This is a genomic window from Streptomyces sp. NPDC029152, from assembly GCF_055564355.1.
Window position 1 is genome coordinate 217,234 of record NZ_JBVHWR010000012.1, and the last position, 54,784, is coordinate 272,017.

Annotated in this window: 55 protein-coding genes (1 of these 55 cut by a window edge); 36 read left to right on the forward strand and 19 right to left on the reverse strand. The window is 74.6% G+C overall.

The window, feature by feature from the left end; translation table 11 throughout:
- Positions 1-86 precede the first annotated feature (86 nt).
- The 6 genes from ACZ4V6_RS25265 to ACZ4V6_RS25290 all read left to right on the forward strand — a co-directional run bounded on the left by ACZ4V6_RS25265 (position 87) and on the right by ACZ4V6_RS25290 (position 5,046).
- Positions 87-1,175, forward strand: a complete 1,089-nt coding sequence (locus tag ACZ4V6_RS25265; protein ID WP_467831419.1) for an S-(hydroxymethyl)mycothiol dehydrogenase — start codon at positions 87-89, stop codon at positions 1,173-1,175.
- Entirely contained in the window at positions 1,175-1,804 is a 630-nt protein-coding gene (locus ACZ4V6_RS25270; RefSeq protein ID WP_467831422.1) for an MBL fold metallo-hydrolase, read from the forward strand. Before ACZ4V6_RS25265 ends, ACZ4V6_RS25270 begins: the two co-directional genes overlap by 1 nt.
- Positions 1,805-1,950: 146 nt before the next feature.
- Positions 1,951-2,865, forward strand: a complete 915-nt coding sequence (locus ACZ4V6_RS25275) for an SDR family oxidoreductase (protein ID WP_467831424.1) — start codon at positions 1,951-1,953, stop codon at positions 2,863-2,865.
- Positions 2,866-2,897: 32 nt separating this feature from the next.
- A complete protein-coding gene (locus ACZ4V6_RS25280) occupies positions 2,898-3,698 on the forward strand; it encodes an SDR family NAD(P)-dependent oxidoreductase (RefSeq protein WP_467831426.1) in 801 nt (266 codons plus the stop codon).
- 163 nt (positions 3,699-3,861) lie between these two features.
- On the forward strand, positions 3,862-4,557 hold the full coding sequence (locus ACZ4V6_RS25285) for a L,D-transpeptidase family protein (protein WP_467831429.1): 696 nt from the start codon (positions 3,862-3,864) through the stop codon (positions 4,555-4,557).
- A 303-nt stretch (positions 4,558-4,860) separates the two neighbouring features.
- Positions 4,861-5,046, forward strand: a complete 186-nt coding sequence (locus ACZ4V6_RS25290) for a hypothetical protein (RefSeq protein ID WP_077797204.1) — start codon at positions 4,861-4,863, stop codon at positions 5,044-5,046.
- A 119-nt stretch (positions 5,047-5,165) separates the two neighbouring features.
- On the opposite strand, the gene ACZ4V6_RS25295 is transcribed toward ACZ4V6_RS25290, so the two are convergent.
- Complete coding sequence (locus tag ACZ4V6_RS25295; RefSeq protein WP_467831432.1) at positions 5,166-6,533, reverse strand: S1 family peptidase; 1,368 nt, start codon at positions 6,531-6,533, stop codon at positions 5,166-5,168.
- Positions 6,534-6,713: 180 nt separating this feature from the next.
- Between ACZ4V6_RS25295 and ACZ4V6_RS25300 the strand changes: the two genes are divergently transcribed.
- Positions 6,714-7,892 carry a MalY/PatB family protein gene (locus tag ACZ4V6_RS25300; protein WP_467831434.1) on the forward strand — a complete coding sequence of 393 codons (1,179 nt, stop codon included), beginning with the start codon at positions 6,714-6,716 and terminating at the stop codon, positions 7,890-7,892.
- Between the two features lie 65 nt (positions 7,893-7,957).
- On the forward strand, positions 7,958-8,344 hold the full coding sequence (locus ACZ4V6_RS25305) for a PPOX class F420-dependent oxidoreductase (protein ID WP_467831436.1): 387 nt from the start codon (positions 7,958-7,960) through the stop codon (positions 8,342-8,344).
- A 9-nt stretch (positions 8,345-8,353) separates the two neighbouring features.
- Here the strand turns inward: ACZ4V6_RS25305 and ACZ4V6_RS25310 are convergent, their stop codons facing one another.
- Entirely contained in the window at positions 8,354-8,767 is a 414-nt protein-coding gene (locus ACZ4V6_RS25310; RefSeq protein ID WP_467831439.1) for a Zn-ribbon domain-containing OB-fold protein, read from the reverse strand.
- A 284-nt stretch (positions 8,768-9,051) separates the two neighbouring features.
- On the opposite strand from ACZ4V6_RS25310, the gene ACZ4V6_RS25315 reads away from it, so the two are divergent.
- Entirely contained in the window at positions 9,052-9,888 is an 837-nt protein-coding gene (locus ACZ4V6_RS25315) for an ATP-grasp domain-containing protein (RefSeq protein ID WP_467831441.1), read from the forward strand.
- A 21-nt stretch (positions 9,889-9,909) separates the two neighbouring features.
- A complete protein-coding gene (locus ACZ4V6_RS25320; RefSeq protein WP_467831444.1) occupies positions 9,910-10,401 on the forward strand; it encodes a flavin reductase family protein in 492 nt (163 codons plus the stop codon).
- Positions 10,402-10,411: 10 nt separating this feature from the next.
- On the opposite strand, the gene ACZ4V6_RS25325 is transcribed toward ACZ4V6_RS25320, so the two are convergent.
- From ACZ4V6_RS25325 to ACZ4V6_RS25335, 3 genes are all read right to left on the reverse strand, one after another.
- A complete protein-coding gene (locus ACZ4V6_RS25325; protein WP_467831448.1) occupies positions 10,412-12,841 on the reverse strand; it encodes a SpoIIE family protein phosphatase in 2,430 nt (809 codons plus the stop codon).
- Between the two features lie 72 nt (positions 12,842-12,913).
- Positions 12,914-13,297 (reverse strand): hypothetical protein, encoded by a 384-nt coding sequence (locus tag ACZ4V6_RS25330; protein WP_467831450.1) that lies wholly within the window; start codon positions 13,295-13,297, stop codon positions 12,914-12,916.
- Between the two features lie 293 nt (positions 13,298-13,590).
- On the reverse strand, positions 13,591-14,508 hold the full coding sequence (locus ACZ4V6_RS25335) for a MurR/RpiR family transcriptional regulator (protein WP_467831453.1): 918 nt from the start codon (positions 14,506-14,508) through the stop codon (positions 13,591-13,593).
- 182 nt (positions 14,509-14,690) lie between these two features.
- Between ACZ4V6_RS25335 and ACZ4V6_RS25340 the strand changes: the two genes are divergently transcribed.
- Both ACZ4V6_RS25340 and ACZ4V6_RS25345 read left to right on the forward strand, forming a co-directional pair.
- A complete protein-coding gene (locus ACZ4V6_RS25340; protein ID WP_467831455.1) occupies positions 14,691-14,852 on the forward strand; it encodes a hypothetical protein in 162 nt (53 codons plus the stop codon).
- A gap of 88 nt (positions 14,853-14,940) precedes the next feature.
- On the forward strand, positions 14,941-15,342 hold the full coding sequence (locus ACZ4V6_RS25345; protein ID WP_467831458.1) for a DUF3662 domain-containing protein: 402 nt from the start codon (positions 14,941-14,943) through the stop codon (positions 15,340-15,342).
- Positions 15,343-15,586: 244 nt separating this feature from the next.
- Here the strand turns inward: ACZ4V6_RS25345 and ACZ4V6_RS25350 are convergent, their stop codons facing one another.
- Together ACZ4V6_RS25350 and ACZ4V6_RS25355 are read right to left on the reverse strand one after the other, a co-directional pair.
- The gene (locus ACZ4V6_RS25350) at positions 15,587-16,267 is read right to left on the reverse strand and encodes a nucleoside/nucleotide kinase family protein (protein ID WP_467831460.1); all 681 of its coding nucleotides are present in this window, start codon (positions 16,265-16,267) and stop codon (positions 15,587-15,589) included.
- 82 nt (positions 16,268-16,349) lie between these two features.
- On the reverse strand, positions 16,350-16,520 hold the full coding sequence (locus ACZ4V6_RS25355; protein WP_467831462.1) for a hypothetical protein: 171 nt from the start codon (positions 16,518-16,520) through the stop codon (positions 16,350-16,352).
- 159 nt (positions 16,521-16,679) lie between these two features.
- On the opposite strand from ACZ4V6_RS25355, the gene ACZ4V6_RS25360 reads away from it, so the two are divergent.
- From ACZ4V6_RS25360 to ACZ4V6_RS25375, 4 genes are all read left to right on the forward strand, one after another.
- Positions 16,680-17,420 carry a beta-phosphoglucomutase family hydrolase gene (locus ACZ4V6_RS25360; RefSeq protein WP_467831465.1) on the forward strand — a complete coding sequence of 247 codons (741 nt, stop codon included), beginning with the start codon at positions 16,680-16,682 and terminating at the stop codon, positions 17,418-17,420.
- Positions 17,417-19,771: a glycoside hydrolase family 65 protein gene (locus ACZ4V6_RS25365; RefSeq protein ID WP_467831467.1), complete on the forward strand. Its 2,355-nt coding sequence runs from the start codon at positions 17,417-17,419 to the stop codon at positions 19,769-19,771. Before ACZ4V6_RS25360 ends, ACZ4V6_RS25365 begins: the two co-directional genes overlap by 4 nt.
- 162 nt (positions 19,772-19,933) lie before the next feature.
- Positions 19,934-21,409, forward strand: a complete 1,476-nt coding sequence (locus ACZ4V6_RS25370; RefSeq protein ID WP_467831470.1) for a hypothetical protein — start codon at positions 19,934-19,936, stop codon at positions 21,407-21,409.
- Between the two features lie 72 nt (positions 21,410-21,481).
- The gene (locus tag ACZ4V6_RS25375) at positions 21,482-21,967 is read left to right on the forward strand and encodes a DUF5709 domain-containing protein (protein ID WP_467831473.1); all 486 of its coding nucleotides are present in this window, start codon (positions 21,482-21,484) and stop codon (positions 21,965-21,967) included.
- Between the two features lie 65 nt (positions 21,968-22,032).
- On the opposite strand, the gene ACZ4V6_RS25380 is transcribed toward ACZ4V6_RS25375, so the two are convergent.
- Complete coding sequence (locus ACZ4V6_RS25380) at positions 22,033-22,254, reverse strand: hypothetical protein (protein WP_467831476.1); 222 nt, start codon at positions 22,252-22,254, stop codon at positions 22,033-22,035.
- A gap of 206 nt (positions 22,255-22,460) precedes the next feature.
- On the opposite strand from ACZ4V6_RS25380, the gene ACZ4V6_RS25385 reads away from it, so the two are divergent.
- Complete coding sequence (locus tag ACZ4V6_RS25385) at positions 22,461-24,746, forward strand: MMPL family transporter (RefSeq protein ID WP_467831478.1); 2,286 nt, start codon at positions 22,461-22,463, stop codon at positions 24,744-24,746.
- Here ACZ4V6_RS25385 and ACZ4V6_RS25390 read toward each other — a convergent pair.
- The gene (locus ACZ4V6_RS25390; protein WP_467831480.1) at positions 24,706-25,827 is read right to left on the reverse strand and encodes a PP2C family protein-serine/threonine phosphatase; all 1,122 of its coding nucleotides are present in this window, start codon (positions 25,825-25,827) and stop codon (positions 24,706-24,708) included. The genes ACZ4V6_RS25385 and ACZ4V6_RS25390 overlap by 41 nt on opposite strands.
- Before the next feature lie 202 nt (positions 25,828-26,029).
- On the opposite strand from ACZ4V6_RS25390, the gene ACZ4V6_RS25395 reads away from it, so the two are divergent.
- From ACZ4V6_RS25395 to ACZ4V6_RS25410, 4 genes are all read left to right on the forward strand, one after another.
- Positions 26,030-26,497: a DUF6417 family protein gene (locus ACZ4V6_RS25395; protein ID WP_467831483.1), complete on the forward strand. Its 468-nt coding sequence runs from the start codon at positions 26,030-26,032 to the stop codon at positions 26,495-26,497.
- Entirely contained in the window at positions 26,494-27,189 is a 696-nt protein-coding gene (locus tag ACZ4V6_RS25400) for a hypothetical protein (protein ID WP_467831486.1), read from the forward strand. Before ACZ4V6_RS25395 ends, ACZ4V6_RS25400 begins: the two co-directional genes overlap by 4 nt.
- 74 nt (positions 27,190-27,263) lie before the next feature.
- Positions 27,264-28,031, forward strand: coding sequence for an SDR family NAD(P)-dependent oxidoreductase (locus ACZ4V6_RS25405; RefSeq protein WP_467831488.1), 768 nt, complete (start codon positions 27,264-27,266; stop codon positions 28,029-28,031).
- A 26-nt stretch (positions 28,032-28,057) separates the two neighbouring features.
- Positions 28,058-28,429, forward strand: a complete 372-nt coding sequence (locus ACZ4V6_RS25410; RefSeq protein WP_467831491.1) for a MerR family transcriptional regulator — start codon at positions 28,058-28,060, stop codon at positions 28,427-28,429.
- Between the two features lie 344 nt (positions 28,430-28,773).
- On the opposite strand, the gene ACZ4V6_RS25415 is transcribed toward ACZ4V6_RS25410, so the two are convergent.
- Entirely contained in the window at positions 28,774-29,778 is a 1,005-nt protein-coding gene (locus ACZ4V6_RS25415) for a Gfo/Idh/MocA family protein (RefSeq protein ID WP_467831493.1), read from the reverse strand.
- A 342-nt stretch (positions 29,779-30,120) separates the two neighbouring features.
- On the opposite strand from ACZ4V6_RS25415, the gene bdeA reads away from it, so the two are divergent.
- The 9 genes from bdeA (at position 30,121) to ACZ4V6_RS25460 (ending at position 41,658) form a co-directional block, all read left to right on the forward strand.
- Positions 30,121-31,032, forward strand: a complete 912-nt coding sequence (gene bdeA / locus ACZ4V6_RS25420) for a bis(hydroxyethyl) terephthalate hydrolase (protein ID WP_467831496.1) — start codon at positions 30,121-30,123, stop codon at positions 31,030-31,032.
- A 228-nt stretch (positions 31,033-31,260) separates the two neighbouring features.
- Positions 31,261-34,011, forward strand: coding sequence for a helix-turn-helix transcriptional regulator (locus ACZ4V6_RS25425; protein WP_467831499.1), 2,751 nt, complete (start codon positions 31,261-31,263; stop codon positions 34,009-34,011).
- Between the two features lie 116 nt (positions 34,012-34,127).
- Positions 34,128-35,393: an RsbRD N-terminal domain-containing protein gene (locus tag ACZ4V6_RS25430; protein WP_467831501.1), complete on the forward strand. Its 1,266-nt coding sequence runs from the start codon at positions 34,128-34,130 to the stop codon at positions 35,391-35,393.
- A gap of 413 nt (positions 35,394-35,806) precedes the next feature.
- Positions 35,807-36,589 (forward strand): ABC transporter ATP-binding protein, encoded by a 783-nt coding sequence (locus ACZ4V6_RS25435; protein ID WP_467831503.1) that lies wholly within the window; start codon positions 35,807-35,809, stop codon positions 36,587-36,589.
- Positions 36,586-37,386, forward strand: a complete 801-nt coding sequence (locus ACZ4V6_RS25440) for an ABC transporter ATP-binding protein (protein ID WP_467831506.1) — start codon at positions 36,586-36,588, stop codon at positions 37,384-37,386. The genes ACZ4V6_RS25435 and ACZ4V6_RS25440 overlap by 4 nt, the downstream gene beginning before the upstream one ends.
- A complete protein-coding gene (locus ACZ4V6_RS25445) occupies positions 37,383-38,279 on the forward strand; it encodes a branched-chain amino acid ABC transporter permease (RefSeq protein WP_467831508.1) in 897 nt (298 codons plus the stop codon). Before ACZ4V6_RS25440 ends, ACZ4V6_RS25445 begins: the two co-directional genes overlap by 4 nt.
- Complete coding sequence (locus ACZ4V6_RS25450; RefSeq protein WP_467831511.1) at positions 38,272-39,417, forward strand: branched-chain amino acid ABC transporter permease; 1,146 nt, start codon at positions 38,272-38,274, stop codon at positions 39,415-39,417. Before ACZ4V6_RS25445 ends, ACZ4V6_RS25450 begins: the two co-directional genes overlap by 8 nt.
- Positions 39,414-40,694 carry an ABC transporter substrate-binding protein gene (locus ACZ4V6_RS25455; RefSeq protein ID WP_467831514.1) on the forward strand — a complete coding sequence of 427 codons (1,281 nt, stop codon included), beginning with the start codon at positions 39,414-39,416 and terminating at the stop codon, positions 40,692-40,694. Before ACZ4V6_RS25450 ends, ACZ4V6_RS25455 begins: the two co-directional genes overlap by 4 nt.
- A gap of 145 nt (positions 40,695-40,839) precedes the next feature.
- Positions 40,840-41,658: an SAM-dependent methyltransferase gene (locus ACZ4V6_RS25460; RefSeq protein WP_467831516.1), complete on the forward strand. Its 819-nt coding sequence runs from the start codon at positions 40,840-40,842 to the stop codon at positions 41,656-41,658.
- 90 nt (positions 41,659-41,748) lie between these two features.
- On the opposite strand, the gene ACZ4V6_RS25465 is transcribed toward ACZ4V6_RS25460, so the two are convergent.
- Together ACZ4V6_RS25465 and ACZ4V6_RS25470 are read right to left on the reverse strand one after the other, a co-directional pair.
- Positions 41,749-42,669 carry a helix-turn-helix domain-containing protein gene (locus ACZ4V6_RS25465; RefSeq protein WP_467831597.1) on the reverse strand — a complete coding sequence of 307 codons (921 nt, stop codon included), beginning with the start codon at positions 42,667-42,669 and terminating at the stop codon, positions 41,749-41,751.
- Positions 42,670-42,810: 141 nt separating this feature from the next.
- Complete coding sequence (locus tag ACZ4V6_RS25470; RefSeq protein WP_467831518.1) at positions 42,811-43,038, reverse strand: DUF397 domain-containing protein; 228 nt, start codon at positions 43,036-43,038, stop codon at positions 42,811-42,813.
- A 199-nt stretch (positions 43,039-43,237) separates the two neighbouring features.
- On the opposite strand from ACZ4V6_RS25470, the gene ACZ4V6_RS25475 reads away from it, so the two are divergent.
- The 5 genes from ACZ4V6_RS25475 to ACZ4V6_RS25495 all read left to right on the forward strand — a co-directional run bounded on the left by ACZ4V6_RS25475 (position 43,238) and on the right by ACZ4V6_RS25495 (position 47,207).
- Positions 43,238-43,786, forward strand: a complete 549-nt coding sequence (locus ACZ4V6_RS25475; protein WP_467831520.1) for an ATP-binding protein — start codon at positions 43,238-43,240, stop codon at positions 43,784-43,786.
- Between the two features lie 28 nt (positions 43,787-43,814).
- Positions 43,815-44,360, forward strand: coding sequence for a hypothetical protein (locus tag ACZ4V6_RS25480; protein ID WP_467831523.1), 546 nt, complete (start codon positions 43,815-43,817; stop codon positions 44,358-44,360).
- Between the two features lie 160 nt (positions 44,361-44,520).
- Positions 44,521-46,290: an ABC transporter ATP-binding protein gene (locus ACZ4V6_RS25485; RefSeq protein WP_467831526.1), complete on the forward strand. Its 1,770-nt coding sequence runs from the start codon at positions 44,521-44,523 to the stop codon at positions 46,288-46,290.
- Positions 46,291-46,457: 167 nt separating this feature from the next.
- Positions 46,458-46,721: a DUF5133 domain-containing protein gene (locus ACZ4V6_RS25490; RefSeq protein ID WP_467831528.1), complete on the forward strand. Its 264-nt coding sequence runs from the start codon at positions 46,458-46,460 to the stop codon at positions 46,719-46,721.
- 240 nt (positions 46,722-46,961) lie between these two features.
- The gene (locus ACZ4V6_RS25495) at positions 46,962-47,207 is read left to right on the forward strand and encodes a hypothetical protein (RefSeq protein WP_467831531.1); all 246 of its coding nucleotides are present in this window, start codon (positions 46,962-46,964) and stop codon (positions 47,205-47,207) included.
- Between the two features lie 7 nt (positions 47,208-47,214).
- On the opposite strand, the gene tgmB is transcribed toward ACZ4V6_RS25495, so the two are convergent.
- The 3 genes from tgmB to ACZ4V6_RS25510 all read right to left on the reverse strand — a co-directional run bounded on the left by tgmB (position 47,215) and on the right by ACZ4V6_RS25510 (position 48,831).
- Positions 47,215-48,198 carry an ATP-grasp ribosomal peptide maturase gene (gene tgmB, locus ACZ4V6_RS25500; RefSeq protein ID WP_467831533.1) on the reverse strand — a complete coding sequence of 328 codons (984 nt, stop codon included), beginning with the start codon at positions 48,196-48,198 and terminating at the stop codon, positions 47,215-47,217.
- Between the two features lie 16 nt (positions 48,199-48,214).
- Complete coding sequence (gene tgmA, locus ACZ4V6_RS25505; RefSeq protein WP_467831536.1) at positions 48,215-48,406, reverse strand: putative ATP-grasp-modified RiPP; 192 nt, start codon at positions 48,404-48,406, stop codon at positions 48,215-48,217.
- A 119-nt stretch (positions 48,407-48,525) separates the two neighbouring features.
- Positions 48,526-48,831 carry a YkvA family protein gene (locus tag ACZ4V6_RS25510; RefSeq protein ID WP_467831539.1) on the reverse strand — a complete coding sequence of 102 codons (306 nt, stop codon included), beginning with the start codon at positions 48,829-48,831 and terminating at the stop codon, positions 48,526-48,528.
- A 206-nt stretch (positions 48,832-49,037) separates the two neighbouring features.
- Here ACZ4V6_RS25510 and ACZ4V6_RS25515 point away from each other — a divergent pair, with 206 nt between their 5' ends.
- Positions 49,038-50,444, forward strand: coding sequence for a hypothetical protein (locus ACZ4V6_RS25515; RefSeq protein WP_467831541.1), 1,407 nt, complete (start codon positions 49,038-49,040; stop codon positions 50,442-50,444).
- Between the two features lie 60 nt (positions 50,445-50,504).
- On the opposite strand, the gene ACZ4V6_RS25520 is transcribed toward ACZ4V6_RS25515, so the two are convergent.
- The 4 genes from ACZ4V6_RS25520 to ACZ4V6_RS25535 form a co-directional block, all read right to left on the reverse strand.
- Positions 50,505-52,634 carry a xanthine dehydrogenase family protein molybdopterin-binding subunit gene (locus ACZ4V6_RS25520; RefSeq protein WP_467831544.1) on the reverse strand — a complete coding sequence of 710 codons (2,130 nt, stop codon included), beginning with the start codon at positions 52,632-52,634 and terminating at the stop codon, positions 50,505-50,507.
- Positions 52,635-52,665: 31 nt separating this feature from the next.
- Entirely contained in the window at positions 52,666-53,658 is a 993-nt protein-coding gene (locus ACZ4V6_RS25525; protein WP_467831547.1) for an FAD binding domain-containing protein, read from the reverse strand.
- Positions 53,655-54,221, reverse strand: coding sequence for a (2Fe-2S)-binding protein (locus tag ACZ4V6_RS25530; RefSeq protein WP_467831550.1), 567 nt, complete (start codon positions 54,219-54,221; stop codon positions 53,655-53,657). The genes ACZ4V6_RS25525 and ACZ4V6_RS25530 overlap by 4 nt, the downstream gene beginning before the upstream one ends.
- A 198-nt stretch (positions 54,222-54,419) precedes the next feature.
- Positions 54,420-54,784, reverse strand: the 3' end of a protein-coding gene (locus tag ACZ4V6_RS25535; RefSeq protein WP_467831552.1) for a hypothetical protein. Its footprint extends 853 nt past the window's final position; the window shows 365 of its 1,218 coding nt (coding positions 854-1,218); the start codon falls outside the window, past its right edge; its stop codon occupies positions 54,420-54,422.

A 54,784-nucleotide genomic window follows, 5' to 3' on the forward strand; every position in this document is an offset into this window, starting at 1 on the left:
CGGCCCGCCCTGCCACCGGCGCCTTGACGATCGGTTGCGCGTAGGGTCGGGGAGGAACCACGAGTGGCCGAAGAAGGAGTCAGAGCATGGCGCAGGAAGTACGCGGCGTGATCGCACCGGGCAAGGACGAGCCGGTACGGATCGAGACGATCGTCGTGCCCGATCCGGGGCCGGGCGAGGCCGTGGTCGAGATCCGGGCCTGCGGGGTGTGCCACACCGACCTGCACTACAAGCAGGGCGGCATCAGCGACGACTTCCCCTTCCTGCTCGGCCACGAGGCCGCGGGCGTCGTGGAGTCGGTCGGCGCCGGAGTCACCGACGTGGCCCCCGGCGACTTCGTGATCCTCAACTGGCGTGCGGTGTGCGGCAAGTGCCGCGCCTGTCTGCGCGGGCGCCCCTGGTACTGCTTCGACACCCACAACGCCGAGCAGAAGATGACCCTCGCCTCCACCGGCCAGGAACTCTCCCCGGCGCTCGGCATCGGCGCCTTCGCCGAGAAGACCCTGGTCGCCGCCGGGCAGTGCACCAAGGTCGACCCGGCCGTCTCCGCCGAGGTGGCCGGACTGCTGGGCTGCGGCGTGATGGCCGGCATCGGCGCCGCCATCAACACGGGCAACGTCGGCCGCGGCGACACCGTCGCCGTCATCGGCTGCGGCGGCGTCGGCGACGCGGCGATCGCCGGCTCCCACCTCGCCGGGGCGGCCAGGATCATCGCCGTCGACATCGACGACCGCAAACTGGAGACCGCCCGCTCCATGGGCGCCACCCACACCGTCAACTCCCGCGAGAACGACCCCGTCGAGGCGGTCCGCGAGCTGACCGGCGGCTTCGGCGCCGACGTCGTCATCGAGGCGGTCGGCCGGCCGGAGACGTACCGGCAGGCCTTCTACGCCCGCGACCTCGCCGGCACCGTCGTCCTCGTCGGCGTGCCGACGCCCGAGATGAAGCTCGAACTGCCGCTCCTCGACGTCTTCGGGCGCGGCGGGTCGCTGAAGTCGTCCTGGTACGGCGACTGCCTGCCCTCCCGGGACTTCCCGATGCTCATCGACCTCCACCTCCAGGGCCGCCTGGACCTCGGGAAGTTCGTCACCGAGACCATCCGGCTCGACGAGGTCGAGAAGGCCTTCGAGCGGATGCACGCCGGCGACGTGCTGCGTTCGGTGGTGGTGCTGTGATGACCGCCCGCATCGAACGCCTCGTCACCTCCGGCACGTTCAGCCTCGACGGCGGCACCTGGGACGTCGACAACAACGTCTGGCTCGTCGGCGACGACCACGAGGTCGTCGTCATCGACGCCGCCCACGACGCCGACGCCATCGCCGAGGCCGTCGGGGACCGGCGCCTGACCGCCATCGTGTGCACCCACGCCCACAACGACCACGTGAACGCCGCCCCGGCCCTCGCCGAGCGCACAGGCGCCACCATCTGGCTGCACCGCGACGACCTGCCGCTGTGGCACCAGACCCACCCCGACCGGGAACCGGACGCCTGGCTGACCGACGGCCAGGTCATCGAGGCCGCCGGCGCCGACCTGACGGTCCTGCACACCCCCGGCCACGCTCCCGGCGCCGTCTGCCTGTACGACCCGGGCCTCGGCACCGTCTTCACCGGCGACACGCTCTTCCGGGGCGGACCCGGCGCCACCGGCCGCTCCTACTCCCACTTCCCGACGATCATCGACTCGATCCGCGACCGGCTCCTCGTGCTGCCGCCCGGGACGGAGGTCCGCACCGGTCACGGCGACCCGACCACGATCGGCGCCGAGGCCCCGCACCTGGAGGAGTGGATCGAACGGGGCCACTGACACCGGACCGCGCGGCACTCGGCGCCAAGCCGGAAGACACGCGGAAAAGGTGACAGAGGATGTCCGGCTTCCCGTGCAGTCTCGATCACGACATCGCTCATCCGCAGTCGGGATGGGCCCGTGAGGAGAGGGAACGGGAGCCGGACATGGCAAAGTCACTCGAGGGCAGGGTCGCACTGGTCGCCGGAGCGACCCGCGGCGCCGGACGCGGCATCGCCGTCGAACTGGGCGCGGCCGGCGCCACCGTCTACGTCACCGGCCGCACCACCCGCTCCCGGCGCTCGGAGTACGACCGCCCCGAGACCGTCGAGGACACCGCCGACCTGGTCACCGAGGCCGGCGGCCACGGCATCGCCGTTCCCACCGACCACCTCGAGAAGACCGAGGTCGCCGCGCTCGTCGACCGCATCGCCCGCGAGCAGGCCCGCCTCGACATCCTGGTCAACGACATCTGGGGCGGCGAGACCCTCTTCGAGTGGGACCGCCCCGTCTGGGAGCACGACCTCGACAAGGGGCTGAGGCTCCTGCGGCTCGCCGTGGAGACCCACGCGATCACCAGTCACCACGCCCTGCCCCTGATGCTGCGCAGCCCCGGCGGGCTCGTGGTCGAGGTCACCGACGGCACCGCCGACTACAACCGCGACCACTACCGGGTCTCCTTCTTCTACGACCTCGCCAAGTCCTCGGTGCTGCGCATGGCCTTCGCCCTCGGCCACGAACTCGGACCGCGCGGCGCGACCGCCGTCGCGCTGACGCCGGGCTGGCTGCGCTCGGAGATCATGCTCGACCACTTCGGCGTACGGGAGGACAACTGGCGCGACGCCCTCGACCGCGTCCCCCACTTCGCCATCTCCGAGACGCCCCGCTACGTCGGCCGCGCCGTGGCCGCACTGGCCGCCGACCCGGGCGTGGCCCGCTTCAACGGCCTCTCCCTCTCCAGCGGCGGGCTCGCGCGGGAGTACGGCTTCACCGACCTCGACGGCAGCCGCCCCGACGCCTGGCGCTACCTCGTCGAGGTCCAGGACGCCGACAAGCCGGCGGACGTGACCGGTTACCGCTGACCGCCGGGCGCCCACGCACTACCGTCGGTCCCATGACCGACACCATGCGCTTCGAGGGACACGGCGTTCTCGTCACCGGCGCCGCGCGCGGCATCGGCGCCGCCACCGCCGCGCGGCTCGCCGAGGAGGGGGCCGGGGTGCTGGTGACCGACGCGGACCGGCCCGCGGCCGAGGAGACCGCGGCGACGCTGCGCGAACGGGGACTCACCGCCGAGGCGTTCGGCTGCGACGTCGCCGACCGGGCGTCCGTCGAGGCGGCCGTCGCCCGTGCCGTCGACGCCTTCGGCTCCCTCGACGTGCTGGTCAACAACGCCTACGCCTGCACTCCCGACGCACCGCTCTTCGAGGACGAACCGGACGAGGCGTGGGCGCGCGACCTCGACGTCACCCTCACCGGCGCCTACCGCTGCTGCCGCGCCGCGCTGCCCCACCTGGCGGCCTCCGGTCGCGGCGCGATCGTGAGCATCGGCTCGGTCAACGGCGTCCAGGACTTCGGCAACCACGCCTACAGCGCCGCCAAGGCGGGCCTGGCCTCCCTGACCCGCACCCTCGCCGGACACGCCGCCGCGCGGGGCGTCCGCGTCAACCTGGTGGCGCCGGGCACCGTGCGCACCACGGCCTGGGAGGGCCGGGACGGGGAACTGGCGGCACTCCGGGGACTGTATCCTCTGGGGCGGGTCGGAGAACCCGGGGACATCGCGGCGGCCGTCGCCTTCCTCGCCTCGCGCGACGCGTCCTGGATCACCGGGACCACCCTGACCGTCGACGGCGGTCTGACCGCGGTCAACACCGGATTCCGGCGGGCCCTGGAGGAACGGGGCGGCACGGACTGACCGGACCGCCGATGCGGGCCGCCCGGTGTGGTTCGTCACTGTTTCGTCGCGATGCCGGCCGGCGGGCAACCGTAGCCGCCGGCCGGCGGTCTAGCATGCGGGGATCCCACCATGGGCGATCTTCCACCCATTTCCACCGCTTCGACGCGAAAGGCTGACGTTCATGGGGGACATACGCAGACAGAGTGCCGTGGCACTCGGGCTCACCGCACTGGTGGCACCGCTCACGCTCGCACTCGGCGCCGCGCCGGCGCAGGCCGCGAGCTGCACCACGAAGACGGGCCCGTACCAGAAGAAGGTCGAGAAGTTCCTCGGCCGCCCGGCCGACGGCAGGCAGTCCACCGCCGACTGCAAGGCGATCCGGGCCTTCCAGACCAAGCACGGCATCACGCCGAACATCGGCTACGCGGGCTCCGTCACCTGGGGCGTGATGGATCTGATGCAGAAGCAGAAGGCCGTCGGGAAGAACCCGAACAAGTCGGGCAAATGCCCGGTCAACAAGGGACGCATCGCCTGTGTGGACCTGACCCTCCAGCTGAGCTGGATCCAGGACGGCAGGAAGCTCGTCTACGGCCCGGTGCCGGTCCGCACGGGCCGCGACGGCTACGAGACCCGCACCGGCCTGAAGAAGATCTACTGGCGGCACATCGACCACGTCTCCACGATCTACGACGTGCCGATGCCCTACAGCCAGTTCTTCGACGGGGGCCAGGCCTTCCACTCGGTCGGCGTCAGCATGTGGAACCCGCCGGGATCCCACGGCTGCGTCAACATGACGAAGACCGACGCCAAGAAGTACTGGTCGTTGCTGAAGAACGGCGACGACGTCTACGTGTACGGCCGCAAGCCGGGCACCTGACGGGCACGGACGCCCGGCGGGCGGGGGCGCGTCACCTCCGGGGCGCGTCCCCGCCCGCCGACGTCGCACCCGCCCGCGTCGCACCCGCCCGCGTCCCCGCCGGGGGCGGTGTCCCTCGAGGGCCGTTCGCCCTCGTGGCCCGTGACGCCGACGGAGGGCGGGGCATGTGCGTCAGGACACAGTCGGCGGTAACGAACTCGCCGCTGGGTCTTGACAGATGGGCGGATCGACGTGACCAGCAACACGGTCCGTTATGTCCGTTTGGCTCGTGATTACTCACATCGTCTTCACGTCCGGCGCCGTATGCTTCACAGCATGTCCACCACTGTTGAACCCTCCTCCGAGCGATCGGCTGCCGAGGTCAACGAGGAGATCCGGGCCCTGTGGCTCCGGTCGGGCGGGACACTGAGCGTCGAGCAGCGCGAGGAGTACCAGCGGCTCGTCCTGGAGTGGGCCGCCGCGGCCCCCGAGCCGGCGAAGGCCGCCTGACCGCCTGAGGCTCCTCGGCGCATCGGAGCCCCGGCACCCCGTCGGGGGTGCTCTTCTCGTACCGTCCGCGGCCGTCTGTCACGGCGCCGTCGGCTCCACCCGCCGGCGCCCGCCACGGCTCAGCCCCACGTGCCCGAGTAATGCCGTCGGTACGCCTTGCGGTCCTGTTCGGCGCGCAGCCAGCGGGTGGCCGCCAGCGCGACCAGGCTGCCCGCGATCACCAACAGACCGGGACCGGCGTTGCGGCGGTCCGTGAGCCTCGACAGCGACGCGGTGCCCTCGGGACCCGTCACCGGCTCCGGCGTCCCCGGCGACGCCGCGCCCGGAGCGGCGTCGCCGGAGGCCGAGGGCGCCGGCCCGGGGGCGGCCCGCTGCCCGGACCCGTCCGGCGACGAGAGGATCATCCGCATGCCGAGCGCCGTCAGCGCCTCCGTCACCGGCTGGAAGAACGTCGTGCCGCCCTCGGCGCAGTCGCCGCTGCCCCCCGACGTCACACCGAGCGCGATCCCCTCGGAGAACAGCGGGCCCCCGCTGTCCCCGGGCTCGGCGCACACGTCCGTCTGGATGAGGCCGGAGACGGTGCCCTCCGGGTAGTTCACCGTCGCGTCGAGCGCGGTGACCCGGCCGTCGCGCAGTCCGCTCGTGCTGCCGCTGCGGAAGACCCGCTGTCCGACGGCCGCTTCCCCCGTCCCCGTGATCCGCACCCCTTCGCCGCCGCCGACCGCCACCACGCCGGCGCCGTCGCCCGCCCTGCCGTTCGCGTACTCCACCAGGGAGAAGTCGTCACCCGGGAAACTCCCGGCGACCGTCCTCCCGATCTGCCGGCCGCCCCCGTCGTCCCCGAACCACACCGACCCCGTCGGCCCGCAGTGACCGGCGGTGAGGATGAAGTCGCCGCGGCCGTCGGTCACGTTGAAGCCCGCCGAGCAGCGGCCGGCCGCCGACAGGATCGGCCGCGCCCCGCTCAGCCGCGTCGTGAACGCGCCCTCGGCCCGTTCCACGCGGACGAAACCGCCGATGCCCTCCGCGACCTTCGTCACCCGTGACCAGTCGGCTCCGGAGACGGTGCTGTCGCCCCGTACCACCACCTCGTTCGACCGGTAGTCGAGGGACCACGCCGTCCCCGCCACCCGGGGCGCCGCACGCAGCGCGGACGCCGCCGACCTCAGCTCCGCCATGCTGTGCCGGACGACCTTCGCCTCGGCGCCCGCCCGCCGCACCTCGTCGGCCGCCCCGTCGTCGGTGACCGCGACGACAGGCCGCCCGTCGGAGCCGATCCAGTGACCCGCCGTGCGGGAGGCGCCGAGGCGGGAGACGAGGGCGCTGCCGGTGGCGGACGCCGGCAGCGCCCTTGTGTGCGGGACGGCCGGGGCGCCGGGAGGTTCGCCCGCCACGGCCCGGGCGACCATCGCGGTGCCCAGGAGAAGTCCGCCGACGGCGGCCAGCCGTGCCGCTCGCCGGACGATGCGTCGTCGTGCGTGCCTCATGCGTGCGCTCCCGGAGCCGGATACGCGGCGTCGCCGCCGCGGGGCCCCGCGGACGTCGAGCGCCCTCCCTCCGTACGGGCCCGGCGGCGGCCGTGTTCACCGCCCCGGTGGCCCCGGCCCGTCCCCCGGCGCCCGGACGTCCCGTTTCCCGGTCGCTCCACGGCCTCTATCTTGAGCCCCATGACCAGGATCCCGCAGGACCAGCCACGTGGACCCGACCCCCTGCGCGCGCTCACCCTCGACCGGCTGCGCCGCCGTACGAGCATGAAGTGGCGCACCCACCCCGAGGACGTGCTGCCGCTGTGGGTGGCCGAGATGGACGTGCCGCTCGCCGAACCCGTCGTGCGCGCCGTCACCGACGCCGTGGAACTCGGCGACACCGGCTACCCCGCCGGAACCGCCTACGCGGAGGCGCTGGCCGCCTTCGCGGGCAAGCGCTGGGGCTGGGACGACCTCGCCGTGGAACGCACCGCGATCGTGCCCGACGTGATGCTGGGCGTCGTCGAGATGCTCAAGCTGGTCACCGGCCCCGGTGACCCGGTGATCGTCGATCCGCCGGTGTACCCGCCGTTCTACCAGTTCGTGGCGCACATGGACCGGCGCGTGGTCGAGGCGCCGCTCGGCGCGGACCTGCGCATCGATCCGCAGGTGCTGGAGGACGCCTTCCGGCGGGCGGTCGCCGGCGGCGGGCGGGCCGCCTACCTGCTGTGCAGCCCGCACAACCCGACCGGCACCGTGCACACCGCCGAGGAACTGGCCACGGTCGCCGCCCTCGCCGAACGGTACGGCGTCCGGGTCGTGGCCGACGAGATCCACGCGCCCGTCGTCGCCGGCGGCGTGCGGTTCGTGCCGTACCTGAGCGTCCCCGGCGCCGAACGCGGCCTCTCGCTGATGTCGGCGTCCAAGGGCTGGAACCTGCCCGGGCTCAAGGCGGCACTCGCCCTCGCCGGCCCCGGCGCCGCCGGGGACCTGGCCCGGATGCCCGAGGAGGTCGGACACGGTCCGAGCCATGTCGGCGTCATCGCCCACACCGCCGCCCTGCGCGACGGCGTCCCCTGGCTGGACGCCGTGCTCGCCGGGCTCGACGAGAACCGGCGGCTGCTCACCGACCTGCTGGCCGCGCACCTGCCGGGCGTCGTCCACCACCCCGGGGAGGCGACCTACCTGGCCTGGCTCGACTGCCGCGCGCTCGGCCTCGGCGACGACCCGGCGGAGGTCTTCCTGCGACGCGGCCGGGTGGCGCTCAGCCCGGGCCCGGACTTCGGCACCGGCGGAGCGGGCCACGTCCGGCTCAACCTCGCCACCTCCCCGGAGGTGATCACGGAGGCGGTACGGAGGATGGCGTCGGCCCTGACCTGAGCCGCGGCGCGCACCTGTCGCGTACGGGCGACGCGCCCGCGGGAACGGCCCTAGACTTCCCGACCATGGACGAGGCGTCTTTGGCCCGGCTCGGTGCCGGCAAGTACCTGTTGGTCACCAGCTACCGCAAGGACGGCACTCCGGTCGCCACCCCGGTGTGGGTCGTGCGGGACGGGGACGTGCTCGGCGTGTGGACGGCCGCCGACTCCTGGAAGGTCAAGCGCATCCGCAGGCGCGCCGACGTCCTGGTCGGTCCCTGCGACGTGCGGGGTAATCCGACGGGCGACCAGGTCCCGGCGACCGCCGAGATCGGCGACGCGGCCACGGCCGGCCGCTACCGCGCGCTCATCGCCCGCAAGTACGGCGTCGTCGGACGGCTCACCCTCTTCGGGAGCCGGCTGCGCCGGGGGCTGGACGGCACCGTGGGGATCACGATCACGCTCACGCCGTGAGGTCCCGGCTCAGGTCCAGGCCCGGTACGGCTCGTCGACCAGCTGGAAGACCGGCTCGCCCCGCACCGGGTCCTCGGCCGTGGACAGCCGCACCCGGTCCCCGCTGTGGATGCCGATGAGCGGGCCCGTGACCCGGCCGCGCAGGACGAAGCCCTCGGCCATCTCGATCAGGGACACATTGCGCGCGGCGGGGGTGTTGCGGTGCACCACCGTGGTGTGGCGCACCGTCCCGGTGCCCTCGCTGCGCTCCGTGCGCAGGTCGCTGCCGCGGCAGACCGGGCACAGCAGCCGGTGGTACATGGAGGTGCCGCACCAGGTGCAGCGCTGGAACCAGATGGCCTCGGTCTTTGGGGCCCTGGGGCCGAGCACGGCTGTCGCGGAGCCGGCTGCCTGCTGAGCGACGCTTCCTGAGGGGTGGTACACGCTGTCAACTCCCTGCACTCGGGCCGGAATCCCGCGTGCGCGGTCGCCCGGGCACGCGTGTGCGCGGCGGACCGTGCCACCGCGCACGACGACAGGGTATGGCACTGAGTGCCACGCGTAAAGATGCCGCATGCCGCTGAATTCATGGCCTGTGCGGGGAAGATGCTGTGGCCGGTGGAGAGAATGTGGCACTGAGTGCAGGGTGAAGGGGGAGTGGGTGGGCCCCACCGTCCTCTCCCCGGAGACCGCATACGATCCCTTGCGGCCGTCCCGAGGAGTTCCGCATGCCGTCCGCCCGTCCCCGCATCCTCTACGTCACCGACCTCGCCTATCAGGCCCGGGGGCGGCGCTACTGCGACGAGGACATCTTCCTCACCTCCCGGCTGCGCGAGGACGTCGACCTGGCCCTGTGCGACCCGCGCGACGCCGCCGCGCTGCTGGACGGCTTCGATGCCGTCGTCGTCCGCAACAGCGGTCCGGTGCTGGGCCACCGGGCCGCGTACGACGCCTTCCGCGAGCGGGCGGCCGCGTGCGGTGCCCGCGTCTACAACCAGCTCACCGGCCGGGCGGACATGGCCGGCAAGCAGTACCTGCTCGACCTGACGGCCGCCGGGTACCCCGTCATCCCCACCGCCGACCGGCCGGAACACCTGGAACGGCTGCCCGCGGCCGAGGAGTACGTCGTGAAGCCGAAGCTGGGCGCCGACTCCCTCGGGCTGCGGTTCGTCCCGGCGGACCGGGTCCGTCAGGAGGTGCGCGCCGAAGCCGGTGACGTCCTCGTCCAGCCGCGCGTCGACTTCGCCTACGAGGTGTCCTTCTACTTCGTCGACCACGACTTCCAGTACGCCCTGTACGCGCCGCACCCCGACCGGCGCTGGCAGCTGGAACCCTACGAAGCCACTCCGGAGGACCTCGCGTTCGCACGGCGGTTCATCGAGTGGAACGGCATCGAGCACGGCATCCAGCGCGTCGACGCCTGCCGCGCCCCCGACGGCGCGCTGCTGCTGGTCGAACTGGAGGACCTCAACCCGTACTTGTCGCTGGACGCCCTCGACGAGCCGCGCCGGGACGCCTTCGTCGCGGCGATGAAGGCGGCCCTGCGCCGCCTTCTCGGGACCTGAGCCGTCCCCGGGCCGCCTAGCATGGCGGGCATGGACGTCTTTCTCGACAGGCTCGACCCGGACATGTGCGTGGTGACGGCGGCCGCGGACGGGGAGGAGGCGGGCTGTCTGGTCGGCTTCGCCTCCCAGTGCTCCATGGAACCCGTGCGGTTCGTCGTATGGCTGTCCGAGGTCAACCGGACCTTCCGGGTGGCCCGGTCCGCCGAGTACCTGGCCGTCCACCTGCTCGCCCGGGGACAGCGCGAACTGGCCGAGGTGTTCGGCGGGCGGACCGGCGACGACGTGGACAAGTTCCGGCAGGTGCGCCGGCGCCACGGGCACGGCGGGACGGTCGTGCTGGAGGACGTCGAGGCGTGGTTCGTCGGCCGGGTCGTGGAGCGGGTCACCGGAGGCGATCACGTCGGCTTCGTCCTCGACCCGGTCGACTGGGGCGGGCGCGAGACGCCCGGCGGGCCGCTGCTGCGGCTCGGCGACGCCCTCACCATCGAGCCCGGCCACCCGGTGGAGGACTGACCCGTACCGCCTACGGCTCCCGCGCCGGACCGTCCGGCGCCCGGCCGTCGGGCACCTGTATGTCGAGGACGCAGACGTCGTCCCGCAGTTCGGCCTCCGGCAGCAGTGCGGCCAGCAGCGGCTCCAGGGCGCCCGCCGCGCCGGCCTCGTGGACCGTGGCGGCCCGCGCGAGCCGCTCCAGGCCCCGGTCGATGCCGTCGGGGGGCCGCTCCACCAGACCGTCCGTGTACAGCAGGAGACGGTCGCCCGGCTCCAGGAGGCACTCCGCCTCCGCGAAGACGGGTGTGGTGCTCGCCCCGAGCAGGATGCCCTTCGGCCGGTCGAGGTAGCGGGCCTTCCCGGCGCGCAGCAGCAGCGGCGGCAGATGACCGGCCTGCGCCCACACCAGCCGTCGCCGCGCGGGTGAGTAGCGGGCCAGGACCATGCTCGCCGTGCCGTGGGCGCCCCGGGAGTGCAGCAGCAGCGTGTTGAGGCGGGCCAGCGCGCCGGTCAGCGAGGAACCCGTGATGACCATGCCCTTGGCGGTGAAGCGCAGCTGGGCCATCGTGGCGACGGCGTCCACACCGTGACCGGCGACGTCGCCGACCACGAACAGGGCGTCCCCGTCTGGCAGTTCTATGGCGCTGAACCAGTCGCCGCCGACCTGCACGCCCGCCTGCGCGGGCAGATAGGCGATCTCGACGCGCAGCCCGGCCGGCCGGACGGGGCGCCGGGGCAGGGGCAGCAGCGCGTCCTGCAACCGGGCGGCCAGCGTCCGCTCGGCCAGCAGCACGTCGTGCTGGGTCAGCATCGCCCGCTCGCTCTCGACCAGCGCCAGTTCCGCCCGGCGCCGCGCGGTCAGGTCCTGGACGAAACCGTGCACCTCGACGGGTGTGCCGTCGCCGTCCGTCACCGCCTCGGCCACGATCCGCAGATGCCGGACACCGGCCGGCGTCATGGTCCGGAACGGGACGTCGCACGGTCGTCCCTCACGCGTCAGCGCCCGCACGGCCCGGGTCAGCGCGGGAGCCTCGTCGGGCAGTGCGAGGCCGGGCAGACCGGTGAGGGCGACCGGGCCGCGTGCGGGATCCCGGCCGAAGATGGCGAAGACCTGGTCGGACCAGACGGCCTCGCGGGTGACCAGGTTCCAGTTCGCCCAGCCGAGGTCGCCCAGCCGTTGCAGGTCGGCCAGCCGCTGTTCCTGCCGCTCGGAGGTGTCGTGCCGGATCCAGGACAGGACGAGCCCGTCGCCCAGCGGCGCCGCCCGCACCGAGTGGGCGGCCGGCTCCGCCGCGCCGTACGGCGCGGCACGGTGGGCGAACGGCTCGCTCTCGTACGGCTCCCCGGTGGCCAGCGCGCGCAGGCACCCCTGCCGCAGCGGCCCGGCCACCGTCTCCGGCAGCGACCCCAGGAGCCGCCGGCCGACCGGGTCCGCGTCGTCGCCGCCGGCGAACCGCGCGGCGTACGGGGTCGCGGCGTCCACACGGAAGTCCCGGACCCGCCCCGAGGGCGCGCGCACCGGGGTCAGCAGCACCGCCGCGACCGGCAGGGCGTCGAACACCCGCTGCACGGCGTCGGCGGCACCGGACCCGACGGGCTCCGGCCGGGCGGCGAACGCCCGCAGCCAACCGGCGCACAGGCGAGCGGTGTTCCGCAGGCGGTCCCGGTCCCCGGGCGTGAAGGGGCCGTCGTCGTGGCGCAGCACCCCGAGGCACGCGTCGGCCGACGCCCCGGGCGGCACCGGCAGCCAGGCCTGCGAACCTCCGCGCCCGGACGGGTCACCGGCCGGCGGCCACCGCTCGCCGTCCCGCCCGGTGCCGTCCAGCCAGCGGGGCTCACCGGAGCGCAGGGCCTCCAGCGCGGGGATCCCGCTCAACGGCGACACCTGCCGCCACCGGGCCGCCTGCGCGTCGTCGATTCCCGCGTGGCCCACCAGTTCCAGGCCGCCCGAGGGCAGCCGGGCGTAGAGCACCACCGCGTCCGCGCCGACGCCGGGCGCGAGCCGCTCCCGGAGGCACCGGGCGAGTTCCCGCGGGGAGCCGACGTGCACCAGGGTCTCGGCGAGGCCGGCCGGAGCGGCCGAGGCGTCGTCCGGGGGGAGGCCGTCCGGGAGACGGTCGTCGCAGAGGCGCGGGGCGGGCGGTACGACCGTGCCGCCGGGGCCGGCCGGGACACGGTCCGCGCCGGGCGGCGGGGGCAGGGTGCCGAGCGTGATCCAGCACTCCTCCAGCAGGGTGCGCCGCTCCGCCTCCGCACGCCGGGCGAGTATCTCGCGCGCCGCCTCGGCGGAGTTGCCGGTGAGCGCCATCACGGCACCCTTCGCCCGCTCCACGACGGCCGCCGTCGTGGCAAGGTCGCGCAGTCGGTCGATCTCCGCACGTTGTCCGGCGACGACCCGGGCCAGCGTGGCCAGGTCGGGCGCGGCGCCGGGATCCGTCGGCGTGGCGTGCTCGCTCGTCACGGGATGAGCATGGCACAGGGAAGGGGTTCCGATCACCACTCGTCGGCAGGAGAGCGTCCCGCCGGCCCCGCGTCAGCGTCCGGCCGCGCTCCGCTCGACCAGGGCCTCGGTGACCGCGCGCACGCTGCGCGCGATGTGCTGCAGCTGCCGGAGCTCCGCCGCGTAGAGCTTGATCGTGTGCTCGATGACCGACTCGTGCAGACCGAGGCGCGGCAGGTCGACCCGGGCGGTCTGCAGCGCGGTACGGGCCACCCGGATCTCGTGCTGCACCTGGATCTGCGCGTGGCGGGCGAGCAGGACGGGGTGCCGGATCAGCGCCGGATAACCGGCGTAGCGGGCCGGCACCAGCTCGCGCAGCCACTTGGCGGCCGAGCGCTCCCAGTCGTGGCTGCCGGGGTTCTTGACCTGGCACGGCCAGTCCTGGCTGAGGCGCGTGGTCGTCAGGGGCATGATCATCGCTTCCGGTGTGCGGCGCAGGCGGGGCGCTGCGACGGATGGGGGACGGCCCCGGCCCAGGGGGATGACCGGGACCGCCGCGGGTGTTCGCGCAGGCGATGCCCGACCGAACACCCCGGGACGCGCCGGAGCGGGCAGGAGCCGGCGGCCAGGACGTTCGCGCAGGTGCGGGCGCGGTCCGGGTGACCGGGTCGCGACCCGTGAGCAGTATTTATATATGCCATCCGCTTTGCAAGACGTATGAAAACATTCATGTCTGCTTCGGTGGGCGCCCCGTGTCCCGGTGCCCGGGTTCAGTCCCGCAGGAAGAACTGGTGCCGCTCCGCGAGCTGCTCGTACTCCTCCAGCCGGGCCTGGGTCCGTTCCGGATCGGCGTCGGTCATGGCCTGGAGCAGTGCCGCGCACATCACGCCCGGCGCCGCGTACGAGTCGAAGACCAGCCGGGACCCGGTGCCGGTGGCGAAGGTGACGTCGGCCTCGTCGGCCACCGGACCGAGCGCCAGGTCGGTGATCAGCGCCACCTTCAGCCCGGCCCCGCGGGCCACCCGGACGGCGCCCAGGGTCTCCTGGGCGTGCCGGGGCAGGGAGAAGGCCAGCACCCAGGTGCCGCCCGCCTCCCGGGCCTGCAGAAGGGCGTCGTAGGCGACGCTGCCGCCGCGGGTGACCAGCCGGACGTCGGGGTGGACGCGGCGGGCGGCGTAGGCGAAGTACTCGGCGAGCGACACGGAGATGCGCAGCCCGAGGACGGTCAGCGGCGCGGACGCGGCCAGTTTCCGGCCGGTCTCGACGACCTGCCCGGGGTCGGCGAAGTCGCGCCGCAGGTTCTCCAGGTTCTCGATCTCGGCGTCGACGGCCGCCTGCAGTTCGTTGCCGCCGTTCTCCTCGGCCGGGGCGCCGCCGCGGCCGCCCAGCGCGATCGACTGCAGCCGCTCCCGCAGCGCCGGGTAGCCGCTGAAGCCGACCGCCGACGCGAACCGCGTCACCGACGGCTGGCTGACACCGACGCGGTCGGCGAGGTCCGTGATCGACAGGAACGCCGCCTCGGTGAGGTTCTCGATCAGGTACTGGGCGATGCGACGCTGACCCGGGGAGAGACGGGGGCGGTCGAACAGCGTCCTCAGCCGGGAGGTGGGGGAGACCTCCGTGTCCGGGGCCGTCCGTCCCGGGGTGATCGCCGACGCCTGGGCGCGTGCCTGCTGCGGCGATGGCACGGGTGCGCCTCCTTTGTCTCCCACGGAGGTCAACATAGCCCACCGGCCGCGCCCGTCAGGGCGCCGTCCGGGACGGCCGTGCCCCGCGCGGGAGACGTGACGTCCCGCGGGGGATAGCACCGCGCCGGGCGGGAACCCGCCGCCACGGAAGAACCCCGCACCACCGACGAGGAGACCCCGTCATGACCGTCCCGGAAGAGAACCGGCCGAAGACCGATGCCACCGACGACGTCCTCGACCAGCGCGAGGAGGACGCCCGGCGCTCGCCCGGCGGCACCGGCCGGACCATGCGCGAGGCTCTGGAAGAGGCCCACGTGCGGCCCGACGACTACGACGAGGAATGACCGCGCCGTAGCCGCGCGCCGGCCGGGCGCCCCCACGGCGTCCGACCCCGAGAAGCATCCGACCCCGAACACCGGCAGGTGACACCGTATGGGCGCCATCAGCGCGCTGGAGAAGGCCCTCGAAGACCGATGGGAAGCGCTGTGGGCGCGGGTGCTCGACAAGGAGCCCGTCGAGATCCTCGACGCCCTGCGCACCGAGTGCGACAGCAAGGCCGTCGTCTGCGCCGAGGGCCGGGTCATGGTCCCCAACGCCTACGACGTCGAACTCGCCGAGGGCGTCCACGACGAACTGGCGCGCCGTGACGGCCGGGTGGGCCAGGTGCTCACCGACAGCCTGGTCCGGCACGCCGAGCGGCGCGGCTACGAGTGGGCGGGGCCGCTGGCGGTGCACGTCGGCAAGTCCACGGACGTGCCCAACGGCCGCTACCGCGTGGCGAGCGGCGTGCTGCCCCACGTCAGTGCCGAGGGGTTCCCGAACGCGGCGTCCTGACGGCGGGCCTCGTACACCTCACCACGTACCGGCGGCGGTGGACCGTCACCGGGTGACCGGTGCCGTCGACGGGCCGGCCGCCGACGGCCCGAGCGGCCGTCCCGTGGCCTCGGCCGCCGCGGAGCCGGACACGGCCGGCGGCCCGCGCACCGCACGCGCGGGCGTCGGCCGCGGGCGCCGCCGGGGAACGGCCGTCGTCCCCCGACCGTCGTGCCCGACCGCGCGTCGCCCGACGCGGTGGGGTTCAGCGCGGCGGCCCCCCACGGGGCAGTGCCGCCTCCGGTACGACGAGGTCGGCGCGGCCACGGGTCGCGGCCACCAGGTCGGCGTTGCGCCGGTCGGTGCCCCGCACCCACGCCACCGCGTCCTCGTGGGACTTGCCGAACTCCTCGTGCCGGGCCACCAGTCGGCGCACCCGCTCCTCCTCGGGCACCTCGCAGAACCACACCTCGTCGAGCGAGGACCGCACCCGTGCCCACGCGCCGGTGCCCAGCAGGAGGTAGTTGCCCTCCGTCACGACCAGCCGGGCCGTCGGCGGCACCGGGACGGCCCCGGCGAGCGGCTGCTCCAGCACCCGCTCGAAACCGGGTGCGTAGACCGTCTCCTCGGCGCTCTCTGCGCCCTCGGCCCCCTGCTCGCGCAGCCGGCGCAGCAGCGCCGCGTACCCGGCCGCGTCGAAGGTGTCCGGCGCGCCCTTGCGGTCCCGGCGGCCGAGCCGGTCCAGCTCGGCGTCGGCGAGGTGGAAACCGTCCATGGGGACGTGCGCGGCCCACGTCCCGTCCGGTCCGTTCAGCTTCCGCACCAGGGCCTCGGCGAGCGTGGACTTCCCGGCTCCGGGGCTCCCCGCGATGCCGAGGACCGCGCGCCGTCCGCCGCGGGGGAGGGCACGGGCGCGGGCGAGGAGGTCGTCGAATGTCAGCGGCACACCGGAGAGTGTGCCACCGGGTGATCCGGCGTCGTCGGCGGGCCGGGGAGAGCGACTCTCCCCGGCCCGCCGACGAGGTGGCTCAGCCCCGGGGCTCCAGGGCCCAGCGGCCGGACGTCCGCATCACGAGGTATCCGCTCGGGATGCGCTGGAGACCGGACGCCGTGCTGATCCGGCGTATCGGTTCCAGGCGTTCGTCCAGTTCCCACAGCACCGGCAGGGTGGGCGCGCCGAGTGCGTCGTGCTGGACCATCACCTCGGCCTCGGGTCCGGTGTGACGGACGACCCCGTAGCCCTGGCCCTCGACCGGCGTCCGGGCCGCGCCCCGGGCGGTGGGGCCCCGACCCGACGGCGTCGCCTTGTGGCAGGTACCACCCGATGGGACGCGCCCCGGCGGGGAACTGTGTCGGGTATGACGACGCAGCTCGGACTTCCCGATGACATCCAGGCCTGCCTCTTCGACCTCGACGGGGTCGTCACCCGGACGGCGGTGGTGCACGCCGCCGCCTGGAAGGAGACGTTCGACGCCTTCCTGCGCGAGCGTGACGGCGCGGACTTCCGCCCGTTCACCGACTCCGACTACGACGAGTACGTCGACGGCCGCCCCCGCGCCGACGGAGTGCGCACCTTCCTTGCCTCGCGCGGCATCGAACTGCCCGAGGGCTCTCCCGACGACCCGCCGGACGCGCAGACGGTCAACGGGGTCGGCAACCGCAAGAACGAGCTGGTCCTGGAGAAGATCCGCACCGAGGGCGTCGAGGCGTACGACGGCACGCTGCGCTACATCGACGCCGTCCGCTCGGCCGGGCTCGCCACCGCGATCGTCTCCTCCAGCGCCAACACCGTGGACGTGCTGCGCTCCATCGACGCCGAGCGCCTGTTCGACGTACGGATCGACGGCGTGGTGGCGCGCGAGCGGAAACTCCCGGGCAAACCACGCCCCGACACCTTCCTGGCCGCCGCCCGCGACCTCGGCGTCGACCCGTCCCGCGCCGCCGTCTTCGAGGACGCCCTCGCCGGCATGGACGCCGGCCGCTCCGGCCACTTCGGGTACGTCGTCGGCGTCGACCGCGTCGGCCAGACCGACGCCCTGTACGCCCACGGCGCCGACCGCGTCGTCAAGGACCTCGCCGAGCTGGGGGGCCACGCGTGATCACCAACCGGACCTACGCGGTCGAGCCCTGGTCGGTGCGCGAGACCGAGCTCAACCTCGACCTCCTCGCCCAGAGCGAGTCCGTCTTCGCCCTGTCCAACGGGCACATCGGCTGGCGCGGCAACCTCGACGAGGGAGAACCGCACGGTCTGCCCGGCAGCTACCTCAACGGCGTCTACGAACTCCACCCCCTGCCCTACGCCGAGGCCGGCTACGGCTACCCCGAGGCCGGGCAGACCGTCATCAACGTCACCAACGGCAAGCTGCTGCGCCTGCTGGTCGACGACGAGCCGTTCGACCTGCGCTACGGACGGCTCGTCAAGCACGAACGCACCCTGGACCTGCGGCGCGGCGTGCTGGAGCGGATCTGCGAGTGGACCTCGCCGGCCGGCTCGACCGTCCGGGTGCGCTCCACCCGGCTGGTCTCCCTCACCCAGCGGGCCATCGCCGCCGTCGAGTACGAGGTGGAACCCGTCGACAGCCGGACCCGGGTGGTCATCCAGTCCGAGCTCGTCACCAACGAGAGCCTGCCCGGCCCGGACGGCGACCCGCGCACGGCCAAGGCGCTGAAGTCCCCGCTCGAACCGGAGGAGGACCTCGCACTCGGCCCCCGGCTGCGCCTGGTCCACCGCACCCGGCGCAGCGGCCTCAGGGTCGCCGTGGCCGCCGACCACGTCGTCGACGGCCCCGAGCAGACCACCACCGGCAGCGAGAGCAACGTGGACGTGGCCCGCCTGACCATCACCTCCGTCCTGGAACCGGGGCAGCGGCTGCGCGTGCAGAAGACGGTCGCCCACGGCTGGTCGAGCGCCCGCTCCCGGCCCGCGATGAGCGACCAGGTCGAGGCGGCGCTGGCCGCCGCGGCACATAGCGGCTGGGACGGTCTGGTGGCCGAACAGCAGGCCTACCTCGACGACTTCTGGGCCCGGGCGGACGTCGAGGTGCACGGCGACGAGGAGATCCAGCAGGCCGTCCGCTTCGCCCTGTTCCACGTGCTGCAGGCCGGCGCACGCGCCGAGCAGCGGGCGATCCCGGCCAAGGGGCTGACCGGTTCCGGGTACGACGGACACGCCTTCTGGGACACCGAGATGTTCGTCCTGCCCGTGCTGACCTACACCGAGCCCAGGGCCGTCGCCGAGGCGCTGCGCTGGCGCCAGGACACCCTGCCCGCCGCCCGGGACCGCGCCGCCCAGCTGGGACTGCGCGGGGCGGCGTTCCCCTGGCGGACCATCGACGGCTCGGAGGGCTCCGCGTACTGGCCGGCCGGCACCGCCGCCTTCCACGTGGGCGCCGACATCGCGCACGCGGTGGTGCGGTACGTGGCGGCGACCGGCGACACCGACTTCGAGCGGGACACGGGCCTGGAGCTCCTGGTGGAGACCGCCCGGCTGTGGCGGTCCCTCGGCCACCACGACCACCACGGCGTCTTCCACATCGACGGCGTCACCGGCCCCGACGAGTACAGCGCCATCGCCGACGACAACGTGTACACCAACCTCATGGCGCGCTCGAACCTCCTCACCGCCGCCGACGCCTGCGAACGCCACCCCGACCGGGCGTCCCGGCTCGGCGTCGACGAGGAGGAGAGCGCCGCCTGGCGGGACGCCGCCGAGGCCGTGCACATCCCGTACAACGAGGAGCTGCGCGTGCACGAGCAGGACGCCGGCTTCACCCGTCACCAGCGCTGGGACTTCGCCCGCACCACCGCGGACCAGTACCCGCTGATGCTGCACTTCCCCTACTTCGACATCTACCGCAAACAGGTCGTCAAACAGGCCGACCTGGTCCTCGCGATGTACACCTGCGGCAATTGGTTCGACGAGCACTGCGACGAGGACCAGATCGCCCGCAACTTCGCCTACTACGAATCGCTGACCGTGCGGGACTCGTCCCTGTCGGCGTGCTGCCAGGCCGTCGTCGCCGCCCAGACCGGACATCTGCGCCTGGCCTACGACTACGCCGCCGAGGCCGCCCTGATGGACCTGGCGGACCTGGAGCACAACACCCGCGACGGGCTGCACATCGCCTCCCTGGCCGGGACGTGGATGGCGCTGGTCGCCGGCTTCGGCGGCACCCGCCGCGACGGCGAGAGCCTCCGGTTCTCGCCCCGGCTGCCCGAGAAGTTCAGCCGGCTCGCCTTCCGGCTCCAGTTCCGCGGCCGCTGCGTGAGCGTGGAGATCGAGGCCGACAAGGCGACGTACCGGCTGCTGAACGGCGCACCGCTGACGATCCACCACCACGGGAGTCCGGTGCTCATGAACGGGAACGGCCCCGTCACCCGCGCCATCCCCGCCCCCGAACGGCGCCCGACCCCCGAGCAGCCCCCGCACCGCCGTCCGAACCTCCACTGACCGGGCAGGGCGCGCGGGACGGACGGCCCGGCCGTGCTCCGCCCTGCGCACCCGTGGCGTGCGGGTTAGCTTGACCTCGGACCCGGGTCGCCGGGCTCCCGCCGCGGCGGCGGGGGGCGAGAACCGAGCGGCCCCGCGGGCGGCGGGGGTGAGGGGTGCACGATGGCCGGCGGCGCGAGCGCCCTGCTCACCGGCGGACGACGACGGGAGACGACGGCGTCCGGCACCGTCCGGCGCCCGGGCGGCGCCGCGCCGCTCGCCGCGGTGGCCGCCGCCTTCACCCTGGCCCAACTGCTGCTCGTACGCCCGGGTCTGGGCCTCGGCTGGGACGAGATCGTCTACGTCAGCCAGGTCACCACGCACCACCCGGCCGCCTTCTTCAGCGCCCCGCGCGCCCGCGGCGTCTCCCTGCTGGTGGCGCCCGTCGCGTCCTGGTCGCCGTCCACCGCACTGCTGCGCGTCTACCTGGCCGTGCTCTCCGGGGTGGGCCTGTACCTGGGGCTGAGGGCGTGGCGGGGCCTGTTCCCGGTACGCGTCCTGGCCGCGGCCGGCGCGTTCTTCGCCACCCTGTGGGTGACCCTCTTCTACGGACCGCAGGCCATGCCCAACCAGTGGGTCGGGATCGGTGCCCTGATCTGCGTCGGCTGCTTCCTGCGGGCCCGGCGGGAACGGTCCGGGCGCCCGGTCCTGTGGGGGGTCGTGGCCGGCGCCGCGCTCATGGCGTGGATGCGGCCCACCGACGCCGTCTGGGTGACCCTGCCCCTGCTGCTCCTCGCCCTGGCGCGCCGGCACGGGCGGCTGCTGCTCGCCCTCGTCGCGGGCCTCGCCGCCGGGGGAGCGGACTGGGTGGCCGAGGCGTACGCCTGGTACGGCGGCCTGGGGGAGCGGCTGGAGGAGGCCTCCCGCATCCAGGGCGGACTCGGCCTCCGGATCGCCGTCGACGACCAGCTGCGCAGCCTGGGCGGACGCGCCCTGTGCCGCCCGTGCACCGGGTCGGCGCCGCCCTTGGTGATCACCCTGTGGTGGTTCCTGCTGCCGGTCGTCGCCCTCGCCGCACCGGCCGTCGCCGTCCGGGCCCGGCGCACCGTCCGCACGCTGGTCCCGCTCGCCTGCGCCGCCACGGCGGCCTTCCCGTACCTGTTCACGATCGGGTACGCGGCGCCCCGCTTCCTCCAGCCCGCCTACGCCCTGCTGGCCGTCCCCGTCGCCGACGCGCTGTGGCACCTGGCCCGCACACCCCGCGGGCGGCGGCGGCCGGTGGGCGCGCCGCTGGTCGTCCTCGCCCTGGCCGGACACCTGGCGGTGCAGTTCGCCGTCCTCGTGCACACCGTGGACCGCACCGCCGGGAGCCGTGAGGGCTGGGCCCGCACCGCCGCCGCCCTGCACCGCCTCGGTGTCCGCCCGCCCTGCCTGCTCACCGGCCACGAGGCCATCCCGATCGGCTACTACGCCGGCTGCTCCTCCGGCGCGACCGGTGGCAACAACGAGAACACCACGGTCGCCGAGATCCTGGACACGGCCCGCCGGATCCCCGTCGCCGTCGTCACCGCACCGGGCGGCACCCCGCCCGCCTACGCCCGCTCCTGGACCCCGTACCGCGTCGGTGACCTGAACATCCGCGTCGCTGCCCCGGGTTAAAGATCGCGAATCGGGAAACGCGAACCGGACACCGACACGACCGAGCGGACGCAGCGCGCGAAGGAGGCAGTGATGGGCACGGACCCGATGGCCGACGACGTCTACCAGCCCACCGGAACCAACGAGGAGCAGGAGGACGCCGCGCCCCTCGACCTCCAGGACGCCGTCGACGAGCGGGACTACGACGAGACGCTCGACGAGGGCTACTCCCCGCCGGAGAAGCCCCTGGGCGTGACCAAGCACGGCACCACGGCCGCCGAGCAGCACGACGGCGAGACCCTGGACGAACGGCTGGCCCAGGAGGTGCCCGACGTGTCCGCGCCCGACGGGGACGGCGTGGGCGACGAGCCCGGCGGCGAGGGCGAACCGGTCGACCCCGAGGCGGGCACGGAGCGCGCCGGCCGCCTGGTCGCCCCCGACGAGGGTGTGCGAACCGACACGACCAAGGAGACGGTCGCCGAGGACGTGGGCATCGACGCGGGAGCCGCCGGTGCCGAGGAGGCCGCCATGCACGTCGTGGAGGACGAAACGGCGCTGCCGGACGGCGAGGAGCGCTAGCGGACGAACCGTCGTGAGGGGACCACCCGGCCGTCCGGCCGGGTGGTCCCCTCACGACGGTTCGGTCAGGGCAGCAGTTTGTCGAGGGCGGCGGGGCCCTCCTCGGCCAGCTTGTTCCTGGCCCATTCGAGGTTCTTCGGGGTGAGGTCCCGGCCGGCCGCGAGAACGATGTCCTCGGGGGACACCTCGGTGCCGGTGCGGGCGTGGAGCCGGTCGTCCGGAGTGGCGCGGTCCTCGTTCCCGCGGACTTCGGACGACCGGGAGGCATCGGGCTCTGACGTGGACATGTGACTGCTCCTCGGTCCGGATCGCTGCTTCGGTGCCGGTGCCCTGCTGGTGCTCTGGCTATCGGTCCCGACTATCCCGATAACACCATTCAATGCCGGAGCGGACCCCGCATCCGGAGGGCCGGCGATCCTGACGTGCCTCATCCGGCGACGCGGCGTCCAATGGGGCGTATCGAACGATCCGTCCGGCAGAAGAGGGCAGGTGCATGGCAGGCAGTCGTACCGGCACCGGGAGACGAGGGGTCGAGGACGGAGCGGGCGGTCTGCGCCGGTGCGGCGCGTGGTGCGCCCGGCACGGCGTCACCGTCGTCGTCGCGTGGCTCGTCGCCCTGGCGGCCCTGCAGTTCGCGAACCGCTCCTTCGGCGGAGACTACTCGGACGACTTCACCCTGCCCTCGTCCCAGTCGCAGCAGGGCCTGGACGTCCTGAAGCGCCACGACCCCGCGGCCGGCGGCTACAGCGCCCAGATCGTCGTGCACGACGCCGGCGAGCCGCTCGCCTCGCTCGGTTCGCAGATGTCCACCACCGTGGCCGGCCTGCGGAAACTCCCGCACGTCCAGTCCGTGCAGAACCCGCTCACCGCCGCCCCCGCCTCCGGCTCGTCGTCCGGACCGAACGTGGGCCCCCTGTCCTCGGACGGCCGTACCGCCTACCTCACGGTCCGCTTCGACATCCAGCCCTCCCGGCTCGGTGACGGCTACCTGCACGGAGTGGACGACTCCGTGCGGCCGCTGCGCGCGGCCGGTGCCCAGGTCGAGTACGGGGGAGTGCTCGGGGAACTGGCACGTCCCACCACCGACGACCGGGTGAGCGAGCTGATCGGCTTCGGCGTCGCCGTCGTCGTCCTGCTGGCCGGCTTCGGCAGTGTCCTCGCAGCCGTCGCCCCGCTGGTGACCGCGCTGCTCGCGGTGATCGGCGGACTGGCCTGCCTCGGCCTGCTCACCGCGGCGTTCACCTTCTCCACCGTGTCACCGACCCTGGCCACGATGATCGGCCTGGGAGTCGGCATCGACTACGCCCTGTTCCTGATCACCCGGCACCGGCAGAACCTCATGGACGGTGCCGACCCGGTGCGGGCGGCCGGACACGCCACGGCCACCAGCGGCCGCGCCGTGCTCGTCTCCGGCTGCACGGTGATCGTCGCGCTGCTGGGCCTGTACGCGTCCGGGGTGTCCTTCATCGGCAAGCTCGGGGTGGCCGCCGCGGTCACCGTCGTCTCGGCCGTCCTCGGCGCGCTGACGCTCGTGCCCGCCCTGCTGGGCCTCGCCGGCCGGCACGTCGACCGGCTGCGGGTGCGCCGCCCCGTCGCCGAGACCGACGCGGAGCGGGGCGGCGAACCCCACGGCACCTGGCGCCGCTACGCGCGGCGCGTCGAGCGGCGGCCCTGGCACTTCCTGGCCGCCGGTGTGACGGCCGTCCTCGTCCTGGCCGTCCCCGTCCTCTCCCTCCGGCTCGGTCACATCGGGGACGGCGCCGACCCCACCTCCTTCACCGACCGGCGGGCGTACGACCTGATGACCGACGCGTTCGGGCCCGGTTCCAACGGCCCGCTGACCGTCGTCGTCGACCAGAGCAAAGTGCCCCAGGACCAGCGCCCGGACCTCGCGTCCCGGGTCACCGGGAGCCTCGACGACGTGCCGGGCACGGCCGTGGTGACACCCGTGACGCCGACCCGGGACGGCGACGTCCTGCTCGCCACGGTCTACTCGAAGCAGTCCCCGCAGAACGCCGCCACCACCGACCTCGCCAACCGCCTGATCGACAGCACCCTGCCGGACGCGGTCGCCGGCACGGACGCCGAGGGCTACGTCACCGGCGCCACCGCCTCCCAGGTCGACTTCCGCGACATCGTCTCGAGCCGGCTGCCGCTGATCATCGGCGTCGTGGTCGCCCTGGCGTTCCTGATCACCCTGGCCGTCTTCCGCGGCCTGCTGGTCGCCGTCAAGGCCGCCGTCCTGAACGTGCTGTCGATCGCCGCCTCCTACGGCGTCGTCGTCGCCGTCTTCCAGTGGGGCTGGGGCGGGCCCGCGCTCGGCGTGTCCGGCACGGTGCCCATCGAGAGCTACGTCCCGATGATGATGTTCGCGATCATCTTCGGGCTGAGCATGGACTACGAGATCTTCCTGCTCTCCCGGGTGCACGAGGCCTGGCTGCGCACCGGTGACGCGAAGGGGGCGGTGGCCCACGCCCTGGAGATCACCGCTCGGGTCATCACCTGCGCGGCCCTGATCATGGTGAGCGTCTTCGCCGCGTTCGTCGTCAGCGACAACGTCGTGGTCAAGATGCTCGGTCTCGGCCTGGCCGTCAGCGTGCTCGTCGACGCCACCGTCGTCCGTCTGCTCCTCGTGCCGGCCGTGATGACCCTGCTGGGCCGCCGCGCCTGGTGGACGCCCCGGTGGCTCGACCGGATCCTGCCGCACATCGACGCCGAGGGGGAGCGCGGGCGGGACCTCAGCGCGCGGGCGAGGGCGGGGGCGGGGGCGAAGGAGTGAGGACGAGCATCGTGACGTCGTCGTCCACGTCCGGGCAGTAGCCCACCAGGTCCGCCCAGACACGCTCGGCGAGCGCGGCGGCTTCCCCGGTGGCGAGCACGGTCAGCCGGTCGGCCAGCGGATAGAAAGCACCGCTGCCGTCCCTGGCCTCGACCACGCCGTCGGACGCGAGGAAGAGCCGGTCGCCCGGGCGCAGCGACACCGTGCTCGGCTCGATCGCGCCGGCGTCCGCCAGCCCCAGGCCCAGCGGAGTCCACGGCGAGACCTCCACCTCCGCGGCCCTGGTGCCGCGCAGCAGCAGGGGCGGCGGATTCCCGCAGACGACGACGCGCACCTCCCGGCCGTCGGCGGAGAACTCCAGCAGCGCGGCCGTGGCGAACAGCTCCGCGTGCCGCGCCTGCGCCGAGTCCACCAGCAGCCTGCGGTCGAGCCGGGCGGCGACCGACACCAGGTCGGGCTGGTCCAGCACCGCCTCCCGGAACGCCCCCAGCAGCGAGGCGACCGTCGCGACCGCCGCCAGACCGTGCCCCTGCACGTCGCCCATCACGGCCCGTACGCCGAAGGGGCCGTCCCGCACGTCGAAGAAGTCGCCCCCGACCAGCGTCCCGCGCTGCGCCGCCCGGTACAGCCCCGCACAGCGCACCGCCCCGACCCGCTCGGGCAGCGGGGGCACGACCGCGCGCTGCGCCGCCTCGGCGACCGTGCGTTCCAGGTCCAGCTGGGCGTCGCGGCGGCTGCGCACGTAGGACATGAACACGCTGAGCACGGAGACGAAGACGACGGTCAGCAGATCGGTGTTGCCCGGCCGGTCGAGCCGGAGGGCCGGGATGTTCAGCAGGGCGACGACCGCACTGCCCAGCACGGCGGTGGCCGGCGGGCTGTACGACAGCACGGCCAGCGGCGGGATCGCGCCCAGCAGGAAACCGATGTCGAGCGGGTCGGGGCTGAGGAGCGTCGCCGCGCAGACCGCCACGACCAGGGCGAGGGGCAGCGCCCGCACCCAGCGGGGCGGCGGCGCCCCCCGCAGCCAGCCGCGCCGGTCCTCACCCCGGCGCGGCGGCACGGCGGACACCTTTCGCACACCACCACGCTCCTACGGCGCGCTTCCCGGCGCACGCCGGGAAGCGCGCCCGGAACGGTGCGGGCGGCAGCCGGATCCCGGTGGGCGCGCTCCCCACCCCGGAGGCCCACGGCCGGGCCGCGGCCCTGGTGCGCGCCGGGCGGAGCCGGTGTCCGGCCGGGGCCGCGCGTGACCGGGGCCGGCCCGGGTGCGTTGCCCGGTCATGGACGGCTACGAGCGCCTCGGTCTCGCCGGGAGCGGCCTCGACGAGTTCCTTTCCGCACCGGTGCTGACGGCCCGGCGCCCGTCGTTGCCGACGCCGGAGGAGGCCGACGACGTGCTGCGCCTGCCGGTGACCGTGTCGCAGGAGGGCGAGCCGCTGTCACGGGAGGCGGACCGGCCGGTGAAGGCGATCGCCGTGCGCGTCCCCCCGGAGAACCGGCCCCGGCCGGCCCGTCGTGGACGGGCTCCGACGCGGGCGCTCCGCGGCGCGTGTCGCCGCAATCGTGCGCGGACCTTCCTCCAGGGGCCGTACCGTGGTCCGAGGCGACGACCTCGTCGTCATCGGCCGGCTCCGGAACCGGTCCGGGGGACTCCGCCGACGCCGACGGTCTCCGTCGGCGGGCCGCCGGAGAGCGGGCCACCTGCGCTCGTGGTCAACCGCCGGAACCCGCTGGAGGACACCAGATGACCGACCGCGACTCCCCTGCCGACGGTGAAGTCCAGGACCCCTTCGGCACCTTGCGCCGCGCGCTGTGGATCGGGGGCGGCCAGTGGGCCGGCAAGTCGACCGTCGCCCGGCTGCTGGCCGTCCGACACGGCGTCACCGTCTACCACTACGACCACCAGGACGCCCGCGGTCACAACGACCGCCGGATCGCCCGTCGCGTTGCCCTCGGCCGGCCCGCCACCGAGCCGGACCCGGACGAGGTGTGGGTCCACACCACCCCGGAAGAGATGGCCGCCGAGACCCTGGCCGGCTTCCCGGACCGGTTCTCATGGGCTCTCGACGATCTGCGCGCGCTCGTGTCCGGTCGCCCGATCATCGCCGAGGGCTGGGGACTGCGGCCCGAACTCGTCGCGCCCGTCATCGACTCACCGCGCCGGATGATCGTCATGGTGCCCACCCCCGGTTTCCGCCACCGGCAGGCCCGGGAACTGCCCCGGGCCGCCTCGCTCGCGCACCGCGTCAGCGACCCGGCCCGAGCGCAGGCCAACCGACTGGCCCGGGACCGGCTCGTCGCCGAGGACGCCGTCCGCTCCGCCCGCCGGCTGGGCATCCGCGTCATCGAGGTCGACGGTTCCCGCGACGCCGCCGCGATCGCGGAGGTCGTCGCCGACCACTTCGGCCCCTACCTCCCGGAGCGGGACCACAAGGCCTGAACACACCTGTCGCCGCGGGTTCCTCCACCGCGAGCCCGCGGTGTTGACCCTGCCGTTGACGGCAGGGTCGCACGATGACCGGCATGGACACCAACGCGTCACGGAACAGCAGGATCGTCGTCGTCACCGGAGCCGGTACGGGCATCGGCCGGGCGACCGCCCGTGCCTTCGCCGCCGAGGGGGCCCACGTGGTCGCCGTCGGACGGCGCGGCGAACCGCTCCGGGAGACGGCGGCCGGACACGACAGGATCACGCCGCTGCCCGCCGACATCACCGCCGAGGGGGAACCCGAGCGCATCGTCCGGGCGGTGACGGAGGCGCACGGCCGGCTGGACGTGCTCGTCAACAACGCCGCCATCGTGCGCAGCGGCGCCCTCGGCACGCTGAGCCCGGAGCCGATCACGGCTCAGCTCGACACGAACCTCGTCGCCCCCTTGCTGCTGGCCCAGGCCGCGCTGCCGTCCCTGGAGGCGTCGGGCGGAGCGATCGTCAACGTCAGTACGTCGGTGGGGCAGCGGGCCTGGCCGGGCAGCTCGGTCTACGCCGCCACCAAGGTGGCCCTCGAACTGCTCACGCGCAGTTGGGCGGTCGAACTGGCCCCGCGCGGCATCCGGGTGGTGGCGGTCGCCCCCGGCGCGATCGACACCCCCATCGGCGAGCACCAGGGCCTGACGCCGGAGCGCATGGCCGCGGTGCGCGAGTGGCAGCTGGCGCACACCCCGCTGGGACGGATCGGCCGGCCCGAGGAGGTGGCCTGGGCGATCACCCACCTCGCCGCGCCCGGCGCGTCGTTCGTCACCGGGGTCGTCCTCCCCGTCGACGGCGGGGCGGTCGTGGCGTGATAGGGATGTCCCGGGAGGTGGGGCGGGTGCGCATAGGCGAACTGGCCGGACGGACCGGGACGACCGCTCGTGCCCTGCGGCACTACGAGCAGGCCGGGCTGATCTCCTCCGGGCGGGAGCGCAACGGCTACCGCGTCTACGACGAGGGGGCCGTGGTGCGGGTCCGCAACATCCGCCGCCTGCTGGCCGTCGGGCTCACCCTGGACGACGTCCGTGTGTTCCTGCCGTGTCTGGACGGCGACGTGACCGCGGGCCCTCCCTCGGACGAGGGCCTGCGGGTGGCGTGGGAACGGCTGGCGGTCCTCGAGGAACGCATCGTCGCCCAGACCGAGGTCCGCGACAGGCTGGCGGCCGCGCTCCGGGAGCGGGCGGCGGGTCGCGTCCGGCCGGTGGCCTGACCGGCCGTCCCACCGGGACGGCGCCGCGTTCCGGACCGCCGCGCCGCCGCGCCGCCGTCCGGTGCCGGGCGGCATGCCGGCCCGCAGGGCGGCCGACGGAACGGGCGGGGAACGGCACGGGGTCCGAGGGCGAGGGCCGGCACGTGCGGGACGCGGCGGGGCGGAGGCCGACGGGAGCGTCGTCGACGACGCGGACTTCCCCCGGCCCTCGGGCCGGTTCGTCCCGGGCCCGGGTACGACGCCGTCCGGGACCTGTTCGCCCGCGAACCCGCCCTGGCCGAACGGGACGACACGGGACACCGGGGGAGCGGGAGACCGTCCACGGCGAGATCAGGACACGCGTGTCACCGGTCCCGCCCGAGGGCCCGGTGGCCGAGTTCCTGCTGCGTGTCCGGGGGGACCGGGCCTGGTTCCGGTGGAGTGGCGAGCCGTTCGCGGAGCGGGACGCGGGAGGCTGACCCGTCTCGGCGTCCGTCGCCCAGCAGGGCCTCGGCCCCGGCGAGGATCTCGGTGACCCTGAGTCCGAAGGCGGCGTCGCACGCGTGCGCCCTCCCGGTCCGCGCGGCGGCCAGGAGGGCGTCCACGGCCCGCTGGAGGGCGGGCACCGGGCCCTCTGGGCTCTGCGGCAGCAGCGTCACCCCGACCGTGCCCCGCAGCTCCACCGCGGCGCCCGCCGCGGCGGGCGGTGCCGTCAGGCTCAGCGTGAGCGTGCTGGACACCCCGCTCGTGTGGTCGAGGACCAGGTGCACGGTGTCCCCGGGGCCTGGCACGGCCGCCGCGACCCGCCGCACGTCCCCGAGGACCGGCAGCAGGACGGACAGGGCGTGCGGGCCGACGTCCCACAGGGCGCCCTTCTCGCGCCGCCACGGCGAGTGCGCGAACGGCCCGTCACCGGTGAACACCGCGCCGAGCCACTGCGCCCGCGCGGTGAACCACCCGTCGGCCTCGGCCTGTTCGGCGATCCACGCCTCGGACTCGGGCTGGAACCGGGTCGTGAAGAAGACGACGGAGGCGACACGGGCCTCCCGCACCGCCTCGACCACCGCCCGGCCCTGCTCCACCGACACCGCGAGCGGCTTGTCCAGCAGCAGATGGCACCCGGCCCGCGCCGCGCGCACCGCGAGCCCGGCCTGCACGGCCGGCGGCAGCGCCACGGCGACGGCCTCCACGTCGCGGAGCAGGGAGTCGACGTCGTCGTAGGCGCGCGTGCCGTGCCGTTCCGCCAGCTCCTCGGCGGCCCGGGGCCGGCGGCCCCACACGCCCACGAAGTCCACCTCGCCGTGCCGGGCCAGGGCCGGCGCGTGTGTCATGTCCGCCCAGGGACCGGTACCGAGCAGTCCGATGCGCATGCCGCCGCCTTCCCGAGATGTCCGAACGACACCGGCCGGCGCACCACGCCGCCCGGCCGGTGCCGAGCGTGTCACACGGACCGGGTACCCCCGCAAGCCCGGGCCGGTGACACCGCCGCACTCGCCCCCGGCGGCACACCGGTCCGCCCCGCCGGCCCGCCCGCGTCCCACGAGACCGGTGATTCTGCCGATCCCCTCGGCCGCCGCGCCTGTCGACAGTGGCACCGCCAGCTCATCGGCGAGACCCGTCCGGCGGATGTCCCGGGACGCGACCCCACGTGTCCCGGGCCCGTGTGCGACCACCGGCCGGGCGACTCGCCACGACAGAGAGGACGACTCGTCGTGCAGCAGAACCCCCACACCCACGCCGCCCCCCGCGGCACGCGCCGGCGGCTGGCCGGCGTCACGGCCGCCCTCGCCGCCGTCGTCGCGCTCAGCACCCTCACCGGCCCGGGCGCCCACGCCGCCGACAACCCGTACGAGCGCGGTCCGGCGCCGACCACCTCCAGCATCGAGGCACTGCGCGGCCCCTACGCCGTGTCGGACACGAGCGTCTCGTCGCTCGCCGTCACCGGCTTCGGCGGCGGCACGATCTACTACCCGACCAGCACCAGCGACGGCACGTTCGGCGCCGTCGTCATCGCGCCCGGCTTCACCGCGTACGAGTCCTCCATCGCCTGGCTCGGTCCGCGTCTGGCCTCGCAGGGCTTCGTCGTCTTCACCATCGACACCCTCACCACGCTCGACCAGCCGGACTCCCGGGGACGGCAGCTGCTCGCCGCCCTCGACTACCTGACCGAGCGCAGCTCGGTGCGCAGTCGGATCGACAGCAGCCGGCTCGGCGTCATGGGGCACTCGATGGGCGGCGGCGGCACGCTCGAGGCCGCCAAGTCCCGGCCCTCGCTCCAGGCCGCCATCCCCCTCACCCCCTGGAACCTCGACAAGACCTGGCCCGAGGTCAGCACCCCGACCCTGATCGTGGGGGCCGACGGCGACACCATCGCCCCGGTCGCCTCCCACTCCGAGCCCTTCTACTCCAGCCTGCCCTCCACCACGGACCGCGCGTACCTGGAGCTGAACGGCGCGACCCACTTCTCGCCCAACACGTCGAACACGACGATCGCGAAGTACAGCATTTCCTGGCTCAAGCGGTTCATCGACAACGACACCCGCTACGAGCAGTTCCTGTGCCCGTTGCCGCGGCCCAGCCTGACCATCGAGGAGTACCGGGGCAACTGCCCGCACGGCTCCTGACCCTCCACGGCACGGTCCGGCGGCGGTCGCGCGTACGGCGCGGCCGCCGCCCGCGCGCTGTGCCGCCGCACGGCCGCCGCCCGCGCGCTCTGGGCGTCCGCACAGCGCTGTTCCGGCCGCACCGCGAGGGAACCGCTGGTGGGGCGGCCGACGCCCGGCCGAACCGGTGCGCGGCGGGAGTGGACCGGTGCCTTCCACCTCTGGTTACGCGCGCGTAGCCTTCCGGGAATGACCGGAGAGACGACCGTACGCACAACCGTGCGGATCCACGGCCACGGCGCGCAACGGCGGGCGGTGGGGGAGCTGCTGGACGGACTGGCCACCCGCGGCGGCCACCTGGTGGTGACCGGGGAACCCGGGCTCGGCCGCACCACCCTCCTCCAGTGGGCCGCCGGGACCTTCACGGCCGGTCCCGTACTGCGCCTCGGCGCCCCGGCGGACCGGTACGCGCCCGTGCCGGCCGAGGAACTGCTCGCCGGCCTGCGGACGGCAGCCGGCGACGGCCCGCTGCTCGTGTGCGTGGACGACGCGCATCTGTGGGACCCGCCGGCCCGGGCCGCCCTGGGCCGTGCGGCCGAGCACCTGCGCCCGGCGGCCCGGGTCGGTCTGCTCCTCTCCGCGGCCGGGCACCGCGCCGTCGACCCGGAGTTCGCCCACCTGCCCGCCGTACGCCTGGACCCGCTGACGCCGCCGCAGGCCGACGCCCTGCTGGACGACGCGACCGACGGCACCGCCGACCCGGCCGTGCGCGCGGAACTGCTGGCCGAGGCGGAGGGCAACCCGGGTCTGCTGCTCGCCCTGGTCCGCCGCCTGTCGCCCGCCGAACTGCGCGGGCACCGGCCGCTGCCCAGACCCCTGGCGGACGCCGGCACCCTGCGGGACGTGGCGGGCGCGGCCCTGACCGGGCTGCCGCCGGACGTACGGGACCTGCTGCTGACGACGGCGGCGGCCGCCCGGGCGTCGGACGCCCCGGACGTCGACGCCGGCCTCGTCCTGGACGCCGTACGGCTCCTGAGGCCGGCCACCGCGCCCGCGCCGTGCCTGGAACCGGCGCCCGGGCTCCTCGCGCTCTGCGAGGGCCGGCTCCGCTTCCGCAGCCCGCTGGTCGGCCGCACCGTCCACGCCACCGCCGCACCGGACCGCCGTCACGCGGCCCACCGCGCGCTGGCCGAGGTCCTGGAGGCGGCCGGGCAGCGGCTGCCCGCGCTGCTCCACCACGCCTGGTCCCCGGCGGGCGCCGGTCCCGCGCCGGCACTCGCGGACCGGCTCGCGGCCCGGGCGGCCGACGAATCCACCGCGCCGCACCGGCTGCGCGCGACGGCGTACGCCCGTGCCGCCGAACTGTCGGCCGACGGCCCGCTCCGGGCGGAGCGGTACACGGCCGCGGCCGAGCAGGAGCTGCTCGCCGGCCGGCCGTACCGGGCGCGTCCGCTGCTCGCCAAGGCCCGGGAGTGTGCCGCATCCGCCGTGATCCGGGGGCGGGCCGAGCTGGTGCGCGGACTGACGGAACTGTGGGACGGCCCCGTCGGCGACGCGCACCAGTCCCTGCTGCTGGCCGCCTCCCTGCTCGCCGCCGAGGCCCCCGCCCAGGCCGCGGCCGCGGCCCTGTCCGCCGCCGACGCGGCCTGGGCGGCCGGGGACCTGCCGGCGTGCCTGGCCACCCTCGGCCCGGAACCGCACCCGCCCGGCCGGACCGCCGGCCCCGGCAGCGCCGGACGGCCGCGCGTGTCCGCCGCCGTCCCGCACGCCGATCCGGTGCGCGACCACCGCGTCGGCATGCGGGCGCTGCTCGAAGGGCGGCTGGACCGCGCGGCGGCACCGCTCGGGCGCGTCGTGGAGCGTGCCGGGACCGGGGAGCGCCCCGAGGGGCTGCTGCGGGCGGCTGCGGCAGCGCTGCTGCTGGGCGAGGTGGACGCCGCCCGCCGGGCCGGGGCGCGGGCCCTCGCCGCCGCCCGCCACCTCGGATCGGACGCGCTGGTCCCGCGGGCACTGGAGTACCTCGCCTACGCCGAACTGCGCGCGGGCCGGCATCCGCAGGCCCGCGCCCACGCCGAGGAGGGCCTGCGCACCGCGTCGCGGGCCGGGCAGCGCAACACGGCGGCCCACCACCGGGCGGTGCTGGCCCTCGCGGCGTCGATCGAGGACGAGCCCGACGTCGTCGCCCGGCACGTGACGGCGGCGCTGGCCACCGCCCGCCGGCACGGACTGGCCCAGGCGGCCACCCTGGCGGAGTGGGCGGCGGCCCGTGCCGACCTCGGGCGCGGCCGTCCCTTCGACGCCGCCGACCGGCTCGGCCTCCTGGTCCTCCCCGGACCCCGGCGCGGGCACTTCGCGGTGTGGCGGCTGGCCGTGCCCTGCTTCGTGGAGGCCGCCGTCCTCGCCGGCCGGCACGAGGACGCCCGGACGCTCCTGACGGACTTCGCGGGCTGGGCGGCCTTCGGCGCCGACTCGCAGGCCGCCGCCCAACTGGCCCGCTGCCACGCCCTGCTGGCCCCGCCGGAGGACGCCGACGCGCTGTACGTGCGCGCGCTCGCCCGGCACGACGAGGCGGGCGGCGACTTCGAACGGGCCCGCACCGCCCTGCTGTACGGGAAGTGGCTGCGCCGGCGACGCCGACCGCGCGAGGCCCGCGACCGCCTCGGCAGCGCGCTGGCCGGCTTCGAGCGATGCGGCGCCGGCGTCTGGGCCGAGCAGGCGCGCGGCGAGCTGCGGGCGCTCGGGGCCGCCTCGCGCGGCTCCGCGGGGACCGGCACACTCACCCGGCTGACACCGCAGCAGCTGCGCATCGCCCGGCACGTCGCCGAGGGCGCCACCAACCGGGAGGTCGCGCTGACCCTCGCGGTGAGCACCCGCACCGTCGACTACCACCTCCGCAAGGTGTTCGCGGCCCTCGGCGTACGGTCCCGGCTGGAGCTGGCGCGCGTGGTCGAACAGGCGGAACAGGGGGAACGGGCCGAAAAGACCGGTGCACAACCCTAGGGACCGACCAGACGGTATGCCATCCTTCGGGGCAGGACGAGTCAGGGGGCAGGCCGGGCGCGGGCGCACGCCCGCCGCGGGTCTCCTCCGTGAGCCCTGGCCTGGGGAGGACCGCGATGCAACACGCCGTACGGTCACGAGCAGCGATCCGCACCGCCGGACTGACGCCCGTTCCGCGCCCGCGGACACCGAGCGTCGCCTCGCTCATGGACGCCGACGCCCTGCGGGTCCTGCACCGGGCGGCCCGCGGGCTGCTCGACGACCTGCCGGGGCTGACCGACCGGCTGGTGGCGCTGCTGCGGGAGCTGGAACCGGCGTACCGCGCCGCCCTGGCGAAGGACCCCACCGCGACCTGGCAGGAGGCGCACCGCTCGCTGCGGCACAGCGTGACCTCGCTGCTCGACCCGAGGGGCGCCCGGGACGCGGCCCGCCGCTGCTCCTGGCGGATCGGCACCACCCGCGCCGAACAGGGGCTGCCGCTGGACGCCCTGCTGCACGCCTTCCGCCTCGGCGGGTCCCTGGTGTGGCAGCGGCTGGTGGAGGAGACCTCCCGCACCGCGCCCGAGGACGTCCGGCTGCTGGTGCACGTGGCCGCCGACGTGTGGAACTTCGTCGACGAGCACTGCACGCTCGTCGCGGACGCCTACCGGCAGACCGAGTGGCAGCTGAGCCGCCGCCGGGAGAACCGGGCCCGGCTGCTGGCGGCCGGCCTGCTGGACGGCACCAGCCGCATCGCCGACCTGCCGGAGGCGGCGCAGGCGCTGGATCTGCCGGAGCAGGGCCGGTACGTCGTCGTCGCCGTCACCGGCGTGAACCACGCCCGCTCGGCCGCCCGCGCCGCCGTCGTGCCGGACGGCACCCGCGTCCACTGGCACACCGGGGCCGAGGTGGACCACGGCATCGTGCTGCTCGGTCCCGGGGACGACGAGCTGCCGGCACCGGGGGACACCGCCCCCGGCCCGCGGATCGGCATCGGCAGCCCCGTCGAAGGGCTGGCCGCCGTCGGCGAGGCGCGCGGGTACGCCGACACCGCCCTGCGCATCTGTCCCGAGGACGGCGGCGTCGTCCGGCTGGCCGACCACCTCCCCGCCGCCCTGGTCGCGACCGGCCCCGACCTCGGCCGGACCCTCGCCGACAGGGTGCTCGGCCCGCTGCTGCGGCTGGAGCCCGCCGACCGGGACGTCCTGCTGGCCACCCTGACGACGTGGCTCGACTGCGACGGCTCGGCGCAGCGGGCCGGCGAACGCCTCTACTGCCACCGCAACACCGTCCTCAACCGCCTGCGCCGCTGCGAACAACTGACCGGCCGCTCCCTGGCCCGCCCGGCCGACCTCGTGGAGATCACCCTCGCCCTCACCGCCCACCGCCTCCTCCCCACCTGACCCGCCCACGGGCAGTCGTGCCGCGTCGCGCCCCTCGTCCCAGCCGCGGGCAGTCGTGCCTCCCCCCGTGCCTGAACAGCCTGGGAGGTACCCCAGGGCGGCACGGGTGGGCGGTGGGGGTCCCCCCGATCGAGCGAGGCCGAGAGCGGGGGAGGCACCCCGGCAGCGCCGGGCTTCGCGACCCACCCCCGCCCAGCCCTCACGCCGGTCACCCCACCCGCGCCGGGCCGCATCCGCACCCCTCCGCCCGGCCCCGCCCCCCGGGTGGGCATCCGCACAGACTCCCCGCCCCCCGACTGGGACGCCGCAGCGACCCGTCCCGTACCCCCTGTACGCACCCCGCCCCCCGTGCTGTGGTGAGCGCCCCTTCCCCCGTCACCGTGCCCCTCCCGGCACGGTCCTCAGGAGCCGCGATGCCCGCAGCACCACCGGACGGTGAGCCCGCCCTGCACGTCGAGCACCTCGACGTGACGTACGGGCGCGCCCTGTCCGCTCTCCGTTCCGTGTCCCTGACCGTCCCGCACGGCGGCGTCGTCGCGCTGCTCGGTGCCAACGGCGCCGGCAAGACGACCCTGCTGCGCGCGGTCTCGGGCACCCTGCGCCTGCACCGCGGCGCGATCACGGCCGGCCGGGTCCGCTACGGCGACACGGCCCTCGACGGCCGCGACCCGGTCGCCGCCGTCCGCGCCGGCGTCGTGCAGGTGCCCGAGGGCAGGCGGGTGTTCGCCGGGCTCACCGTCGACGAGAACCTGCGGGCCGGCGGCCTCGGCCTCTCCCGGCGCGCCCCGGCCCAGGTCCGCGAGGCCCGGGACCGCGTCTTCGCCCTCTTCCCGCGCCTGGCTGAACGCACCCGCCAGGCCGCGGGCCTGCTGTCCGGCGGCGAGCAGCAGATGCTGGCCATCGGACGCGCCCTGATGGCGGCGCCCCGCCTGCTCCTCCTCGACGAACCCTCCCTCGGGCTCGCCCCGCTCATGGTGGACCGGATCGCCGAGGTGGTCCGCGAGATCAACACCCAGGGCACCGCCGTCCTCCTGGTCGAGCAGAACGCCGGCATGGCGCTCTCCCTCGCCGGCCACGCCCACGTCCTGGAGGTCGGCGAGATCCGCCTGTCCGGCCCCGCCGCCGAACTCGCGCGGACCGATGCCGTACGCCGCCTCTACCTGGGCGAGGCCGCCGACGACCAGGGGGCCGCGTGACCACCCGTACCACCGCGCCCCCCGCCCTCGAGGTCCGTGACGTGACCGTGCGCTTCGCCGGCCTCACCGCCCTCGACGGCGTCTCCTTCACGGTCGCCCCGGGCACCGTGCACGCCGTCATCGGACCCAACGGCGCCGGCAAGTCCACCTGCTTCAACGTCCTGTCGGGCCTGTACCGGCCCGCCGCCGGCACCGTACGGCTCGGCGACGCCGAACTGACCCGGCTCGCCCCGCACCGGATCGCCGCCCTCGGCGTGGCCCGCACCTTCCAGAACATCGTCACCACCCAGGGCACCGTCGCCGACAACCTGATGCTCGGCCGCCACGCCCTGTCCCGCGCCGGCTTCGCCGCCAGCGCCCTGCGCCTGCCGCGCGCCGTGCGCGAACAGCGCGAACACCTCGCCAAGGCCCGCGAGATCGCCGAACTCACCGGTATCGGGTCCCACTTCGACTCACCCGTCGCCCTGCTCCCCTACGGCGACCGCAAGCGGGTCGAACTCGCCCGCGCCCTCTGCCTGGAGCCCCGTGTGCTGTTGCTCGACGAACCCGTGGCCGGCATGAACGCCGCCGAACGCGTCCGCATGACCGAGGTCGTCCGGGAGGTCCGCGCCGAACTCGGCCTGTCCGTCGTCCTGGTGGAGCACGACATGGGTCTGGTCATGCGGCTCGCCGACGACGTCACCGTCCTCGACTTCGGCAGGGCCATCGCCCACGGCACCCCGGACGAGGTCCGCCGCGACCCCGAGGTGCTGCGCGCCTACCTGGGCACCGGCACCACCGGGGAGGACGCGGCATGAGCGGCTTCCTCGACAACCTCCTGAACGGTCTCGCCCTCGGCTCGGTCTACGCCCTGATCGCGCTCGGCTTCGTCACCATCTTCAAGGCCTCCGGCGTCCTCAACTTCGCCCACGGCTCCCTGCTGCTGCTCGGCGGCTACCTGGTCGCCGTCCTCCACGACGACCTCGGCTTCGCCGGCGCGCTGGCCCTCGCGGTCGTCGTCACGGCCGCCGTGGCCGGCGCGCTCGACCGGCTGCTCCTCCAGCGCGGGGAGCAGGACGCCCACGGCGCCCATGTGCAGACCATCGTGACCATCGGCATCGACATCGTCCTGGTCACCGACCTGGCCCGGCGCATCGGAGGCGACCTGCTGCCCCTCGGCGACCCCTGGGGCGACGCGGTGACCGACCTGGGGCCGGTGACCGTCGCCGACAGCCGCGTCGCCGCGATCCTGGTGTCCGCCGTGGCCATCGGAGGCGCCTTCGCCCTCTTCCGGTTCACCCCCTGGGGCCTCGCCCTGCGCGCGGCGGCCGAGGACGCCGAGGCCGCCGCCCTCATGGGCGTACGGCTGACCCGGATCCGCACCGTCGCCTGGTGCCTGGCCGGCGGCCTCGCCGCGCTCGCCGCGGTCTTCCTCGTCGCCTTCCCGGCGCCGGGCCTGGAGCGCACCACGGGCCAGATCGCCCTGAAGGCCTTCCCGGCCGCCATCCTCGGCGGCATGGCCTCTCCGGTCGGTGCCCTGGTCGGCAGCATGCTGATCGGCCTCACCGAGGCGTTCGTCGCCGGCTACCAGTCCGACCTGCACCTCCTCGGCGAGGGCTTCGGCGACGTCGCCCCGTACGCGGTGATGGTGCTGGTCCTCCTGGTCCGCCCGGCAGGACTGTTCGCGGCGAAGGGAGCGGCCCGTGTCTGACCTCCGCAAGACGAACGGCCTCCTCAGGCGCGGTCCGCTGCTCCTGACCGCCCTTCTCCTGTGCGTCCTGCCCTTCTACCTGGACGCCTTCTGGCTGCGCATCGGCCTGTTCTCGATGGCCGCGGCCATCGGCGCCGTGGGACTCGGCCTGCTCAGCGGCACCGCCGGACAGCTCTCCCTCGGGCACGCCTTCTTCCTCGCCGTCGGCGCCTACGGCTACGTGTGGCTGGCGGGCGAGCCCGGACCGGGGCTGCCGCCGGCGCTCGCCGCGGTCCTCGCGGTCCTGCTCGCCGGGGCCGCGGGCGGACTGTTCAGTCCCGTCGCCGGCCGGGTGAAGGGCATCTACCTGGGCGTGGCCACCCTCGCCCTCGTCTTCCTCGGCCACCACGTCCTGCTCACCGCGGACTCCGTCACCGGCGGCTTCAACGGGCGCTCGGTGCCGCCGCTGGAGCTCGGCGGGTTCGCGTTCGCCGAGTCCGACCCGGAACTGACGGTCCTGGGAGTGCCGTTCGGCTCCGAGGAACGGCTCTGGTACCTGGGCCTCGCCCTGTTCGCCGTCACCTGGTTCACCGCGCGCGGGCTGCTGCGCGGACGCCCCGGGCGCGCCCTGGTGGCGCTGCGCGACAGCGAGACGGCGGCGTCCGTGATGGGCGTCCACGTGGCGGGGTACCGCTCGGCGGCGTTCGTCGTCTCCTCGATGTACGCGGGCCTCGCCGGCGTGCTGCTGGCGCTCTCCTTCCGCCGCGTCGTGCCCGACTACTTCTCCCTCGCCCTGTCCGTCGACTACCTCGCCATGATCGTCATCGGCGGTCTGGGATCCGTCGCCGGGGCCACCGCCGGGGCCGTCTTCGTCACCGCGCTGCCCCTGCTGATGACGCGCTACGCCGACCAGCTGCCCCTGGTCGCGACCCCCGGCTCGGGCGACGGTTCGATCGGCCCCACCGAGGCCGCCCGCTACCTCTACGGCGCGGCGATCGTCGTGATCCTCCTCCACGCCCCCGACGGCCTCCACGGCCTGGCCCGCCGCACCCGCGCCCGCCTGCGCCGCCGGCCCCCGGTCACCGGCCCTCCCGACACCGGGGCCACGCCCCGGACCACCCCCGCCACCACCGCACGAGCCAAGGAGCACACCCCGTGAACGTCACGCACCCCAGGCCCCGCGCCACCCGGACCGCCGCGCTGGCCGCGGCCCTGGCCGCCGTGCTGCTCGCGGGCACCGCCTGCAGCTCCAAGGCGGACGGCAAGAGCACCGGCGACGGCGCCGACGGCGTCAAGGCCGGTCCCGGAGTCAGCGACAAGGCCATCAGGCTCGGTGCCCTGACCGACCTCACCGGCCCCTACGCCACCCTCGGCAAGAGCATCGTGCAGGCCCAGCAGATGTGGGCCGACGAGACCAACGCCGCGGGCGGCATCTGCGGGCGCAAGGTGGAGATCGTCGTCAAGGACCACGGCTACGACGTGCAGAAGGCGGTCACCGCCTACGCCGACATCTCCCCGGACGTCGTCGCCCTGCCCCAAGTCATCGGCTCGCCGGTGGTCGCCGCCCTGCTCGACGACATCGAACGCGACCACGTGCTGACCTTCCCGCAGGCCTGGGCCGCCTCCCTGCTCGGCAAGGACTCCGTCCAGGTCCTCGGCACCACCTACGACCTCGACATGATCGCCGCCGTCGACTTCCTGACCCGCACCGAGAAGGTCGCCGAGGGCGACGCCATCGGTCACGTCTACTTCGAGGGCGACTACGGCGCCAACGCGCTGGAGGGCTCGACGTGGGCCGCCGAGAAGGCCGGGATGAAGGTGGTCGGCCAGAAGATCAAGGCCACCGACACCGATCTGTCCGCACAGGTGTCGGCGCTGAGCAAGGCGGGGGTGAAGGCCGTCCTGATCAGCGCCGGCCCCGCCCAGACCGCCTCCCTCGCCGGCGTGGCGGCCTCCAAGGGCCTGACGGTGCCGATCGTCAGCAGCGCGCCGGGGTACGCCCCGCAGCTGATGAAGACGCCCGCGGCCAAGGCGCTGGAGGCCATGGTGCACGTGGTCAGCGCGGCACCGGCCGTCAGCTCGGACCTGCCGGGCGTCCGGAAGATGGTCGCCTCCTACGCGAAGAAGTACCCGGGCTCACCGGCCGACTCGGGTGTGCTCTCCGGGTACAACGCCGCCCAGCTGATCGGCGCCGACCTGAAGAAGGCCTGTGAGGGCGGCAGCCTCACCCGCGAGGCCGTGGTCAAGGCGCACCGTTCGCAGCACGACGCCGACACCGGCCTCGGCACCCCGCAGAACTTCACGGACGTCTCCGTGCCCGCCAGCCGCTCCACCTACGTGCTGAAGCCCGACGCCGAGGCCGTCGGCGGCCTGGTCGGCGTGGAGGAGGCCCACCAGGCTCCCGGCGTCGACGCGTACCTGGCCGCACGCGGCTGACGGAGGCGAGGGGCCGCCGACCAGCCTGGTGAAAGCCTCCTTGGCGGCCCCTCGGCCCGACCCCTGGTTCGCCTGACCAGCGGGTCCCTAGGATGTACTCTCTGTCATGCCAATGCAGTTGGCGCGGTACGGAGCTGGGGGAACGATGCAAGCCGACAAGCAGCTGTCCACGGAGATCGACGCCAACGTGCCAACGGCCGCACGTATGTACGACTACTACCTGGGCGGCAAGGACAACTACGCGGCCGACCGGGCGGCGGTCGAACAGCTCGACAAGGTCGTTCCCAGCACGCGCCGGCTGGCCCTGAACAACCGCCGTTTCCTGCAGCGCGTCGTCAGGGTCCTCGCGCAGGACTACGGCATCCGGCAGTTCCTCGACCACGGGTCCGGCCTGCCCACGCAGGACAACGTGCACCAGGTCGCGCAGAGCGTCGCCCCCGAGTCGCGGGTCGTCTACGTCGACAACGACCCGATGGTGCTGGTCCACGGCCGGGCGCTGCTCGACCAGAACGACCGCACCGCGGTCATACACGCCGACATGCGCTCGACCGAGGAGATCCTCTCCCATCCGGAGACGCAGCGCCTGATCGACTTCTCGCAGCCGGTGGCGGTGCTGTTCAACTCGGTCTTCCACTGCATCCCGGACAGCGAGACCGACGGGCCGACGGCCGTGGTCCGTCGCGTGACCGAGCGGCTCGTGCCCGGCAGCTACGCCGTGATGTGCCAGCTGGTCAGCGAGGACGCCGAGGTGCGGAAGTTCGTCACGGAGTTCATGAACGAGACGACGCAGGGACACTGGGGCCGCGTCCGCGAGCCCAAGGACGTCGAGGCATGGTTCGAGGGCATGGACATCCTGGAGCCGGGCCTGGTGGAGGTCTCCACCTGGCGCCCGGACAGCGAGGTGGTCCCCCGTCAGCTCACCGACGAGTGGATCGAGTTCGGCGGCCTGGGCCGCATACGCTAGCCGGCACGGAACACCGGGCCGTGCGCGACGGCGGGAACGCGGCGCACGGCCCTCCCGCCGGACACCGTCACCGCGCTCGCCCTCGTCCGCTCACCTCGCGGCGTAACGCCCCGCCACCGTCTCGCGGAGCATCTCCAGGGACTCGCGCGGGGTCAGCGCCTCGTCGGCCAGGCGGTCCAGGGCGACCCGGTACTCCTCGGTCTCGTCGCGGTCCTCGAGGAAGTTGGCGCTCCTGATGTGCTCCAGGTAGACCACGTCGGGCAGGTCGCTGCCGCCGAAGCGCAGATACGTCACCGGGATCGCGGGCGCCGACGCGTTGGTCACGTCCAACGGCACGATCTGCAGCGTCACATGGGGCCGCCCGGCCATCGTGACGAGGTGTTCGAGCTGTTCCCGCATGACGTCGCGGCCGCCCAGCACACGGAGCAGCACCGACTCGTCGATGATCGCCCACAGCTGCGGCGCGTCCGCGCGGTGCAGCAACTCGGCCCGGCGCATCCGCAGTTCGATCCGCCGCTGCACCTCGGTGGCCGGGGCGTTCGGCAGGCCGCGTTCGACGACGGCACGGGTGTACTCCGCGGTCTGGAGCAGTCCGGGAACGTACTGGATCTCGAAGGTGCGGATGGTCGCCGCAGCTTCCTGGAGGCCGACCAGGCGGTCGAACCACTCGGGCATCAGGCGCTTGTCGTACCGCTGCCACCAGCCCGGCTCGCCCGCGCGCTGCAACAGCTTCAGCAGCACCGACGTCTCGTAGGGGTCGGTGCCGTAGAGCTTCAGCAGCGCGCGGACGTCGCTCTCCGTCGGGGGCCTGCGCCCCTTGCCCGACTCCATGCGCGACAGCTTCGCCGGGCTGAACCCCAGCTCCCGCGCCGCCTGCTCCTGGGACAGGCCGGCGTCCTCGCGGTAGCCCGCCAGCTGCACGCCGACGAGCATCTTCAGCAGAGTGGGAGCCGGCTCGGTCCGGTCCAGATAGGGTTCGAGACGGGAGATGCGGGGCGACGCGGCGGACATCCTGGCTCCCAGCAGACCGGCAGACTTGATGAACACACTATCCCACCCGTCCGGTCCTCGCGGCTCGGGCGCGCGGGAATCGGGTAGGAGGCCTCCGCTTCGCTGTCGGCGTGCGCTGCGGCGGCCGCCGCCCGCCCGCCGTCACAGAAGGTGGTCGAACTCGCCGTCCTTCGCGCCGGCGAGGAAGGCGGCGACCTCCGCGGAGGTGTAGACGAGCGCGGGGCCGTCCGGGTCGCGGGAGTTGCGCATCGCGATGCCCCCGTCCACGAGGGCGACCTCGACGCAGTTGCCCTCGGCGTTGCTGTGCCGGCTCTTCTTCCAGCGGGCGTCCAGCGAACTGGCGCGCACTCCGTTCCGCACTGGGGGCACCGCGGTCTCCTTGTCGTCCGGGAGCGGGCCGCGTCATGTCGGACCTCACGCGCTCCCGCCCGATTTTTTCTGCGCAATTTCTCGTGCAATTGCACGCGATCGCTTTCTGCGTGGATAATAGCCGTGGCGTCAACCCCTGGGCGGGCGCCCCCTATTGACGTCGCATCAGGGAGATGCCGTGTCGTCACCTGCGCACTTAATGATCCGGTCGTCCGGCGGGCCCGTGCCGGAGACGGACGCGGCGAGCCGGTCCGGCGGGCTCCCGCACACGGCACGAGCGGCCGCCCGCCCCGCCGAACGGCCGTCCCCCGCCGGCCACGCGGCACCGTCCGTCCCTCCCGCGTCCGCGGTGCTGCGCATCGCCTGCAGCGGGGAGGGCTTCGCCCGTGCCCGGGTGTTCACCCGGGACACGCTGCGCCGGTGGTCCCTCGACCACCGCGGTGACGACGCGGTCCTCGTGGTCACCGAACTCGCCGCCAACGCCGTGGCGCACGCGGTGCCGCCGGCCGCGGCGGGCCGGCCGGAGATCGGGCTGGCGCTCGGTCTGGCCCCCGGCCGTCTGACGCTGAGCGTCTCCGACCCCGGGAGCGGCGCGCCCGTACGCACCTCACCCGACGACCGCGGCCTGCGTGAGCACGGACGCGGTCTGTGCATCGTCGACGCCCTGGCGGAGGAGTGGGGCTGGACCCCGAGACCTCCGGCGGGCAAGACCGTCTGGGCCACGTTGCGGGCCCATCCCCTCACCTGACCCGACTGCCGCGGAAGGGCCCCACACCATGCGCAGCGCTCCGACACCTCAGCCGCTCGCCCGGCACACCGACCGTCACGCGTCGTCGGCCGGCCCGCTCCGTACCGCGCCCCTCGCCGGTCTGGACCAGGTGCCCTGGGGCGAGATCCAGGACTCCACCGGCCCGGCCGCGGCCATCCCCCGCCTGCTCGACCAGGTCGCCCGGGGCGACGCCGAGACCGCCCGGGCCGCCCTAGCCGATCTCCGGAAACGGATCTGCCAGTACGGCTTCGTGGTCGAACAGGCCACCGCCGCGACCGTGCCCTTCCTCTGGGAGCTGGCCCAGTGGCCCCAGGTGAACTGCCGGGCGCAGATCATCCAGTTGCTCAAGAACATCGCCGACGCCCGGCAGTGGGAGACCACCGCGGCCGCCTACCCCAAGCTCCTCAACCACCGGGAGAACCCGGTGGCGTGGGAGCGTGCCGCACGCCAGGCCGTACGAGCCCGGCGGGGCGAGCTGGAGCGGCTGATGGCGGAGGGCGACAGCGAGATCGCGCGGGCCACCACCGAACTGGCCCGCACGCTCGGAGACTGAGACCCGCGCCCTCCACGGGGGAGAAGGCGCGGGTCTCCCTTCCGGTACACGGCCATCCCGACGTGCGGAACGGTGTGGCGCGGTCCCGGCCGAAGGGGTAGGAAAGCGCGAGGCGAGAAAGCGCTTGCCCTTCCCCTCGGTCACCAGGAGGACCACGCCGATGGCGTCGTCGTTGGACATGCCGCTCGACCACCGTTACCGGGGCGAGCACCCGATACGCACGCTCTTCTACCTGCTGCGAGCCGACCGCCGCCGACTGGCCGGGGCGGTCGCCGTGTTCACCGTCAAGCACAGCCCCGTCTGGCTGCTGCCCCTCATCACCGCGTCCATCATCGACACCGTCGTCCAGCACCGGCCGATCGGCACGCTGTGGACCAGCACCGGGATCATCATGTTCATCCTGGTGGTCAACTACCCGCTGCACCTGCTGTACGTCCGCCTCCTGTACGGCAGCGTCCGCCGCATGGGCACCACGCTGCGCTCCGCCCTGTGCACGCGCATGCAGCAGCTCTCCATCGGCTACCACTCGCGCGTCAGCGCCGGCGTCCTGCAGGCCAAGGTCGTGCGGGACGTGGAGACCGTGGAACAGATGGTGCAGCAGACCGCCGAGACCGGCCTCGGCGCGCTCACCGTCCTCACCGGCGGCCTCGTCATCATCGCCGTCCGCACACCGGAGTTCCTTCCGGTCTTCCTCGTCGTCGTGCCCGCCGCCTCCCTCCTCGTCGCCCGCCTGCGCGCCCGGCTGCGCGCCCACAACGAGCACTTCCGGCACGAGGTGGAGACCCTCTCCTCCCGCGTCACGGAGATGACCCGGCTGATCCCGGTCACCCGCGCCCACGGGCTGGAGCGCAAGGCGCTGCGCCGCATGGACGGCACCCTGGACCGGCTGCTCACCTCCGGCATGCGCCTGGACCTGGTCAACGGCCGCTTCGGCTCGCTGTCCTGGGTCGTGCTCAACGTCGTCGGCGTCCTGGTCCTCGCGGGTGCGGCGCTGGTCTCGTACTACGACGTGTGGGGCGTCAGCGCCGGCGACGTCGTCATGCTCAGCGCCTTCCTGACCACGCTGACCAACTCCACGACGACGCTGGCGGGACTGGCCCCGGTCATCACCAAGGGCCTGGAGTCCGTCCGTTCGGTCGGTGAGGTGCTCCAGGCGCCCGAACTGGAGGACAACGAGGGCAAGACGGAGCTCGCCTCCCTGCGCGGGGCCGTCACCTTCGAGAACGTCGGCCACGTCTACGAGGGCGACGGGCGGCCCGCCGTACGCGACTTCACCCTCGCGGTCGAACCCGGCGAGACCGTCGCGCTGGTCGGCGCGTCGGGCGCGGGCAAGTCCACCGTGCTCAACCTGGTGATCGGCTTCCTGCGCCCCACCAGCGGCCGGCTGCTGCTCGACGGCGCCGACATGAACACCCTGGACCTGCGCACCTACCGGCGCTTCGTCTCGGTGGTGCCGCAGGAGTCGATCCTCTTCGACGGCACGATCCGGGAGAACGTCGCCTACGGCATGGACGACGCCGACGAGGAGACGGTGCGCGCGGCACTGCGCGACGCCAACGCGCTGGAGTTCGTCGAGAGGCTGCCGCAGGGCCTGGACACCCTGGTCGGGGAGCACGGCGCCCGGCTGTCCGGCGGGCAGCGCCAGCGCCTGGCCATCGCGCGGGCCCTGATCCGCGACCCCAAGGTGCTCGTCCTGGACGAGGCCACCTCCGCCCTGGACACCCGCTCGGAGGCTCTCGTCCAGCAGGCTCTCGCCCGGCTGCTCGACGGACGCACCACCTTCGTCGTGGCGCACCGGCTGTCCACCGTGCGGGGCGCGGACCGGATCGTGGTGATGGGGGAGGGCCGCATCCTGGAGACCGGCACCCACGAGGAACTCCTGCGCGGGGGAGGGGCCTACGCGGCCCTGCACAGCGGTCAGGTCGCCTGACCGCCACTTTGGAGTTCTGTACCTTTTCCACCCCGTTGTCGACGTGCCGGGGCATCGACCGGACACGAAACGAAGGAATTCCGTCAACTGCGGGCGAGGGTGGTCATGGAGTGAATGTTTCGTCAGGGTTCGGGCATACGCAGCGAAAATCGAGAGAGGGGCGCTTCGTGCTCGAACCGGACCCGAAGGTCGTCAGGGAGTTGCTGACGCGGTACGCGTCGCTGCGGATCGCTCAGGCGGAGAGGGAGCGGCCGGCAACGGCGCGCGAACTGGCGGACGTCAGCTACACGCTGTGCGTGATGATGGGGACGACCGGCATCCACGAGGCGGTGGCCAAGGCGGACGCGCTGCTGCTCGCCAAGGGGCGGACACCGGACGCCGTCCGGACGGCGGAACCGGACGGGGAGAGCGGACTGTCGCTGGCCGTGTGACACCGCCGTGCACGGGGCCCGTCCCGCGGGGCCGTCAGATCCCGCGGGGCGGGCCCCACCGCATGACCGGCCGGGACGACGGGCGGCCCCGTCCCCGGCGTCCCCGGCGGGAGACCGGTGACGGCGGCCCGGGCCCCCGTCGCCTCCTCGGAGGAAAGCGCACCACCGGTCGTCCGGACGCCTAGACTGCACAGTCGCGCCTCCGTGCGGGGGCGGACGAAACGAAAGGCGCGTTGACGGGTGTTCCAGGATTCCCCCATCTACGACCGACTCGTCGCCGAATGCGGTGACGTCCCCACGCAGGTGCGCCGGGAGGCCGAGCGAGTGAACAGGGAACTGGAGGTCGTCATGCGCCCCCTGCGCTCGCCCGGTCACCTGCCCGGCGCGGAGCGCACCCCGTCCCCGGGCGCCGGCTGGCAGCGCACCCCGTCCCCGGGCGCCGGCTGGCAGCGCACCGCGCTGCTGCCCGGCCCGCGCCCGCACTGACGGGGGCTCACCCCACGACCGCCGGATCCGCGCCGTCCACCGCCTCCGGCTCCGCACCGCCCGGACGGGCCAGCCACTCGGCGATGGCGCGGGCGATCGGCTGGCCCGTGTCCACCTCGACGAAGCCGAACTGCCCCGACTGGTTGCACTCCAGGAACCACCAGGTGCCGTCCCCGTCCTCGGCGAAGTCGAAGGCCCCGTACGCCAGGCGCGCCCCGCGCATGTAGGCCGACACGGCCTCGGCGACGCGCTGCGGCACCTCGGCCGGCCGCCACGGCTCACCGGACGAGGAGAAGCGGACGTCCACCTCCGCGTCCCGGTCGGCGAGGACCGTCCTGCGGGCGGCGAGCAGCCGGTCGCCGACGACGGTGAGACGGACGTCGGCGCGCTTGGCGACCCGGCGTTGCAACAGCGTCGGGCCGTGGGCGACGGCGGAGAAGTCCGCACCGGGCGGGACCCTGCTGGTCGGCACCGCCAGTGGCGGATCCTGCGGGTGCGCGCCGGAGACGGGTTTGACCACGAGATCCCGGTAGCGCTCGGCGAACTCGCGTGCCGCCCGTGGGAACGTCGTGATCAGCGTGGCCGGCACGGGCAGTCCGCACTCCTGGGCGAGACGCAGCTGCCAGGGCTTGTACCGGGCCCGGTGGGCCGCGTCGGGCTGGTTCATCCACCGCGCCCCGCAGCCGCGGAGCATGCCGTAGAGCGCCTGCGTGGACTCCTCGGTCAGCCACGCCGAGGGCTCGGCGGCCCGCGCGGCCGCACCGCCCGGCCTGCGCACCCAGACGGACCGCAGCCCGCCGATGCTCACCAGGCGGCCCCCGGACGAGAGGTGGCCGCGGAAGGAGCCGTGCGCGAACTCACCGGAGAGCGCGACGGAACGGGTCAGGTCGGCGGGGTCCAGACGGACCACCGGCACTCCCGACGCGTTCAGGTGCACGACCACCATGTCCGCGGTGACGTCCTCTTCACAGGTCAGGATCAGCACGGTCATACCGGGCGGTCCGCGTTCAGTCGTCGAAGTGGGTCTTCGACCCCGCCGTGGAGGTCGTGGTCCCCAGTTCCCTCAGCAGCGCGTGGTCGCAGGCGGCCACACGTCCGTCGAGGAGCACGTTCAACTGCAGCCCGGAGTCGTAGACGTACGGAATGGTGGCCTCCAACCCCACTGCGGGCCGTGCGTAGTCGAGCGCGAACGGTTGCATCGTCTCTCCCTGGTCGGTGCTGCGCCGATCAAGCGATGGTTCCTGTGCGCCGTCGCCTGGTCCGCCGACTTCCTTCGGCTTCCAGAGACTTATACGAGTCGAACGGGTGAATGGTTTCCTCACCCAGCGTAGTCGCGGGGCGGGCCGGCGTCCCGGTCCCGCCGGCCGGGGGAGCCGCGCAGGGAGCGCAGGGCGAGGAGCAGCACGCCGATGTCGTCCAGGTACACCGGATCGGGCACGAGGTCCGCCGGCAGCACGAAGTAGAGGACGGCTCCCCAGAAGACCCACCGGGGTCCGGCGGGCAGCCCCGCTCTCCTGAGGGCCCGTCGGGTACGGACCAGCCGCACCAGGACACCGACGGCCACGCAGAGCGCGACGGCCGCGAGCGACACCGCCGCGGCGATCAGCACTGTGGTCGTGTCCATCCCGCCCCTCCTCCCGGTGCACGGCGCGTGCCCTGTCCGTCGGATTCCCGCTCGGCGCGGCGGCAAGGCTGCGCGCGGGCCCCTCATCCCCGTGCCCCGCCCGAGTGGCCACGTGCGGTGGACGCGCCTAGTAATGGCACCACACACCGCGTGTCGCATGTCGGGGACGCAGGGCGGCCGCACCTCCCATCCCACGGAGAAGATCCATGACCACCGGCTCCTCATCACCCCGTACACCCGAGTACGTCATATCCACCGTGGACCTGCCGGCCGCGGAGACGACCACGGTCACCGGCACGCACACGGTCCCGGCCGCGAGCACGCGGTCCGACGCCGGGACCGCCGCGGCCCGGCCCTCGCCCGTCCCACGCGAACCCGCCCCGTGGGAACGCGGGACCCGGGCGGCCGGCCTCCACCCGCCGGCCCCCCACGAGCAGGACCACGAGCCGGTCCCCGGACCGGACGACGAGGACCTCTTCCCCGACGAGGACCTCTTCGCCGACGAACCCGCGGGCCGTGGGACCGCCGGCCGCACGCCCCCCGGCCACGGGCCCGCCGCCCCCGGCGACGCGGCGCGGTCGTACGGCGACCCCGTCGGCGACCTGGTGCGCGCCGCCGTGGCGGGCCGGCCGCTGGAGGAGGTCGTCGACCTCATCACGATGCTGGAGCAGTCCCCCCGGTACGCGCAGGCCACGGGCGACGCGCTCCGCGCGGTGGGCGTCAGCCGGTCGGTGGAGGACGTCACCCGGCTGGCCGGCCTGCTGACCCGGCCGCCCCGCCACCCGGACAGTGCGGACGAGGCGATCCGCGCCGCGGCGGAGCACCGCTCGGTGGAGGACGTGACCCGGCTGATGGCCCTGCTCCACCGGACCCCCCTGGAGCCGCACTGCGGGCAGGAGGCCGTACGGGCCGCCGCCACCGGCCGCCCGGTGGAGGACCTGGTCGCACTGATCGGCCGGCTCGCCGAGGAGCAGCGGACGCACGCCGACCGGCCGGACCCCCTGCTCGCGCAGCCGGCCCCCGAGGACCCGTACGGAACCGAGGCGCCGGCGTCCGTCGAGGGACCGGCGGCGCCCGTCGGAGCCGGAGCCCGGGGCCGCGAACGGCGCCGGTTCCCGCGCCCGGCCCGGAGGGTCCGGACCCGCGACCGCGCGCCGCGTGACCGCGCCCCCGGGGCCCGGCGCGCCGCCCGGCGGGCGCTCTGGCCGGCCTGGCTCACCGTCGTCGCGCTCGCCGGCTGCGGCGTGGCCTACTTCCCGCTGCGCCAGGACGACACGTCCGTCCGCGGCTACGCGTTCGCGCTCGGGACGTCGGCGCTCTGCCTGGCCGTCGCCCTGCTCCTGACCGTGCGCGCCGCCGTGCCGGTGCTCGCCGTGGCGGTCGTGCTGCCGGCGGCGCTCGCGGCGGCCAAGCTCTACGGCACCGTGGCACCCTCGGTGGAGGTGGCCCGGACCGTCGACCTCACCCTCGCGCCCACCTGGACCGCCGTGGGGGCCGCCGTGCTGGCGTCACTGGTCGCGCTGACGGCCCTGTGCGTACGGGTCGCCTCGCAGGCACCCGCCGGGAGCCGCCCGGTCCGCCCGATCACCGGAGCGCGCCGCGCCGCGGACTGACCGGCCGTCCGGCCCCCGGCGGTCCGCGCCGCACGCCCGCGCGGACCGCGGGGGCGGCCGTCACACCCCCAGCATGCCCGCGGGGTGCTCGTGTTCGAGCAGTCCGGAGAGCACCCGGTCGGGGGTGAGGGGGAGTTCCCGGAAGCGGATGCCGGTGGCGTGGTGGACCGCGTTGCCGACGGCCGCCGCCGAACCGACGATGCCGATCTCGCCGATCCCCTTGCTGCCCATGGGGTTGAGGTGGGCGTCCTCCTCGTCCACCCAGTACGCCTCCACGGAGGCGACGTCGGCGTGCGCGGGCACGTGGTACGACGCCAGGTCGCGCTCGACGAAGTCGCCGAACACCGGGTCCACCGTGCTGCCCTCGGTCAGCGCCATGCCCAGCCCCATCGTCATCCCGCCGACGAACTGCGAGCGCGCCGTACGGGCGTTGAGGATGCGCCCGGCGGCGAAGACGCCCAGCATCCGCCTCACCCGCACCTCCCCGGTCACCGTGTCGACGGCGACCTCGGCGAAGTGCGCCCCGAACGCGTGCCGCGCGTACGGCGTCTCGGCGTCGGCGGTGCCGGTGGTGTCGGCCTCGGCCACGAGGCCCTCGTCGGGCAGCGGACCCACGGGACCTTCCAGCCGTGCGGCCAGCCGCGCGCACGCCTCGTGCACGGCCCAGCCCCAGGAGGCGGTGCCGGACGAGCCGCCCGCCACCGGCGCGAAGCCGAAGTCGCTGTTCGCCACCTCGATGCGGATCCGGTCCAGGGGAACGCCGAGCGCGTCGGCCCCGATCTGCGCGCACACCGTCCGGGCCCCGGTGCCGATGTCCGTGGCGTTGACCCGTACCAGGAAGCCGCCGTCGGGCAGCGCCCGGGCGGAGGCGCGGCAGGGCGCGGCCATCACCGGGTACGTGGCGGCGGCCACCCCGCTGCCCACCAGCAGGGGACCCTCGGCGCGCGCCCCCGGGCGCGGATCGCGCTCCGCCCAGCCGAACCGGCGCGCGCCCTCGCGCAGACACTCCACGAGATGCCTGCTGCTGAAGGGCCTGCCGCTGTCGGGCTCGGTCTCCGGCTCGTTGCGGATCCGCAGCTCCACCGGGTCGACGCCGAGTTCGGCGGCGAGTTCGTCCATCGCGGACTCCAGCGCGTACATGCCGGGGCACTCGCCCGGGGCGCGCATCCAGGACGGCGTGGGCACGTCCAGCGGCACCACGCGGTGCAGCGTGCGCAGGGCGGGAGCGCCGTACATGACGCGCGCGGGGACCGCCGCCTGCTCCACGAACTCCTTCACCCGCGAGGTGTACGTGGTCACCTCGTGGGAGAGCGACGTGAGCCGCCCTTCGGTGTCGGCGCCGAGGCGCAGCCGGTGCAGGGTCGACGCGCGGTGGCCGACGGCGGTGGGCAGCCGGCGGCGCGGCAGGGCGACGGTGACGGGCCGGCCGGTGTGCAGCGCCGCCATCACGGCCAGGACCACGTCGGGGCGAGGCGTGCCCTTGGACCCGAAACCGCCGCCCACGTGCTCGGCGAGGACCGTGATCCGGTCCTCGGTCAGCCCGAACAGCGCGGCGAGCTCCTTCCGCACGGCGGTGCTGCCCTGGCTGGAGGAGTGCACGGTCAGCCGCTCGCCGTCCCACACCGCGGTGCTGGCGTGCGGCTCCATCGGGTGGTTGTGCAGCGGCGGCACCTCGTACTCGACGTCCACCCGGACCGGCGAGGACGCGAAGGCGCCCTCGGCGTCGCCCTGCTCGGTGACGGCCGGGAAGCCTCCGTTGGCCGTCTCGGGGACGTAGGCCCCGGGGTGGTCGACGGTGAGCGTCACGTCGTGGCGCTCCGCCTCGTAGGTGACGCGGACGGCGGCGGCCCCCGCCCGGGCCGCCTCCGGCGTCTCGCCCACCACCAGGCCCACGAACCAGCCCCGGTGCGGCACGTGCGGGCTCTGCAGCAGGGCGAGCGTGGGGTCGTCGGGCTCGCCCAGCCGGGGCGCGTTCTCGTGCGTGAGCACCGCGAGCACGCCGGGCAGCGCGAGCGCGGGCGCCGGGTCCACGCCGGTCACCCGGCCGCGCGCGACCGCCGCCGGCACGGGCCGGGCGTGCGCGCGGCCGGGGAATTCGTACTCGGCGGCGTACCGGGCGGTGCCGGTGACCTTCTCCCGCCCCTCCCGGCGCTCGGCGGGAGCGCCCAGGACGGTCTCGGTGCCGGTCATGGAGTCCTCCTCGTGGACGTGGACGCCGGTGTCAGGTGATCGCGGGCGGCGCCAGCCGGCCCAGTACGTCCAGGGCGAGCCGGCGGGCCAGCGGCACCTTGTAGGCGTTGTCCCGCAGCGGCTCGGCCGCCTCCAGCTCCAGGTCGACGGCGTGCTCGAACGCGGCGGCCGTGGGTGCCGCGCCGAGCAGCGCCTCCTCGGCCCGCCGGGCCCGCCAGGGCCGGTGCGCGAGCGCGCCGAACGCGATGCCGACCCGGTCCACCACCCCGTCCTCCATGTGCAGCACGACGGCGACGGAGGCCAGCGCGAAGGCGTACGACGCCCGGTCCCGGGCCTTGCGGTAGGCCGACGGCAGTCCGGCCGTCGCCGCGGGCAGGACCACGCCGGTGATCAGTTCGCCGGGGCGGATCTCCGTGTCCCGCTCGGGGTGCTCGCCGGGCAGCCGGTGGAACTCGGCGGCGGACACGCTCCGGGCGCCCTCGGGGCCGTACAGCTCCACGCGCGCGTCGAGGGCGGCCAGCGCCACCGCCATGTCCGAGGGGTGGGTGGCGATGCACAGCTGCGAGTGCCCGAGCACCGCGTGGTCGCGGTGGACCCCCTCCAGCGCGCCGCAGCCGGTGCCGGGCTCACGCTTGTTGCAGGGCTTGGTCACGTCCTGGAAATAGGGGCAGCGGGTGCGCTGCAGCAGGTTGCCGCCCGTGGTCGCGGCGTTGCGCAGCTGCCCCGAGGCACCCGACAGCAGGGCCTGGGACAGGGCGGGCCAGCGGTCGCGGACGGCGGGATGGGCGGCGAGGTCGCTGTTGCGCACCATCGCGCCGGCCCGCAGCGACCCGTCGGGCAGCTCCTCCACCGCGTCCAGCGGCAGCCGCGTGACGTCGACGAGCGCGGCGGGCGTCTCGACGCCCAGCTTCATCAGGTCGACCAGGTTGGTGCCGCCGCCCAGGTAGCGGGCGCCGGGGTGGGCGGCGAACGCGTCGGTGGCCTCCTCGACGCTGCCCACCCGTACGTAGGCGAAGGGCTTCACGGGATCACGTCCTCGACCGCGTCGGCGATGCGCGGGTACGCCCCGCACCGGCACAGGTTGCCGCTCAGCCGCTCCCGGATCTCGTCCCGGTCCAGCGGCACGGGCACGCCGGAGGGTGTCGCCGGGTCGGTGACGTGGGAGGGGTGACCGGCCTGGGCCTCGGCGAGCGCGCCGACCGCCGAGCAGATCTGGCCGGGGGTGCAGTAGCCGCACTGGAAGGCGTCGCGCTCCAGGAACGCCCGCTGCAGCGGATGCAGTTCCTCGCCGTCCCCGGCGAGGCCCTCGATAGTGGTGACCTCACAGCCGTCCAGGGCGACGGCCAGCTGGAGGCAGCTGTTGACGCGCCGGCCGTCCACCAGGACCGTGCAGGCGCCGCACTGGCCGTGGTCGCAGCCCTTCTTGGCGCCCGTGAGCCCGAGGTCCTCCCGCAGGAGGTCCAGCAGGACGCGACGGTGGTCGACGGAGAGGGTGTGGGGTTTGCCGTTGACCCGCAAGGTGGTGTCCGAACGGGGCGGCTCGGACGGGCGGGAAGCGGGGGAGGCGCTCCGGTGCTGGCTGTCCATGGCGTCGGTGACCTTCCGGGACGGGCCGTGCTGCTGTGCAGACCGCGTATCCAGGCTGGGCCGCCTGACACATGGGGACGCCCCCACCGGGCCACCGCCGGGGGCGCTCGCCTCGCTCCGGACCCCCGGCCCCGCTCCGGCCGCCCGTCCCGTACGACTCGGCGCCCGCCCGTCCCGGCCGCCTCGGCCGGGACGTCGTCAGCCGCCGGCCGCGGGCCCGTCCGTCCCGCCCGGACCGCGTGCCCCGGCGGGTCCGGTCGTGCCGCCCGGCCCGCTCGTGCCCTCCGGCTCCCCGGTGTCCGGGGCCGGCCCGGGCCGGGACGTCCTGCCGGGAATCCTGAACCGCTCCAGCGTGCGGCTCAGCTGCCGCAGCGGCGAGACGGCGGGGGAGACGGACGGCGCCGGCCGGGTGGGGGCGGCGACGGCGGACTCCCGGTACGCGGCCAGCGCCTCGGCCGCGCGTTCGGCCGCCTCCCGGTACAGGTCGCGGGACCGCGTCATGGCCTCCAGCGCCTCGGCGTACATGGCCACCAGCTTGCGCTCGCGGGCCAGTTCCTCCTCCA

What these genes read in the sequence shown, in the direction of transcription:
- ACZ4V6_RS25265 (WP_467831419.1), top strand. Translation starts at nt 87, where the DNA reads ATGGCGCAGGAAGTACGCGGCGTGATCGCACCGGGCAAGGACGAGCCG.
- ACZ4V6_RS25270 (WP_467831422.1), top strand. Translation starts at nt 1,175, where the DNA reads ATGACCGCCCGCATCGAACGCCTCGTCACCTCCGGCACGTTCAGCCTC.
- ACZ4V6_RS25275 (WP_467831424.1), top strand. Translation starts at nt 1,951, where the DNA reads ATGGCAAAGTCACTCGAGGGCAGGGTCGCACTGGTCGCCGGAGCGACC.
- ACZ4V6_RS25280 (WP_467831426.1), top strand. Translation starts at nt 2,898, where the DNA reads ATGACCGACACCATGCGCTTCGAGGGACACGGCGTTCTCGTCACCGGC.
- ACZ4V6_RS25285 (WP_467831429.1), top strand. Translation starts at nt 3,862, where the DNA reads ATGGGGGACATACGCAGACAGAGTGCCGTGGCACTCGGGCTCACCGCA.
- ACZ4V6_RS25290 (WP_077797204.1), top strand. Translation starts at nt 4,861, where the DNA reads ATGCTTCACAGCATGTCCACCACTGTTGAACCCTCCTCCGAGCGATCG.
- ACZ4V6_RS25295 (WP_467831432.1), bottom strand. Translation starts at nt 6,533, where the DNA reads ATGAGGCACGCACGACGACGCATCGTCCGGCGAGCGGCACGGCTGGCC.
- ACZ4V6_RS25300 (WP_467831434.1), top strand. Translation starts at nt 6,714, where the DNA reads ATGACCAGGATCCCGCAGGACCAGCCACGTGGACCCGACCCCCTGCGC.
- ACZ4V6_RS25305 (WP_467831436.1), top strand. Translation starts at nt 7,958, where the DNA reads ATGGACGAGGCGTCTTTGGCCCGGCTCGGTGCCGGCAAGTACCTGTTG.
- ACZ4V6_RS25315 (WP_467831441.1), top strand. Translation starts at nt 9,052, where the DNA reads ATGCCGTCCGCCCGTCCCCGCATCCTCTACGTCACCGACCTCGCCTAT.
- ACZ4V6_RS25320 (WP_467831444.1), top strand. Translation starts at nt 9,910, where the DNA reads ATGGCGGGCATGGACGTCTTTCTCGACAGGCTCGACCCGGACATGTGC.
- ACZ4V6_RS25330 (WP_467831450.1), bottom strand. Translation starts at nt 13,297, where the DNA reads ATGATCATGCCCCTGACGACCACGCGCCTCAGCCAGGACTGGCCGTGC.
- ACZ4V6_RS25340 (WP_467831455.1), top strand. Translation starts at nt 14,691, where the DNA reads ATGACCGTCCCGGAAGAGAACCGGCCGAAGACCGATGCCACCGACGAC.
- ACZ4V6_RS25345 (WP_467831458.1), top strand. Translation starts at nt 14,941, where the DNA reads ATGGGCGCCATCAGCGCGCTGGAGAAGGCCCTCGAAGACCGATGGGAA.
- ACZ4V6_RS25355 (WP_467831462.1), bottom strand. Translation starts at nt 16,520, where the DNA reads ATGGTCCAGCACGACGCACTCGGCGCGCCCACCCTGCCGGTGCTGTGG.
- ACZ4V6_RS25360 (WP_467831465.1), top strand. Translation starts at nt 16,680, where the DNA reads ATGACGACGCAGCTCGGACTTCCCGATGACATCCAGGCCTGCCTCTTC.
- ACZ4V6_RS25370 (WP_467831470.1), top strand. Translation starts at nt 19,934, where the DNA reads ATGGCCGGCGGCGCGAGCGCCCTGCTCACCGGCGGACGACGACGGGAG.
- ACZ4V6_RS25375 (WP_467831473.1), top strand. Translation starts at nt 21,482, where the DNA reads ATGGGCACGGACCCGATGGCCGACGACGTCTACCAGCCCACCGGAACC.
- ACZ4V6_RS25380 (WP_467831476.1), bottom strand. Translation starts at nt 22,254, where the DNA reads ATGTCCACGTCAGAGCCCGATGCCTCCCGGTCGTCCGAAGTCCGCGGG.
- ACZ4V6_RS25385 (WP_467831478.1), top strand. Translation starts at nt 22,461, where the DNA reads ATGGCAGGCAGTCGTACCGGCACCGGGAGACGAGGGGTCGAGGACGGA.
- ACZ4V6_RS25395 (WP_467831483.1), top strand. Translation starts at nt 26,030, where the DNA reads ATGGACGGCTACGAGCGCCTCGGTCTCGCCGGGAGCGGCCTCGACGAG.
- ACZ4V6_RS25400 (WP_467831486.1), top strand. Translation starts at nt 26,494, where the DNA reads ATGACCGACCGCGACTCCCCTGCCGACGGTGAAGTCCAGGACCCCTTC.
- ACZ4V6_RS25405 (WP_467831488.1), top strand. Translation starts at nt 27,264, where the DNA reads ATGACCGGCATGGACACCAACGCGTCACGGAACAGCAGGATCGTCGTC.
- ACZ4V6_RS25415 (WP_467831493.1), bottom strand. Translation starts at nt 29,778, where the DNA reads ATGCGCATCGGACTGCTCGGTACCGGTCCCTGGGCGGACATGACACAC.
- ACZ4V6_RS25425 (WP_467831499.1), top strand. Translation starts at nt 31,261, where the DNA reads ATGACCGGAGAGACGACCGTACGCACAACCGTGCGGATCCACGGCCAC.
- ACZ4V6_RS25430 (WP_467831501.1), top strand. Translation starts at nt 34,128, where the DNA reads ATGCAACACGCCGTACGGTCACGAGCAGCGATCCGCACCGCCGGACTG.
- ACZ4V6_RS25435 (WP_467831503.1), top strand. Translation starts at nt 35,807, where the DNA reads ATGCCCGCAGCACCACCGGACGGTGAGCCCGCCCTGCACGTCGAGCAC.
- ACZ4V6_RS25445 (WP_467831508.1), top strand. Translation starts at nt 37,383, where the DNA reads ATGAGCGGCTTCCTCGACAACCTCCTGAACGGTCTCGCCCTCGGCTCG.
- ACZ4V6_RS25460 (WP_467831516.1), top strand. Translation starts at nt 40,840, where the DNA reads ATGCAAGCCGACAAGCAGCTGTCCACGGAGATCGACGCCAACGTGCCA.
- ACZ4V6_RS25465 (WP_467831597.1), bottom strand. Translation starts at nt 42,669, where the DNA reads ATGTCCGCCGCGTCGCCCCGCATCTCCCGTCTCGAACCCTATCTGGAC.
- ACZ4V6_RS25475 (WP_467831520.1), top strand. Translation starts at nt 43,238, where the DNA reads ATGATCCGGTCGTCCGGCGGGCCCGTGCCGGAGACGGACGCGGCGAGC.
- ACZ4V6_RS25480 (WP_467831523.1), top strand. Translation starts at nt 43,815, where the DNA reads ATGCGCAGCGCTCCGACACCTCAGCCGCTCGCCCGGCACACCGACCGT.
- ACZ4V6_RS25485 (WP_467831526.1), top strand. Translation starts at nt 44,521, where the DNA reads ATGGCGTCGTCGTTGGACATGCCGCTCGACCACCGTTACCGGGGCGAG.
- tgmB (WP_467831533.1), bottom strand. Translation starts at nt 48,198, where the DNA reads ATGACCGTGCTGATCCTGACCTGTGAAGAGGACGTCACCGCGGACATG.
- tgmA (WP_467831536.1), bottom strand. Translation starts at nt 48,406, where the DNA reads ATGCAACCGTTCGCGCTCGACTACGCACGGCCCGCAGTGGGGTTGGAG.
- ACZ4V6_RS25510 (WP_467831539.1), bottom strand. Translation starts at nt 48,831, where the DNA reads ATGGACACGACCACAGTGCTGATCGCCGCGGCGGTGTCGCTCGCGGCC.
- ACZ4V6_RS25515 (WP_467831541.1), top strand. Translation starts at nt 49,038, where the DNA reads ATGACCACCGGCTCCTCATCACCCCGTACACCCGAGTACGTCATATCC.
- ACZ4V6_RS25520 (WP_467831544.1), bottom strand. Translation starts at nt 52,634, where the DNA reads ATGACCGGCACCGAGACCGTCCTGGGCGCTCCCGCCGAGCGCCGGGAG.
- ACZ4V6_RS25530 (WP_467831550.1), bottom strand. Translation starts at nt 54,221, where the DNA reads ATGGACAGCCAGCACCGGAGCGCCTCCCCCGCTTCCCGCCCGTCCGAG.